The sequence below is a fragment of the Propionivibrio sp. genome (genome assembly GCF_017995515.1).
GTDB lineage: Bacteria > Pseudomonadota > Gammaproteobacteria > Burkholderiales > Rhodocyclaceae > Propionivibrio.
In genome coordinates this window covers 1-42,933 of record NZ_JAGOIT010000020.1, presented here as the reverse complement: position 1 = coordinate 42,933, position 42,933 = coordinate 1, and the positions used below count along the sequence as shown (strand labels likewise).

Here is a 42,933-nt window from a genome sequence, read left to right as displayed (position 1 = left end):
GAGGGTGGCTTCCACCTCGCCTTCGCCATCCCCGATCACCCGTGGGTCGACAGCGCCGACGGCGCCGCGGTGCGCATCGCCATGACCGTCGGCGCCGCCGGCGCGAGCGGAGAAGGCCGCCTGCTCAACGTCACCGACGAGCGCGAAGGCAAGGGCGAAGGGCTGCACGTGACGCTGCTGGAACAAAACGGCCTGCTGCACGCCGATTTGCGGATCGGGGCGAATGTGGCGGCGGCGATGGCGTTGAAGGCCAACGGCGATTTGAGCAATCGTGGTTTCTGTCTTTTCGGCGCGGGGTTCATCGTGCCGCCTGAAGAAGCATCGCGCTTTGAAATGGATGCGCCGATCAAGGCTTACCGAAACGGTCGCGACCTGACCGAGCGACCGCGTGGCGTGAAGGTCATCGATCCTTTCGGGCTGACTGCGGAGCAGGTACGCAGCCGCTACCCGGTGACTTACCAGTGGGTCTTGGAGCGGGTAAAGCCCGAGCGCGACAACAACAACCGCGAGAGCCGCCGCCTCAACTGGTGGTTGTTCGGCGAGCAAAACCCGAAACTGCGCGCCCAGTTGAAAGGTCTGCCGCGCTACATCGCGACCGTCGAAACCGCCAAACACCGCGCTTTCCAGTTTCTCGACGCCGAGATTGCGCCGGACAATATGCTGGTCTGCATTGCGAGCGCCGACGCTTTTCACCTCGGCGTGTTGTCGTCCTGTGTGCATGTAGTCTGGGCGCTGGCTGCTGGCGGTCGCCTTGGCATCGGGAACGATCCGCGCTACAACAAGTCGCGCTGCTTTGAGCCATTTCCGTTTCCCGCCGCCACCCCCGAACAAACCACCCGCATCCGCGACCTCGCCGAGCAGCTCGACGCGCACCGCAAGCGCCAGCAGGCCGCGCACGCGACGCTGACGCTGACCGGGATGTACAACGTGCTGGAAAAGCTGAAGACCGGCGAGGCGCTGAACGCCAAGGAAAAAGTCATCCACGAACACGGGCTGGTCAGCGTGCTCAAGACCCTGCACGACGAACTCGACGCCGCCGTGCTCGCCGCCTACGGCTGGGGCGATCTCGCGCCGCTGCTGGCGGACGCCGCGCAAAAGGAAGCCGCCAGCGAGACCCTGCTCGTCCGCCTCGTCGCGCTCAACGCCGAACGCGCGGCCGAAGAAGCCAAAGGCCAGATCCGCTGGCTGCGTCCCGAATACCAGCACCCGGCCGGCAAGCCCGCGAATGCGGGCGCCGCCAACGCGCTTGCCGAGGAAGCCGATCAGGACGCGGCGACCGGCGACGACACGACGAAGGTCGCGAGTACGGCGGCAACGCCGCGCGATCCCTGGCCGGCTTCGCTGCCCGAACAGGTCGCCGCCGTCGCCCGCGTGCTCGCCGCGTCGTCCGCGCCGCTCACCCTCGCCGACCTCGCCGCCCGCTTCACCGGCAAAGGCCCATGGAAAAAACGCCTGCCGCAGATCATCGACACCCTCGAAGCCCTCGGCCGCGCGCGGCGTGACGTGGAGGGACGGGTGGTCGGGTAGTCATTCGGCGCAGTGCGCTTCGGTTATTGCGCCCGTTTGGATGGGGGAGCGGGAATGTAGGGTGGGAATATCCGGAGAAGCGGAAACTACGGATACATAGCCACGTCCGACAGTGACAACATTGACTTGCCTTGTGTCATAACCGTAAGAATCCCGGAGGTTATATGGCTAGGAAAAGAATGAGTGACCGGCGTATCCAGGACTTCGGTCCGCCGTCCGGCTGTGCCGAGCGTCGTCGCATCGCCGATCGTCGGAAGACTGAAGTCTCTGAGGCCACCTACGAGGAATTCGAAATGCTGATGACTGCGCTCGGCTTCCGCCCCCGGGCAGCGAAGCACGAGAAAGTCTGAAAGCTCGGGTCCTTGCACAACGAGTGGGTTGTGCGGGAATCATTCGCGCCGGGACCGAGCCCGGCCCTTACGGGCCGAACCACGCCTCGATTCTTGCCGCGGCCTTGGCCTTGATTTCGTCGTTTACATAGACGGCGACTGTCGCCAGCGCGGCGACGAGGACGCCGAGATCGTCGGCGTAACCGGCAATCGGCGTCAGGTCGGGAATGGCATCGAGCGGGAAGATGAAGTAGCCCAGCGCCCCGTAGATGACCGACTTCGCCCACGCTGGCGTTCCGGGATGCTGCGCGGAGTAATAGAGCCACAGCGCCTTCTCGACCACTTCCTTGCCGGCGGTGCGCGCGTAGGCCGTGACCTTTTCCCAGAATCGATTCTCGGAATACTCATTCTCGAACCCGAGCCGTTCGTGCTTTTCCTTGCGCACGCTAAGCCTCCTGATGCAATCGGGAAGTCGCAGCGAGAAGCCGCTCGTAGAGCTGCAGATCGTGCGACGAGAAACAGCAGAACACGACCTCCTTCAACCCGCCGCCGCCCGTCGACAATGCCTGACGTACGGTGGTAACGGCGATTTCTGCGGCGCATTCGACCGGATAGCCATAGACCCCGGTGCTGATCGCCGGAAACGCCAGCGATTCGATCCCGTTCGCCGCGGCCAGTCTCAGCGACGCCCGGTAGCATGAGGCAAGCAGCGCCGGCTCGCCGTGACCGCCGCCGTGCCAGACGGGTCCGACGGTGTGGATGACGAAGCGCGCCGGCAGCCGGTAAGCGCGCGTCAGCCTGGCCTCGCCCGTGGGGCAGCCGCCCAGGGTGCGGCACTCGGCCAGCAGTTCCGGCCCGGCCGCGCGATGGATCGCACCATCGACGCCGCCACCGCCGAGCAGCGACGAATTCGCCGCATTGACGATTGCGTCGACCGGCAGACGGGTGATGTCGGCCAGGATCGCCGCCAGACGGACCGGCACGTCCGGCCCGCCGACACCGTCGACACCGCCGTCGGCGCTCATGGCATCGGGGCGCCGCGCGCGGCCTCGAACAGGCGATACCACTCGTCACGCGCCAGCTTAACCTGCACGCTCCCGGCACAGGCGTGCAGCCGGTCGCTGCGGCTCGTTCCGAGAACCGGCATGATCCCGGCCGGATGGCGCAGCAGCCAGGCGAGGACGATCGCTTCAGCGCTGACGCCGTAGGCACCCGCCAGTTCCCGGACCAGCGCGGCGGTCTTCACCACGGCCGGGCCAACGTCATCCAGATCGCCGCCGCTCAACAGGCCGCGCGCCAGCGGACTCCACGCCTGCAGCGTGACGCCGTTGAGCCGGCAATACTCGACGACGCCCTCCCAGCCGTCCGGGTAGGCGGGCGCAGCCTGGTTGAAGGAAATCGTCGCCTCGGCGAAGCCGCTGTGCAGCAGGTTCATCTCGAGTTGATTGGCAATCAGCGGATCGGGCAGGAAGTGCTGCAGGTACTCCATGGTCGAGCGGTTCTGGTTGGAGACACCGAAATAGCGCACCTTGCCCTCCTTTTTCAGGCGAGCAAAGGCGCGCGCCACCTCCTCGCCTTCCATCAGGGGATCGGGGCGGTGCAGGAGCAGGATGTCGAGGTGCGAGGTATTGAGGCGCCGCAGGATCGCATCGACCGCCTCGACGATGTGCTCGTAGCTGAAATCGAAGCGCTGCGGCGTGCCGGCCGGGTCGTCCGCCCAGCGTATGCCCACCTTCGATTGCAGAATCATGCGGTCGCGCAGTGACGGCTGCTGTTTGAAGAGGCGCCCGAAAACTTCTTCGGCCCGCCCGCGCGCGTAGATGTTGGCGTGGTCGAAAAAGTTGATTCCGAGTTCCAGCGCGGTATCGACGAAATCGCGCGCCTGCTTTTCGATCGGCGCGTTGATCACGGTACTGCGCCCCCATCCACCGCCCAGCCCCATGCAGCCGGCAATCAGGCGCGAAACTCGCAGATCGGTGTGGGGAAGATTCAGATATTCCATGATGGCGCTCCGCTGGATTGGTCGTGGCGGGCCGCGAACGGCCCGGGGGAAGTCCCTATGCTAAACCCGATCGCCGGCGGATGACAGGTGCGTGCGCAGGCATCCGGCGACGATGGATCTCACGGGCGCCGCTCACTCGACGACGACTTTCGCATTCGGCACTTCGCCGAACACCTCGGGCGCGTACATCGCCTCGACGCGCGTGGCAGGCAGCGCGAACTCGCCGGCGTTGTTGAGGCGCACCGTGTATTCGGTACTGAAGATGCCGCGCGGCACGTAGCCATAGTAGGCACGATACGCGCCGAAGGTACGTTCGACGTAGGCCGGCCAGGCGTTGCCGGTATCGCGCGCCTCCATGCCGGCGATGTGCGAATCGCGGCCGTCGCCTTCGCCGAGGATACGCGCGCCGGCCGGAATCGGGTCGTTGAGCACGACCCAGCTCATCTCCTGCCCGGACTCGACCGTCAGGCGCACGCGCCAGACGTCGCCGCGCGAAACCTTGCCCGTCAGCTTTTCCTGCATCGGCGTGACTTCGCGCGTCACGCGGAAGCCGTTGGCCACCGCCTCCTTCACCGGCACGGCGGCGAGCACCTGCATCGTCGCCCACGGCTTGCCGGAGCCTTCGTGCATGATGCGCAGCGTATCGTTGGTGGAGGGTTTCGCCGGCCACGGCATCAGCTGCCGGTTCGTTTCGTCGTTTTTACCGTGCCACGCGAAGTTCTGCGCTGGAACGGAGCCGAGCGTCATTTGCGTGCTGCCGGTCACCGCATCCTTCTCGAAGGCCTGTCCGAAGCGCTCAAGGACGAGACTCGCCCAGACGTTGGCGACCGTCGTCAGCCAGCGGCCGCGCTGCTGGCGCAGCATGGCCCCCTGCACCAGCGCTGGCAGATCCTCGGCCCACGCCGGGTCGTCGATCACCGCTTCGATCAGGCGGAAGGCGTTGGCGTCGCCGCTGACCATCAGCCACCACCAGTAATCGGAACGCTCGCTGGTGAAGACGAGCCGGCCACCAACGTAGGAGAGTCGATTGCGCAGTTCGCGCTCGGCCGCCGCCAGCTTTTCCGCACGCGCCGGCAAATCGCCCAGCCGCTTGACGATCAGATACCAGTCGATCAATGCCGAGGTCGGCAGGCGCAAAGGCTCGACTTCGAGGCTCGACAGCGCCGAGAGCGGTTTTTGGCCGCGCCGCGTCAACGCCTCGATCGCCGTGAGCTTGCGCACCACGAGGTCACTTTGTGGCGACCAGTGTTCGGGCTTGATGCGTCCTTCGGCAAACGCCGTCAGGCCGCGTCCCATGCGCTGCGCGAGTTCCGGCGGAATCTCGAAACCTGCGGCGAGGCTCGCGTCGAGAAGGTAGGCGGTGAGCGCCGGGCTGCCGGCATTGCCGCGTTCCTCTCCCGGAAAGTAGCGCGCCAGGCCGTTGGCGTCGAGGTAGGTCGGCAGCGCCTCGACGACCTGCTGCCAGCGCTCGGCGTCGCGCAGGCCGATGGCGACTGACGTTTTCTGTTCGAGGCAGACGAACGGGTACGTCTCGAAAAAGCGCTTGATGCCCGGCGGTGGCATGGAGAGGCGGGCCGCGAGCGCGACTTCGATGCCGCCGAGCGGTCCGTTCTTGCCGACAACCGCACCGGTCGGCACGGCAGCCGGTATCTCCAGCTCGCCTTCGACGCGTGCCAAGGTGGCCTGCTGAACGGTGATCGGCACGGCGGGCGCGACCTGCTGCGTGATGCGCAGGCGGTCGGTCGCCGCCCCGGATTTGTCCCTGGCTTCGAACTCCCAGGCCAGCGCCGTGTCGCCTTCCGGCGCCTCGTTCGTCCACGCGACCTCGGCGGCGCTCTCGGGATCGAGCTTCACCGTCTTCGTCTCGAGCGAGCGCTCGCCCGCTTTCGCGCTCAGCTCGACGTCCATCGCCTTCGCCGTGCCGTTGCGCACGGTCAGCAAGGCGCCGTAACGGTCGTTCTCGCGCACCAACGGCGGCAGACCGGAGATAAGGTGCAGATCCTGCCGTGTGCGCAGACTGCCGCTGCCGGTGCCGAAGAAACCGGGGCCGGCGTCAGCGACGGCGACAAGCTTGAACTCGGTCAGCGAGTCATTGAGCGGCACGTCGATGGTTGCGCTACCGTTGGCGTCGAGGACGACGCGCGGGTTCCACACGAGCAGCGTATCGAACAGCTCGCGTGCCGGCGCGCGTCCGCCGCCGCCACCGGGCGGCAGCGCTTTCTTGCCGAAATGGCGCTTGCCGATCACCTGCGATTGCGCAGTCGCCGTCTGCACTTGGTAGGCGCGCTTCGGCAACATGGCATCGAGCAGATTCCAGCTCTCGTTCGGACGCAGTTCGAGCAGCGCCTGGTCGACGGCGGCGAAGGCGACCTCGGTCCCTGCCGGGACCGGCTTGCCGTCGGCCTGCGTCACCTTGATCTTCACCTGCGCCTTGTCGCGCGGCTGGTAGTCATTCTTGTCGGGCGTCACCTCGACCTTGAGCTTGAACGCCTCGATGCCGACCTCGATGTTCGCCAGCCCGACCTTGTACACCGGCTTCGCCAGATCGACCATCGCCGTCGGCAGCGACGGATTCCACCACTCCTTGAACCACGCGGCCGGCTCACGCCAGCCCCAGGAGAAGAAGGAATACCACTTGAGCGGCTCGACGCGGCCGCGCACGGCGAGCACCGAGACGAACACATTCGGCCCCCACTCGCCCTTGACCGGCAATTCGATCACCGGTTTGAAGCGTGACAGTTCGACGACCTGCGTGTCGATGATGCCTGCGGCTTCGATCGAGACCAGCGCCGTCGCTTCGCGGAAGGGCGTGCGCACCTGGAGGCGTGCCGTTTCGCCGGGCGCGTAGCTGCGCTTCTCCGGGATCACGTCGATGCGATCCTGGTTGCCGGCGGTGAACCACAGATCGCCGTGCCCGCTGACCCAGTAGCTGGTGCCGGCGTAGAACACGTTGCCCGCCTTGTCGCTCGTTTCGGCGAGCAGATAGACATTGCCCGCTTCGCTCGACTCGATGGCGCACTGGAACTTGCCGCGCGAATCGCTCCGACCCTTGCAGATCTCGCCGAGATCGGCGAACTCGGTGTGGTGCTCGTAGGCGTAGAAGCCGCCGACGATGCGCTTGCGATGGCTGTAGTCGATGCGGCGCTTGGCCATCAGCTTGACCGGCACATCGGCGACCGGCTTGCCCTCCGTATCGAGCGTCACCACCTCGACCATGCCCTGCTCGCTGACCGACGCCCAATCCTTGACCTTGATCCCGGCCACGACGCCCGACGGCGCGAGTTCGACCGAACCGTGAATGGTCTGCATCTCGCCGTTCGGATCGGCGAAAGTCATCTCCGCATACAGTTCGCTCGGCCCCTTGATGCGCACCGGCAGTGCGACGTTGAGCTTGCCCGCGCCGGCCTGGTCGAGCGTCACCGCTTCCTTGTCGCTGATCAGACGTTCCTCTTCGCGATTGTCGTCGACGGCGAACGCCGAGCGCCCCTCCTCGTCGAAATCGACGATGAAGTGGAAACCTTCGTAGTTCTTGTACTCCGGCCAGCGCGGCCGCAGCGTCGTCGACACCTCGACCTGCGCCCCCTTGGCGGCGCCGCCGTTGAGGAAATTGAGGCCGAGCGCCAGCGGCACCTCGCGCGGCGCGACGAGTTGCGCCGACGTGCCTTGCACGCTGCCGGAGAAGACGGGCAGGCGGAAGTCCGAGACGCGGAATTCGCCGGTGTAGGCGCTGCCGCCCGAACCATCTTCGGCGCTGCGCAATTCGATCTGATAGGTGCCGCGCTTGGCCGAGTCGGGAATCTTCCACTGGTTGGTGGCGACGCCGCGCTTGTCCCAGCTGAGCGGCTGGCGGAATTCGTCGTTGCTGCCTTCGTGGCGGATCACCAGCTCGCTCGGCAAGGACTTGCTGTCGGGGTAGGCAAAAGCGCGGCTGTTCCGCTCGCGTGCGATGTGCTTCATCGACACCGTCTGGCCGGCGCGGAAAAGGCTGCGATCGAGGATCGTATGAATCTTGCGCGGCTCGTAGTCGCCCCAGGTCTCGACGCCGAAGCGCCACGGCTCGATGCCGTCGTTCCAGTCGGAGCGCACGAAGCTGTAGTCCTCGCCCAGGCGCGCGCTGGCGAAGATGAAGTTGTCGTCGTCGCAACTCGGCGCTGTCAGCTCGACGTCGATCAGCGCCCGCCCCTGCGCATCGCTGCGCCCCTGCCACAAGGACTTGCCGTCGCAGCCCGAGACGCGCACTTCGGCGCCGACCACCGGCTTGCCGCTATCGAGCGCCGTCACCCAGACCAGCCCATTGTCCCGGCCGCGTTTGAGATGCACGGCCATGTTGGTGACCAGCGCCGTAGTGCGCACGTACATCGGCTTCGGCGTCGCCAGCAGCGCCGCGCCGAGCAGGCGGCTCTCGATCTCGACGATGTGAAAGCCCGGCTTCTGCAGCGGAATGCCGACCACTTCGAACTCGGCGCTGCCGCCTGGCTTCGGCAACTCCTGGCTGGCGACGCCGGTCTTGCCCTTGAGGAACGAGAATTCCCGCGCGTAGTAGGGATCAACGTACTCGTAAGCCGAGTCGCCCTCGCCCAGCGTATGGCTCTGCGTCTGCTGCTCGAATTGCGCGATGGTCTTGATCGCGGCAATGACTTCGGCGTCGTCGGTCAGACGCTTCTCGCTGAAGCGGTGCGCGTTCGCGGACGGCATCGGCAGATCGGCGACCGGCAGTCTGGCTTCGACGTTGCGCAGCGTCACCGGCAAGACACCGCCTTCCTTGAGTTCCAGAATGCCGAATGCGCCAGGAAATTTCGCCAGCGGCGGCAGTGCCGCCGTGCGCACCTTTAGCGGAAAACTCGCGGCGTTCGACAACGCGCGCCCCGCCTCGTCCTTCAAATCAGACGGCAGTTCAATCTTGAGTTCCGCGTTCTGCGGGAATGGCCCCTTGAAGGTCAAGGTTGCCACCGTATTCTCGCGGGCGCTCTCCTGAATCGGCAGATAGGGCGAGCGCGTTCCGTCCGGCGAAATGAGGCGGGCGCGCTGCGCCAGCTTGAGGTCAAACGGGACGGAGAACTCGACCCGCATGTCGGCCAACGGCGAACAGGGCGCGTTGGCCTTCTCCCGCTCGCAGGTAAAACTCGCGCTGAACGGCTCGCGCACGACATAGGCGAACCCCTCGTCGCGGCTCGCGCGGGCGCCATTCTGCGCCTCCACGCCCTTGCCCCATACGAGGCGCATCTTCGCACCGGCGGGCAGGCGCTCCGCGCAGGCAATCGCCAGCAAGTCGGGCCGAACGTCGCGGCTCAGGGACGCCAGGATTTCGTTGCGCGTCACGTCCGGGAGTACGCGCACCGAAATGCGATTGCCGACGCCATCCGCCTCGCACCATACGTTGCGCTCGACCGAGTCATTCTTGAGCGCGGCGCTGGCGTCTATCAGGAAGGCCTGGTCCTCCTCGACAGGCCCGCCGGGGCGCGGTGTGATCGAACGCGGCCACGGCCCCGGTGCGAAGAAGGCGTAGCTGCTCTCGCCGGAAATAGCCTCGCCGTTGATTGCCGTCAAACCCGGCTTGAGCCGGAAATCGCAACGCTCACCGGCTTGCAGCGGACGTTCCAGCGTATACGACCAGTTGCGCGCATCGCCCCAGCGCGCCCGGCCCTTCACGTCACCGCAATCGACGACAAATGGCGACGGGCCATCGGGTCGGCCGAGCTGCGCCATGTTGGCGGAAAACACCGCCGTCGCGCGAATCGGCTGATCGACTTCGCCCTGCGGCGAAAACTGGCGCACGCCCGCGGCGTGCGCCGAGCTCAGGGCCAACATTGCTAGAAAGAATCCGCCAAGCAAGGCAGAACGAGGACGCGGTGACGACATGGCAGCTCCGGCATGACATTTGGCAGAGCGCCAGATTATAGTTGGTTGAAAAGCGCCCGCGACGCGCGTGGCGATTCACCAAACAAAAAAGGCACCGCCGCAGTTCTGACTCATCCGAACAAGAAGTGCTTTTACCTCTTTCATCCAACAAAACCCCTTCGGCACAACCCGCTCATCTCGCACCACGTGCATACCCCGTCAGCCCCGTGCGCCGGCAGCTGAGCCCCCGCACGAAGAGCGCCAAAAACGGTACTCAGGCGCAACCCTTGTCCTTCTGCCTCAACCATCAAAGGCTTATTTTCACTGCCTGATGTCACCGCGACAACCGATTCATCGTCAAGCGCCACATACGCCGCCTGCGCCGCGCGGCCGTGCATCAGCGCGTACGCCGGAAGCTGGACGTCGTCTTTCAGTCGATCACGAATAACCTTGGCCGACTGCGTCTTGTAGTCGAAAAGCGCGGCACCGACTTCGTCGTCGATATTGCGGTCGATGCGGTCGATGCGCCCGTAGAGTTCGATGCTGGCGCCATCCGGCAAAGGCACCGCCCGGCTCACGCGCTCCTCGGCCACGTCCCAGCGCCAACCTCCGGCTTCCTGCGCACGCTGCCAATCGAGATAGGCCTGCAGACGCTTCTCCCAGCGCAGACGCCAGCCAAGCGCCAGAAAATTCTCTTTGACCGCCGGCGCAAAAACTTCGGCAACACAGGATTGCAGCTCGATCAACGCCTCGTTTTCCGCCAACGCCGAAATCAGCGAATGACGTTTGTGGAAACTTTCAAGTACGCGATGCACCAGCGCGCCGTAATCGGCCTTGCCCATTTCCTCGCTTACTTCATCCATTTCGCCGAGGCCCAGCACATGCCGGGCAAAGAAACGGTATGGGCAGGCGACGAGGCTGGAGTAGCCGCTGACCGAGACGCGCTGCGGAATCAGTTCGAGCGGCGCGACCGGCGACGCCAACGTTGTCGGCTGCGGTGCGGTCACAGCATCCGCATCGGCCTCGGGACGCGCCGCGAGCGGCCGGCGATGCAGATCGTCGCCCCAGGCCAGTTGATGCAGCGTCGACAGCAGCGAGAGTTCCGGCGCGAGCAGATTGGCTTCGCCGTTCTGCGTTGATTGCCAGGTCACCGCGATGCGTGGAACGGTCGCCAGAAGAAGTTCGAGATCGCGGCGCAATTCGCGCTCACCGTCCTCGCGCGTGCGCAAGCCCAACTCGCGCCGTACCGACTGGTTGAAGAACTCGCCGTTGCCGGCCGGCGCGAGTTGCCGGACGTCGCCGCCAAGCAGCAAAGCGGCCTCAAAGTGGCGCAGGCACACCGCGTTGAGCGGCGTGATGACGATCGGGCTATTGATGCTGCCATCGCGGAAACTGGCCGCTTCGAACTCGCGGTTGAGCCAGTCGCGCCACGCGTTGAAGGCGAATACCGCCGTGTTGTTTTCCAGCTCGCCGCGACGTTTTTCGAGCAGATCGAGCAGCGACCGTCCGGCCACGTCGTCGGCGAGCGACGCGAGCGCACCGAGCACTTCGAGCGCCTTGTGCAGCCGGTTGATCCAGCGCACCAGCGGAGCCGGCCTGGCACGCAGCAAGGTCGTCGCTGCTTCGATGCGGTCGAGCAGAGCAAGGCCCAAGGTCTTCGCGTCGCCCGCCTCGGCGTCGAGCAGGCAGCGCCGGATGCGCGGCAGCTCGGTCTTGACCGATGCTGCGCGGATCGCTGATTCAATCGCGTAGACCGCCGCCTTGCGCTCGCTCTCATCGGTTTCTGCGAAGAAGAACGGCGATTTGCACAGATCGAGCAGGTCTTTGAAATACGCGTTGCTGGCTGCGGTTTCGATCAGCGCGTCGGCCGCCGCCGCCGCGCGCGAGGTGGACAGCAGCCACCCGGTTTCGTCGGAAACGAGCACGCCTTCGCGTTCAAGCAACGCGCGCACGCGCCGCGCTGTCAGGCGGTCCTGTGCGATCAGGGCGATGCGGCGCATGCCGGCGTTCAGCCATGCGCCAATCTGCGCGACGGCAGCCAGCGCCTCCGGCTCGCGCCCCGCGGTCGGCACCAGTTGCAGCCTTGGCGAAAGCTCGTCTGCCAACGGGCTGGACGGAAACCGCTGCGCCAGCGCCTGCGCGCGCTCGAACAGCGGAGTCTCCCGATCCTGCGGCCAGGCAGCATTGAGCGCTTGCATCAGAGGTGACGAAGCAGATTCGCGCGGCGCCGGATGAACGACACTCAGCGGCTGCACGCGTGCGTAGGACACCAGAAAATCCAGTTCGGCACGCTCCAGAGCTTCGGCCGCCGGCGCATCGAGCAGGACGAACAACGCTTGCGGCTGCCCGGCGGCCTCGGCTTGCCGCAACAACCCGGCGAGGCGCAAACGATAGACGGCCGCCTTGTCCGGCACACCCGATGCGCCCAGTGCGCGCCAGAGTTCATGTACAACGCGCGCCTCGAAGGCCAGTGGGACCGAGGCGCGCACCGCATACGCGTGCTGCAGTTGCTCGGCAAGCATCGCCTCGTCCTCGGCCAGCGACACCGCGGCGGCCGTCATCTCATCGAACAGCGCGGCCATTTCCGACGCGATGCCCCACAACGCGGCTTCGTCGAACCAGCCCTTTGCACGCAAGGCCTCGTGCAGAAGAACGAGCCGCTCGCATGCCGGCAAGGCCTCGGGGACGTCGGGCAACGGCGCGCCGAGCGCCCAGTTGCTCAACGTGTCGAAGCGCGGCATCAGCAACGGCCGCGACAAGCGCTGCGCGGCGCGCTGCAGGGCCGCCTTCAGTTCGACGGCCATCGGCAAGGCCGGGACGAGCACGTACAGCGACGACAAGTCACCTGTTTCGATCAGGTTCCGATGTCGTTGCAGCAACTCATCGGCAAGATCGTCGAAGAATGCTTTGCCGGGAGGCAAGACCGTACAGATGAGTTCGTCGTTGTTCGCCGGCATGCGCGCTCCGAACAACGGCTCAGCGTTCGAGCTTGCCAAGCTTGTCCGGCTTGCCGTTCCATTCGTCCGCGTCGGGCAGCGGCTCGCGACGCTCGGTAATCACCGGCCAAACCCTGGACATTTCGGCATTCAGGGCGATGAACCGTTGCTGCGCATCCGGCACATCGTCCTCGGCAAAGATCGCTTCGGCCGGACACTCGGCGACGCACAGCGTGCAGTCGATGCACTCTTCCGGATCGATCACCAGGAAATTCGCCCCCTCGTGAAAGCAGTCGACCGGGCAGACATCGACACAGTCCGTGTATTTGCACTTGATACAATTCTCGGTAACGACGTAGGCCATGAGTGTCTCGCTCGGGAAGTGGCGGGAAAAAACTATAGCGCATTTACCCGCCAAGATGCGCTTAAACCCCGGCCCCGTCAGGGATTTGACGTCCGTCGCCAAGAGTTTCTGCACCACGATTCATTCTTCCCACACAGGTTATTTTTCCGCTACGATTAGCCCGACGTGCCACCCAGAGATTCTCTCTGCGCAAAATCCCTCCGGCCCCCCCCATCCATTCCCAGTCACCCTTGAGGTATTCCCATGAGCGAACACATCCATTACGTTACCGACGACTCTTTTGCCGCCGATGTCCTGCAATCGCAACAACCCGTCCTCGTCGATTACTGGGCCGAGTGGTGCGGCCCGTGCAAGATGATCGCGCCGATTCTCGACGAAATTGCCAAGGAGTATGCCGGCCGTCTGAAAGTGGCCAAGCTCAACATCGACGACAATCAGGAAACCCCGGCCAGCTACGGTGTGCGTGGCATCCCGACGCTGATGCTGTTCAAAAACGGCAGCATCGAAGCAACAAAGGTCGGCGCATTGTCGAAATCGCAACTCGCCGCGTTCATTGACAGTCACCTGTAAAGCCATTAACCTCCGCCTGAAAGTTCAGGCAGCCGACACCTGATAACAGGAAAAACAAAGTCGACAGCGAACTTTCAGGCGTCACTCCCAGTCAGAAAATCCCGGCAGTACCCCCCTCTCCACATGCGCCCCATTCGCGTCAGCGCTCAGCGCGTCAAATCTCCAATTCATTATTTCCGCTCCTCATGCACCTCTCCGAACTCAAAGCCCTACATGTAAGTCAGCTACTCGACATGGCCGTCGAAAACGGCATCGAGGGAGCCAACCGGCTACGCAAGCATGAACTGATTTTCGCGTTGCTCAAGAATCAAGCCAAAAAGGGAGAAACCATTTTTGGTGACGGTACGCTGGAAACGCTGCCAGACGGTTTCGGCTTTCTGCGCTCGCCCGACACTTCATACCTCGCCAGCACCGACGACATCTACGTCAGCCCGAGCCAGATCAGGCGATTCAACCTGCACACGGGCGACACGATCGAGGGCGAAATCCGCACGCCGAAGGACGGCGAACGCTACTTCGCGCTGGTCAAGGTCGATCGGATCAACGGCGAACCGCCGGAAGCGTCGAAGAACAAGATCCTGTTCGAGAACCTGACGCCGCTGCACCCGGAAAAACACCTCAAGCTCGAACGCGACATTCGCGGCGAGGAAAACATCACCAGCCGCATCGTCGACATCATCGCGCCGATCGGCAAAGGCCAGCGCGGCCTGCTCGTCTCCAGTCCGAAGAGCGGCAAGACGGTAATGATGCAGCACATCGCGCACGCCATCACGGCCAACCACCCGGACGTCAACCTGATCGTCCTGCTGATCGACGAACGTCCGGAAGAAGTCACCGAAATGACCCGATCGGTGCGCGGCGAAGTCGTCGCGTCGACCTTCGACGAACCGGCCACCCGCCACGTGCAGGTCGCCGAAATGGTCATCGAGAAGGCCAAGCGCCTCGTCGAGCACAAGAAGGACGTCGTCATCCTGCTCGACTCGATCACCCGCCTCGCGCGTGCCTACAACACCGTGCAACCGGCCTCCGGCAAGGTATTGACCGGCGGCGTCGACGCCAATGCGCTGCAAAAGCCGAAACGCTTCTTCGGCGCGGCGCGCAACATCGAGGAAGGCGGCTCGCTGACGATCATCGCCACCGCGCTGATCGACACCGGCAGCCGCATGGACGACGTGATCTACGAGGAATTCAAGGGTACCGGCAATCTGGAAATCCACCTCGACCGCCGCATGGCCGAAAAGCGCGTCTATCCGGCGATCAACGTCAATCGCTCCGGCACGCGCCGCGAAGAACTGCTGCTCATGCCCGACGTCCTGCAAAAGATGTGGGTCCTGCGCAAGCTCCTCTACAACATGGACGACCTCGAAGCGATGGAATTCCTGCTCGACAAGATCAAGGCGACCAAGAACAACGGCGAGTTTTTCGACTCGATGCGGCGCTGATCGCAAAGGCATCGTTGTTTTGCATTGTTGTTGATTGCAACTTGAAGAAAAAACAAGGATAATCGCCCGTTCTCCGGAGCCGGTCACCGAAGTAGCGGATGTTTACATCGAACCGGCTAGATTTGACTTACAGGAATTTCTCAAGATGAAATCCGATATCCACCCCGATTACAACGAAATCGAAGTCACGTGCTCCTGCGGCAACGTGTTCAAGACCAAATCAACGATGAAGAAAGCACTTCACGTCGAAGTATGCTCTGCCTGCCATCCGTTCTACACCGGCAAGCAGAAGATCATCGACACCGCTGGTCGCGTCGAGAAGTTCAACAAGAAATACGGTTCGATGCACAAAGCATCCTGAGCCAGCTGACGCAGGCAGCCAGTTCCTGCGGACTCAGCGAAAAAGCAGCCGCATGGCTGCTTTTTTTTCGCCCGACAAACTTCCCGGACCCTCTCGTAGACCATGCCCTTCCTCCAGGACCATCCCCGCTTCAAGGGGATTACCCTACCGCCCACCGGCTGGGTTCTGGCGGCACTGCTCGCCATCTACATTTTCACCGGACTGGTCGGCCATGATCCGTGGAAGCACGACGACGCGATCTCGATCGGCGTCGCCTTCGATATCTTTGCCCACGGCAACTGGCTGACGCCGCAACTCGCCGGACAAGCCTACCCCGACGCACCGTTCTACTACTGGGTCGCGTCGACCACCGCGCATCTATTCTCCTGGCTGCTGCCGACACACGATGCCGCGCGCCTCGCCAGCGGCTTGTTCACCTTGCTGTCGCTGCAGTTCATTCTTCTCGCCGCGCGCGAACTGCACCGACGCGATTACGCCGCAGCTGCGCCGCTCTTGCTGGCGGGCAGCATCGGATTCCTCTTTCACGCGCACGAAGCGCAGCCGATGCTCGCCGCACTGGCGGCACACACCGCTGCCTATTGGGGCCTGACGCTGCTGGGGCGCCGACCACGCCAAGCCGTTGTCGTAACAGGAACGTCCGTCGCCCTGGGCCTGCTCGCCAACGGATTGTTGCCGGCATTGACACTGTTTCCGGCAATCCTGCTGACGATCTGGCAAGCCGACAACCGGAAGCGCTGTGCCGCGCAGATCGCCGCCGCGATCGCCCTCGCCGCCGCCATCGTCGCCCTCTGGATCGTTCCCTTGCAATACCGGGCACCCGGCTACCTGAGTGCCCTGCTGCACAATGAGTTCGCCCCACTGCGAAACCCCGCCAATCCACTGATCGGCATTCCGCGCTACCTGAATCTGCTGCTGTGGTACGCGTGGCCTGCCCTGCCCATGGCCGCCTGGGCGTTGTGGTCAAAGCGCCGGGCAGTGCGCACACCGCAAATCGCCCTCCCGGGGCTTTCCTTCGTTGCCGTCCTCCTTATTCTCGGCCTGCTCATTGAGCTACGCAGTTCGGCCGCACTCTTGCTGTTGCCGCCGCTGGTTCTGCTCGCCGTACCCGGCGTCGGCACGCTGCGTCGAGGCGCCGCCAATGCGTTCGACTGGTTCGGCATGATGACCTTCACCTTCTTCCTGTCGGTCTGCTGGATCGTCTGGGGAGCGCTGGTCTTTGGCTGGCCGGCTCGCCTGGCGCGGCAGGCGGTCAGGCTCCATCCGGGCTTCGTAGGGCAGATTGATCTGCTCGCCGCCGGCTTTGCCTTGGCGCTTTCGCTGATCTGGTTCTGGATGATTGCCACCAGCCCGCGTTCGCCCATGCGCGGCACCATGCACTGGATGGCCGGACTGACCCTCTTCTGGGTTCTGGTCGCCACGCTCTTGATGCCTTGGATCGACTACGGAAAGACCTACCGATCCATTGCGACCGGTATGGCCAAGGCGCTGCCGCCCAAGATCGATTGCATCGTCAACGCCAACCTGCCCAATGCCGTTCTCGGCACGCTCGACTACTTCAGCGGAATCCGCACCGTCCCGCTCACCAGCACTTCAGCCGGGAAATGCCACTGGCTCGTCATGTACGGCGAGCCTCGCGATGCGAAGAAGATGGCCGACGCCGGCTGGCGCAAGGTGTGGGAAGGCAACCGTCCGAGCGACCGGCGTTCGAACGAGAAAACCCGCCTTTACCGACGTGACGCGGGCGAGCTCAAGTCATCCGGACTTGGCGATATTCGCGATTTTCAGTTCTCGCCCGACGAAACTCCGCTGCGGAATTCCTGAACCGGAACACCCGATCACAACTTGATGAAGTGCTCGCGGTAGTACTTCAGTTCGTTGATTGATTCGCGGATATCGGTCAGCGCCGTGTGGTCGGACTTCTTCACGAAGCCCTTGGCGAGATCGGGTCTCCAGCGCCGACACAGCTCCTTGAGCGTACTCACGTCGATGCTGCGGTAATGAAACCAGGCTTCCAGCAGGGGCATGTAGCGCACCATGAAACGCCGGTCCTGGCCGATCGAATTGCCACACATGGGGCTTGTGCGCTCCGGGACGTACTCGCGGACGAAAGCCAGCGCAGCCGCCTCGACCGCAGCCTCGTCAAGCGTCGACGCACGGACTCGTTCGATCAAGCCCGTTCCGCCGTGCGTCTTCTTGTTCCAGTCATCCATCGCATCAAGCTGCGCGTCCGACTGATGCGCCACCCAGACCGGCGACTCGGCCACGGTCTCCAGATTGCTGTCGGTGACGATCATCGCCAACTCGATGATGCGCTCGCGCTCCGGTTCGAGACCGGTCATTTCCATGTCCAGCCAAACAAGGTTATTCGCATCCTGTGCCATATAATCTGTCCGATTTTTACCAAACCTGAATTTTCGCACAGCTGAATGGCCAATTCCTTTTCGCTCGCTTTTCTCCTCGCCCTGGCACTGATGGTCGGCATTCGTCTCTGGTTGTCGCAACGACAGATCGCGCACGTGCTGGCGCATCGAACAACCGTGCCAGCGCAATTTGCCGGACGCCTGGAGCTGGCCGCGCACCAGAAGGCGGCCGACTATACCGTCGCTCAGACACGATTCGGTCGCCTGGCACTCGTTTGCGAGATCGCCGTGCTGCTCGCCTTCACCTTTGGCGGTGGACTGCAAGCGCTGCACGCTTTCTGGAGCAGCCATATCGACGGCCTGCCCTACGGTGTCGCCTTGATCTTCAGCGTCATGGCCATTTCAAGCCTTGTCGACCTGCCGTTCGCGCTGTATCGGCAGTTCGTCATCGAGCAGAGGTTCGGCTTCAACCGGATGACGCTCAAGCTGTTCATCGCAGACCATCTCAAGCAGATGGCGCTCGGTCTTGCGATCGGCACGCCGGTGCTGCTCGCCGTGCTCTGGCTGATGGAACAGATGGGGGCGCTCTGGTGGCTCTACGTCTGGCTGTTCTGGTGCGGCTTCAACCTGCTCGTTCTCTTCCTCTACCCGACCTGGATCGCGCCGCTGTTCAACAAGTTCACGCCGCTCGAAGACGCACCGCTCAAGGCGCGCATCGAAGCGCTGCTCGACCGCTGCGGCTTCGCCAGTTCCGGCCTCTTCGTCATGGACGGCTCGAAGCGCTCGAACCATGGCAACGCTTACTTCACCGGCTTCGGCAAGAGCAAGCGCATCGTCTTCTTCGATACCCTGCTCAGCCGCCTGCAGCCCGGCGAGGTCGAGGCCGTGCTCGCGCATGAACTCGGGCACTTCACGCATCGCCACGTGATCAAGCGCATCGCCCTCCTCTTCTCCATGTCGCTTGCCTTTCTCGCCTGCCTCGGCCAGCTGATCGACGCCGAGTGGTTCTATCGCGGCCTCGGCGTAGAGGCGCAGAACACGGCGATGGCGCTCATCCTGTTCTTCTTCGTCGTTCCGGTCTTTACTTTCCTGCTCACTCCGCTGATGAGCCTGCTTTCGCGGCGACACGAGTTCGAGGCTGACCGCTACGCCGGCGAGCACGCGTCTGCCGACGCGCTGACCAAGGCGCTCGTCAAGCTTTACGAGGAGAATGCGGCGACGCTGACGCCCGACCCGCTGCACTCGCTCTTCTACGACTCGCATCCGCCGGCGGCGTTGCGCATCGCCCGCCTGGCGCAGCCGGGGCCGTCGACTTGAAGATCGGGGGCACCATCATCGCCGCGCACGGCCGGCAATACCGCGTCGAACTGCCGGACGGAGAAACGCTGCTCTGCTTCACGCGTGGAAAGAAAAGCGAGGTCGCGTGCGGTGATCACGTCACGTTGCAGCGGACCGGCGACCAGGGCGTCATCGATGCGATCGAACCTCGTCACTCCTTGCTTTATCGCTCGAACGCGTTCAAGGAAAAACTGATCGCCGCCAACGTGACGCAGATCGTCGTCGTCGTGGCCACCGAGCCTTCGTATTCCGACGAGTTGGTCACACGCTGCATCGCTGCGGCGGAGAGCCAGGGCCTGCAATTATTGATCGTACTCAACAAGATCGACCTGGCTGATCGTGTGGCTGCGGCGAGAGAAGCGCTTGCCCCGTTTGCGCAGCTCGGCTACCGCATCGTCGAGCTTTCAGCCCGCGCCGGCGCCGAATCACTGCGCCCTTTCCTGATTAGTCAAACAAGCGTATTCGTCGGCCAATCGGGAATGGGCAAATCGACGCTGACGAACGCGCTGATTCCGGAAGCCAATGCACCGACGCGCGAAATATCGGAATGGCTCGATTCGGGCAAGCACACGACGACGCACGCTACGCTCTACCACCTCGACGCCGATTCCGCCCTGATCGACTCGCCCGGCTTGCAGGAATTCGGTCTCGGCCACCTTTCGGCAGGCGAGATCGAACATGCCTTTCTCGAACTGCGGCCGCTGCTCGGGAAGTGCCGCTTTCGCAATTGCCGCCACGACCGGGAACCCGATTGCGCCGTGCGCGCAGCGGTCGAAGCCGGCCAGATCGATCCGCGCCGCTACGCAGCCTTCCGCGCGCTTTGTGCCGAAATCGGCTGACCCCAGGAGAAGTGCACATGGACGACATCGTCATCAACCGCAAGCACGGAAAAACGCTCGCCAAGGCACGCAAATCTGCCGAACACATGGCTGCCGAGTTAAGCGAGGAGTTCGACCTCACCTGCGCCTGGCACGGCAACACCCTGACCTTTGAACGCTTCGGCGTATCCGGGAAGCTCGAGATCGACGAAGACCAGGTCGGCCTGATCGTCAATCTCGGCTTCTTGCTCTCGGCGCTCAAGCCGAGCATCGAACGCGAGGTACACAAGTTTTTCGACGAGAACTTTCCCACCTGAGCACGCCACAGGAGTCCGGCGGCATTTCCAGCACCGGCCTGCGGTGCTATCCTCGCCAATCGATACGAACCAACGTCGATCGGCAGGTTCATGGATATCAAACCAAAGCGCAGAACGCCGGAGCGGATCCTTGAGGCCAGCCTGCGCCTGTTCAACGATTTCGGCGAGCCCAATGTCTCGACGACGGTCATCGCCGACGACCTGAACATCAGCCCGGGCAATCTCTACTACCACTTCCACAACAAGGACGAGATCGTCGAGGCCATCTTCACCGCGTTCGAGCGGGAGATCGAAGGCATCCTCGCCGTCCCGTCGAATCGGCAAGCCGACGTCGAGGACATCTGGTTGTTCCTGCACCTGCTGTTCGAGCAGATCTGGAAATACCGCTTCTTCTACCGCGACCTCAACGACCTGCTGACGCGCAATCGCACGCTCGAGATTCACTTCAAGAAGATCCTGGCGCACAAGATCAGCACCGCAACCCTGCTCTGCGAAAGCCTGGTCGCCGCCGGCTCGATGCGCGCATCGGCAACCGAATTGCGCGCGGTCAGTACCAACATGGCGGTCATCGCGACTTACTGGCTGTCGTTCGAATATGCCCGCGACCCACGCGGAACGACCGAGAACGAGCGGATCGGACGCGGCGTCTATCAGGTGATGGCGATGATTTCGCCGTTCCTGATCAACGAGGCCCGTGCATTGTTGGAGCGACTATCGGTCGCCTACCTGAAGCCCTAGTCGAAGTTAGCGACAACTCACCCACCGGGAGAATGCGCATGAAATGGACGAGGTTTCCCCACCCCGACAAGTCGTTTGCCTACGCCGGCGCCGCGCTCAAGAAGAACTGGGCGCGCCTCCATGCCGGCGATTGCGAACCGTTTCCGGACGACGGCAAGGTGCAGGATGCGTGGCGTAGCTACCACAGCGGTGACTTCGGCAGCGCGGTCGAACTCGGCCTGGCCCGCGGCATGGCGGGCTACGCCGTCGCCAACAAGGCGGCGACGGTCTACGCGGGTTATCTCGAGCAGGATCACGAACGCAAACTCGCCCTGCTGCTCGAAGCGGCGCAGCGTTGCGAGGAACAGCAAAAAGCCATGCCGACGTACGCCAATGCCTGGTATCTGCACGCCTTCGCGCTCGGGCGCTACAGCCAGGGCATTTCCGTGGTCAAGGCGCTCGCCGAGGGACTCGGCGGCAAGATCAAGCACAGCCTGACCCAAGCCATCGCGCTCGAACCCAGGCACGCCGACGCACATATCGCGCTCGGCGCCTACCACGCCGAAGTCATCGACAAGGTCGGCTCGCTGGTCGGCGGCTTGACCTACGGCGCGAAGAAGAACCTTGGCGTGGAGCATTTCGAAACCGCGCTGAAACTCAATCCGGATTCGGCCATCGCGCGCATCGAATACGCCAACGGACTGATGATGATGTTCGGCAACAGCCGCCTCAAGGACGCCGAACGCTACTACCGTGAAGCGGCCAGCAGCCAGCCCGCGGACGCGATGGAATGGCTGGACGTGGAGAGCGCCAAAGCCGAACTCGAAGACTGAGAAACGAGGCGGAGGCCAGAGTAGAGACTATTGTTTCTCGTCACGCGGGTCGATCAGGCTGACGCAGTGCTTCAGGATGGCCGCCTGCTCCTCCGGCGACTTCCCGATCAGATTGCAGTTCTTCACTTCGATCTTCTTGGACGAGGTTTCCGCTTTGCGAACCTCCGGATTGGCCGACGCCGCTTTCTGCTGTACGGGCTGTTCGGCCGCCGCGCCGTCCAACGCCGCGCGCTCGGCGACCGAAGTCATCAGCATACCGATCTGCGCGGAAAGCGACTCAATCTGTTTTTTCATGTCATTGAGTGCCGCATCCAGCGCCGGATCGACCTTTTCGGGCTTCGGTTGCAGAACCAATGCCCTGAGTGCGGCCACTTCCTTTTTCATGGCGGCCATCTCGGCTGTCACTGATTTGGCGCTACGCGAATAGAAGACGCTACTTCCGATGCCAGCGATCACCGCGATACCGAGCAGCACCGACAAGACGATTACCGACAACGCCCCCGACTTCCCTTTTGGCGCCGCCTCGACGATTTCGCTTGTTTCCCCCTCATCTGACATGGCATCTCCTCATTGAAACGGGCAGTCCAGGCTCACTCTGCCACCGCATTCTCAACCGCGCCCGGATCGCTCAAACGGGACCACGGCTCCATCAGTACGAGCAGCAGCAGTTTTTCGAACTCGACTGAGAAACGCTCGACGATCAGCTCAGGATCATCGACCAGTCCCTTGTCGGTGATCAGACCAAACAGGACCTTGCCGTCGTAGGAAAGGATGCTGACCCCGATACCGATGTTGCTTGTCTGCGGCACCCAGAACATCTGCTGCTTGAGCTTGACGCCGGCGAGGTAGCGCGGTGCCTGCGGCCCCGGCACGTTGGTCATCACCGCAGTCGCCTTGCTTGCGACCAGGTCGAGCACCTGCTGTTGGAGAAACTTCGGCGCCATGCCGACCAGCCCGAGCAGGCCGTAAGTCACCTGCGCCTGATAGCCGCACTTCAAAGCCTCCATCCGCGCCTTCGTTGCATAGAGCCGCGCCAGAGGATTCTCGATGCCGACGGGCAATTCGAGCGCAACCAGGCCAAAGTGATTTCCGAGTTCGACCTTGCTCTCGGTCGAACGCAGGTTCACCGGCACCATGGCGCGGATGTCGACACCGGCTGTCGCGTCACCCTTGTCCTGCAAGTAACCGCCCAGTGCGCCGGCGACCGACGACAGCAGAAGGTCGTTGATCGAACAGCCCAGCACTTTGCCGACGGCTTTCACCTCTGGCAACGAAATCGGATCGGACCACGCCACGCGCTTGACCGTCCCCGGCCGCCCCTTGAGACGCGTCTGGCTATCGCTCGGCATCAGCGCCAGCTTGCCGACCTCGTTGGCAATCGCCCGAGCGACACTCGCGTAGTCGAGCAGCGTCCCGGGATCATTGCGCAGACCTTGGTAATGTCCCCAAAGCGTGCCGCCGAGCCGGATCGATGCGAGTGCGAGATCGGTAATCGGCTCGGCGATGACGGACCAGAAAAGGTCGCCATCGTCGTCCTTCTCCCCACTTTCGACTTTCTTCGCGCTGCGTTTCGTGCCATCGGCTGCCCGGGTTCCGGCAGCCGGCGCATCAGGCGCCTCATCGGTCAGCGAATGCAGCACCCGAATCAGGGCAATACCGTCCGCAATCGCGTGATGGACCCGCATGACCACCGCCGAATCGCCCCCCGCCGTTTCGACCAGCTGATATTCCCAACGCGGTCGTGACGGATTCAACGGCTCGCTGGCCATTTCGGCGACGAACTTCTGCAACTCGCGCTTGCCGCCGGGCGCCGGCAGCACGGTACGACGAATATGCGAATCGAGATCGAAGTCATCGTCATCGATCCACCATGCACCGTCAGAATCGAGTTCCGCAATCTGGCGGAAGCGGTTGTAGCGCAGGAGGCGCTTGGCGATCGTGCGCTTGAAACGCTCCGGGTCGACTCGTCCGTCAAAAACCATCACGCCGATGATCTGCATCAGGTTGGCCGGACGGTCCATCCGGAGCCATGCCGTGTCAATACTGGCCATACGCTCGCGCACGCGTTCGCGGGAAGACATCGCCTGTTCTCCGGAGACCAAGACAGGATCGCATCATAGCAACCTCCATCACCGGACAGCTATGGCGATTTCCCTTGCCGGACGATTAAAAATCAGGAAGCGTGCGTTTCAAGCCAGCCCGAAAGATGATTCAAGGAGCTATCCAGCGATGCGATCGTCGATGCCAGCTGACGACGACGCTTTTCCGGCAACAGCGAGCGGCTTTTGTCGCAGAGTATCGGGACGTTCAGGTGGATACCGTGGCGCGCGAAGATCGGGCCAAGAATGTGGCGCCTGCGGTAGAGGTCGCTGCGCGTGTTCTGATAGGCGTGCTCGCACAAACGGCTACGGCTGCTGTAGCTGAAGACGTTGGTGAAGAACATCTCCTCGTCGTCGGGTTTCGGCTCGAACAGGACGACGTCGGCGTTCTTGTATTCAAGGTCGTAGCGCGCCATGCCGGTGCGCATGCGCGAATGGATGATGGCGCGGAAGGTTTGCGACAGCACGACGGGAAGCCCCCCGTCCACCAGATGTTCCGGCGCCAGCGAGCGGGCATCCGGATGCGCATGCCGGGCCGCCATTGCAGAATCGAAGGGAACGAGCGGATTGATGCAGATGACCAGATCGGCCCCCTCGCGCAAAGCGACCGAGGCATGCAGCGTCTTGATCAGGGCACCATCGACAAAATATCGCCCACCGATATTGACCGGCGGGAACAAACCCGGCAGCGCGGCGCTGGCCTGCACGGCGAGGGAAATCGGAACGTCATCGTAGCCCTTGCTCCCGAAGGCGACCGAAGCCCCCGAATCCAGGTCGGTCGCAACAAGAAACAGCTTGTGCTTCAGTTCGCGAAAATCGTTGCTGCGCCCGTAAGCCGAGAACATTCGCCTCAGCAGTTCATCCACGCCGGCGTTGTCGAAGATGCCGGACGGGAGCGCATAACTCAAGCGCTGCAGGGACTCGAACAGCCCCGTGTGCAGAGGGTCTGAAAAGTAGTTCCTGAAAGACGAGAACAGCAGAAGCGGCACCGACAGGGCGCGCTTCATGTACTCGCCCAAGGCCGGACGCAGCAGCAGTTCGGGGTCGAACATCTCGTCGGTGTCATTCTCGACAAGCATGCGCGCCAGAGACCCGGGATGCATCCCATTGGCAACGGCCGCGGCGACAAAGCCACCGGAACTCACCCCGACGAAATAATCAAAACCGTTGAAGTCCAACCCTTCCAGCGCCTCGGAGAGCGCCGCCATCGCGCCGACTTCGTAGATACCACCCACCGGCCCGCCACCTGCAAGCGCCAATCCGATTTTTGAACGCACAGCAGAAGCGGCCATCATTCATCTCCAATAAACGTAGAGGGGAACAGGCACAACAGCGCGAACACCGACATAAACGCCACTTGCACCGCCTGTTTCTCGCTTCGACAAGAAACAGGCGGTGCGGTTGCGGGAAAACAACAAATCAACAAATCGCCGTGACGAAACTACGGATTCGTACCCGCAATATTCTTCAGCACATCGGCAGGCGTCACTGCGGGAACGACCTTCGGCGCAACGGCCGCCGGTTTGACCGCCGGTTTCGCCGCAGCCTTCTTGACTGCCGGATTCCTGGCTGGTGCCGGCTTGGCGACCGCCTTTTCAGCAGGTTTTGCCGCAGGTTTTGCGGCGGGTTTCGTCGTCGCTTTCGGCGCTGCCTTCGCTTCGGTCAGGCCCTGCACAACGGCCGTCAACTCAACCACGCGCTTGGAGAGCTTGTCGATATCCTTCTTGCTCGGCACGCCAAGGCTACCCAGCGCGCGCGCAACGCGATCCTCGAAGACCTGTTCAAGCCGATCCCACGTCCCCGCAGCCTTGCCGGCAACGACGGCGATCTTCTCGTCCGTCAACTTGCGCGTTCTGGCCTGAATGGTTTCACCCTCTTTGACAAGCGCCTCGAAGACTTTGCCGCCCTCTTCCTGCGCCTTGGCGAACGCGCCCAGCCCGGCCAGCCAGATCTGCTGCGCAGAATCCTTGACGGTCATAGCAAGCTGATTTTCCGTCAGACCCCCTGCCAAAGCCTTCAATTTCTTGCCCATGTCACTCTCCTTGATAGTTGTCTCACACGATAATGGACCAACGCTGTTTCCCTTGCTCCATGACGGCATTGTAGGGAGAATAACTAGAGGGCACACACTAAACATATAGGTATCGCCCTCTAAATCGGTCGTCGAAAAAGAACTTTTTCGGAGAGGCGTGAATGAACTATTTCGTCACTGGCGCCACTGGTTTTATCGGCAAACGTCTCGTCGCCAAACTGCTTTTGCGCCCCGAGAGCACCGTCCATATCCTCGTGCGCACGGTCGAAATCCCGCTCATGGAAGGGTTCCGAGAATACTGGGGCGTTGATGAACAGCGCATCGTACCGATCGTCGGTGACCTGTCCGAAACGAACCTCGGCGTCGCGAAAACCGACATCCGGAAGCTCAAGGGGAAGATCACCCACTTCTTCCATCTCGCCGCGATCTACGATCTGAATGCCAGCGCCGAAGCGCAGCAACACGCCAACGTCGACGGCACGCGCAACACGGTCGGCCTCGCCGAAGCGCTCGCGGTCAAGCATTTTCACCTGGTCAGCTCGATAGCCTCGGCCGGACTGTTCGAGGGGCTCTTCCGCGAAGACATGTTCGAGGAAGCCGAGAACCTGGACAACCCGTACTTCCGTACGAAGCACGATTCGGAGGGCATCGTGCGCAAGGAATGCAAGGTTCCCTGGCGAATCTTCCGGCCCGGCATCGTCGTCGGCGACTCGCGCACCGGCGAGGCGGAAAAGATCGACGGTCCCTACTATTTCTTCAAGCTCATCCAGAAGATGCGCAAGGCACTGCCGAGCTGGATGCCGACCATCGGCATCGAAGGCGGGCGCATCAATGTCGTCCCGGTGGACTTTGTCGTCTCGGCGATGGACTACATCGCACACCTGAAAGGCGAAGACGGCAAGTGCTTCCACCTGACCGACCCGCATCCGATGCGCGTTGGCGACCTGCTCAACAGCTTCGCCCGGGCCGCGCATGCGCCGCAGATGACGATGCGCATCAACGCCGCGCTGTTCGGCTTCATCCCCAGACACATTCGCAAGGCACTGTTTTCCCTGACGCCGATTCGCCGCATCAAGAACGCGATCATGAAGGATCTGGGGCTGCCGGACAGCATCTTCGACTTCATCAACTACCCGACGCGCTTCGATTGCCGCGAAACCTTGCGCGTCCTCAAAGGGACGGACATCGCGGTTCCGCCACTCGACACCTACGCGTGGAAACTTTGGGATTACTGGGAACGCCACCTTGACCCTGATCTTTTCATCGACCGTACACTGCACGGTCAGGTGGCCGGAAAGGTCGTCCTGATTACCGGCGGCTCGTCGGGGATCGGCAAGGCGACCTTGCGCAGGGTCGCCGAGGCCGGCGCCATCGCCGTCACCGTTGCGCGCGATGCGGAGAAGCTGGAAGAAACCCGGCGCGAATTCGAGGCGGCCGGTCTCACCATACATACGCACACCGCCGATATCGCATCCCGGGAGGACTGTGACGCGCTCGTTCAGACGCTGAACGAAACCTACGACGGCGTGGACGTCCTGATCAACAACGCCGGCCGCTCGATCCGGCGCGGCATCGAGAACTCGTTCGATCGCTTCCACGACTTCGAGCGGACGATGGAGCTGAACTACTTCGGCGCCCTGCGCCTGACGATGGGCCTGCTGCCCGGCATGATCAGCAAGCAGCGGGGGCACGTGATCAACATTTCGTCGATCGGCGTGCTGACCAACGCACCGCGCTTCTCCGCCTACGTCGCCTCCAAGGCGGCGATGGAAGCGTGGACGCGCTGCGCCGCATCGGAATTCGCCGACCGCCGCATCGACTTCACGACGATCAACATGCCGCTCGTCAAGACGCCGATGATCTCACCGACCAAGCTCTACGAACAGGTACCGACGCTTACGCCGGAGGAAGCAGCCAATCTGGTCGTCGACGCGATCATTCACAAGCAGGTGCGCATCGCCACGCGCCTGGGCATTTTCGGTGCATTGATTCACTCACTGATGCCCAAGGTCGCCCAGATCATCATGAACACGAGTTTCCGCATGTTCCCGGACTCCGCCGCCGCAAAGAAAGAAGGAGACGCCCTCCAGCCACCATCGGCAGACCAGATTGCCTTTACGCAGATCATGCGCGGGATGTACTTCTAGGCTCCAGCAACGTCGAGACAGCTCTCCGTTTGCGCGGCACAAGCGCAAACGGAGTCCCCATGGTAAGCTGGCCGCTCTAATAAAAACCACGCCTGACCGGATCGTAGCGATCTCGTCCATTTCCGCCCATGAACACCGAAAACACGACTGAAAACCCGGTTCAAAAAGCCCGCACGCTGATCAAGACGCTTCAGGAACAATACGCAGTCTTTCGTGACTACCTGCCGCTGGCGATCGGCATCGACAAGCAGCTACAGGCCCGCCAGTCCGAACTGAACCGAAAAACGATGCGCATCGCGCTCGGCTTGCACACCAATTCGCTGCGCTACCTCAAGAGCATGGAAAAAGCGACGCGCCGCTTCGATCTCGACGGGAATCCGGGCGAAGAAGTCAGCGAAACGCATCGCGCACATGCGGCCGAGGTACTCAAGGAACGCTTCCGCAAGGACGCTGAACGTCGCCGTGCACAAAAACAGGCCGAGCAGCAGGAAAAGGAACGCAACCAGAAATTGAGCCAGCTTGTCGAGAAGTTCGGCAAGCAGCGGTAGAGACAGGAGGCGGTGCGCGCCAGGCCCGCCTTGGCAACGACAGCCTTATCCGCCCGCTTTTACCGGCTCGGCTACCAGTTTGAGCGCGGGGTTGTCGCCGATCACCCAGTCGCCGGTCAAGCGCCATTCCTTCGCTGCATCCTCCAGAACGACGTGCCAGCGCCCTCTTGCAATGCCGGCGATCGCGCCGGAGTACATGCCGCCAGCGCCCGGTTCGACACTGAGCGCAATGATCTGATCGACACCCGCACGGGTCGGGTGGGTCAGGTGCAGAACGAGCTCTTTCGGCAAGACGGCATCACGCGCCGACAACAGCACGCGTACGCGATCAGCCCCGAGCATCAGTTCCGCCTGCAAGCCGCGCCGCGCCGCGACCTGGTCGCGCGCGGTGATCTGGTTGATGGCCAGACCCTGCTTGTAGTAATCGTCGTCGACCAGCCCGTCGTTGCTGATCACCGCCAGATAAACCGTAATCGCAGCGGCGACAATGACAACGAACGGCCCAAGCATGAGCAGCCATGGCGAGCGGTGGCGATACCAGGGTTCGATGGTCGAAGTCAATCTGTCGTTCATCCTGAAAACCTCACCGCAAAGGCGCGAAGGCGCAAAGATCGCAAAGGAAACAACAGGTGGGTCGTACTTGACCATTCACCCTGCGGGTCAAGATGAAAGACAGCTGCTGTTCGCGTAGCGCTTTGATTTTCTTTGCGATCTTTGCGGTGAAGAATTGAGTTTTTCAGGTTCATGGCATGTAGAAGGTTGATTTTTCCTTGACGGCCACGGCGTCGTTACCCAGCGCCCGGATATCGAAGAGGATCTTGCTCGACCCCTTGGGGACAATGCCGTCTTCGACCGACGCGACGACGAGGAAGTTCTTGTTCGACATCGCAGGCACCTCGACCACCCGGTCACTGGCGATCTCGATGCCGTCGACACCGCTGACGCCGACCGAATAGCGATGCGCCACCTCGTCGGTATTCATCACGTGCATCATGAAGACGTTTTCGATGCGCCCATCGTCGGCCTCGCGATACAGCGTGGACCGGTCGCGCAGCAGATCGACACGCAACGGCACGCGGGTGCTCAGGCTCCAGGCGGTGGCCGCGATGATCGCGACGAGGACCGAACCGTAGAGCAGCGTACGCGGACGCATCAGATGCCCGAGAATGTCACGCGACGTGTAGTGCTTGGCCAGCGCGTTCTCGGTCGAGTAGCGCACCAATCCCCGCGGACTGCCGACCTTGTCCATCACGGCATCACACGCATCGATACAGGCAGCGCAGGCAATGCACTCGTACTGCAAGCCGTTGCGGATGTCGATGCCGGTCGGACAGACCTGCACGCAGATCCCGCAATCCACGCAGTCACCGAGCGCGGTGGCTTTCGGATCGCTCTTCTTGCGCGCGCCGCGCGGTTCGCCGCGCTCGGCGTCGTAGGTGATGATCAGCGTATCCGGATCGAACATTACGCCCTGGAAGCGTGCGTAAGGGCACATGTACTTGCACACCTGCTCACGCATGAAACCGGCCATCAGGTAGAGAAAGCCGGCGTAGAACAGCATCCAGAACGTCTCCCAAGGCCCGAGCTTCAGGTTCATCAGCGAGGCGCCCAGTTCCCGGATCGGAGAAAAGTAGCCGACGAAGGTGAAGCCCGTCCACAGTGCGACCGCGATCCAGAGGAAATGCTTGATGAACTTGAGGCGGAACTTGCGCGCGCTCATCGGTTGGGCGTCGAGTTTCATGCGTGCGGGTCGGTCACCTTCGACCTTGCGCTCGATCCACATCAGGATCTCGGTATAAACCGTCTGCGGACAGGCATAGCCGCAGAAAAGGCGCCCGCCGATGGCTGTCGCAAGAAACAAGGCGTAGGCGGAAATGACCAGCAGAACGGCGAGATAGATCGCATCCTGCGGCCAGAAGACCATGCCGAGGACGTAGAACTTGCGTTCGACCAGGTGAAACAGCACGGCCTGCCGCCCGCCCCAGTCGATCCAGCACAGGCCGTAGAAAAGCGCCTGCGTGACGAACACCATGATCCAGCGCCAGTTGTCGAACACACCGCGGACGCTCTTTGCGTAGATTGTCCTGTGTTTCTCGTACAAACCGCTCGTATCGACGACGATCGGCTTCACCGCATTCTTGTCAGCCATACATGCCACCACGCCAAGTCATTTCAGAATTACACGTTACTCTAATATTCCAATGAGAAGCCGCCCCGGGGGAAAGCGCAGAAATATGATTCTTAAATTTCGGGATGAACCGGACTCGTCCGCCCATCCGCAAAAAAATCGGGGACAACCTTGATTGTCCCCGACTGACCAGCCGCACTCAACTACTTTGCACCACCTGAACTCAGGTTCAGCACATAAGCCGACAACAGGTGAATCTTTGCATCGCCGAGGAACTCTTTCCAGGCCGGCATCTGGTTTTGACGTCCGCCAACGACCGTTTCGGCGATCCTGGCTTCCGAACTGCCATAGAGCCAGGTCTTGTCCGTCAGGTTCGGCGCTCCCAAAGCCTGCATGCCCTTGCCGTCCTGGCCGTGGCAGGCAAAACAGACCGTCTCGAACTTTGCTTTGCCCTTCGCCGCGAGATCGCCGTTATGCGACAGGCCCGACAATGAACGCACGTAGTTGGCCACTTCCTTCGCGCCGGCCTCGCCGCCGATCGCCTCGGGATTGCCGCCATAAGGCGGCATCACGCCCATGCGGCCATTGCTGACCGTCTCGACGATCTGCTCGGGCTCACCGCCCCACTGCCAATCCTTGTCCGTCAGGTTGGGGAAGCCCTTGTCGCGCGAGCCTTGACCCGTCACGCCGTGGCACTGGATGCAGTAGGTCTGGAACAGACGACCGGCCATCTCCATGGCCTCCTTGTCCGCCGCCACCGCCTTCAGATCCATCTTCTGGAACTTCTCGAACAGCGGCTTGACCTGCGCATCCACCGCCGCGACTTCCTTCGTATGTTCGCCGACCGACGTCCAGCCAAAGATACCCGGGATGCGTCCGAGGGCGGGGTAGAGGGCGACATAGATCAGCGCGAAGATGACCGTGCCGTAGAACAGCCACATCCACCAGCGCGGCAGCGGGTTGTTGTATTCCTCAAGTGTTTCGTCCCAGCGATGCCCGGTGGTGTCGGTCGTCTGCTTGCTGCCGGGATGGTGGATGCTCTGCGACCAGAGGAACACGCCGCAGGCAATGACGCTGATCAGGACGATCAGGATGACGTACCAGTTCCAGAACTCATTAACAAAATCGCTCATGATTTTTTCCTTTGTTCATCGCGGGAAGAAAGGCCGAGTTCGAACCGGTCGGCTTCCGCATCCGCGAACGGCAAATTGGCGGCTTGCTCAAAGCGTTGCTTGTTGCTTTTCACGCCGTACGCCCACCAGACGACACCCAAGAAGGTCAGCAGCGAGACGACTGTCACGATGGATCGCAGATCGTTGATGTCCATGGCTTACCTGGCGCCTTTCATCTCGACGCCCATACCCTGGAGGTAGGCAATCAGCACGTCGAGCTCGGTCTTGCCTTCAAGCTCCTTGCCGGCGCCGGCGATTTCTTCATCGGTATAGGGCACGCCGACCTTGCGCAGAGCGCTCATCCTGGCACCGATGCTTGCTGCGTCCGCCGGATTGCTGGCGAGCCAGCCGAAGGCCGGCATGTTGGACTCGGGCACGACGTCGCGCGGATTGATCAGGTGCGCGCGATGCCACTCGTCCGAATAACGGCCGCCAACGCGCGCCAGATCCGGCCCCGTGCGCTTCGAACCCCACTGGAAAGGATGGTCGTAGACGAATTCGCCGGCCACCGAGTAGTGACCGTAGCGCTCGGTCTCGGCGCGGAACGGGCGAATCATCTGCGAGTGACAGAGGAAGCAGCCCTCGCGGATGTAGATGTCGCGTCCGGCGAGCCGCGTCGCACTGTAGGGCTTCAGGCCATCCACGGGCGTTGTCGTCGATTTCTGGAAGAACAGCGGAACGATTTCCAGCAGACCGCCGACACTGACCACCAGAATGGTCAGAATGATCAGCAGGCCGACATTGCGCTCAATCGAGTCGTGCGTCAGTTTCATCTTGATATCTCCCTTAGGCGTGCTGACCGGAGACGGACAGCACCGGCGCGTCTTCGGTCGTACCGCCGGCCATTGTCTTGAACATGTTGTAGGCCATGATCAGCATCCCCGAGAGGAAGAGCAAGCCACCCATCAATCGGATACCCCAGAACGGATACGAGACCTTGACCGACTCGACGAAGCTGTAAGCCAGCGTGCCATCGACGTTCACCTGCCGCCACATCAGTCCCTGCATGACGCCGGCGATCCACATCGAGGCGATGTAGAGCACGATGCCGACGGTCGACACCCAGAAGTGAACGGTGATCAGCTTGACGCTGTGCATCTCCGCCTTGCCGAACAGGCGCGGCAGCAGGTAGTAGATCGAGCCGATAGAGACCATGGCGACCCAGCCCAGCGCTCCCGAATGCACGTGTCCGATCGTCCAGTCGGTGTAGTGCGACAAGGCGTTGACCGTCTTGATCGACATCATCGGACCTTCGAAGGTTGACATGCCGTAGAACGACAGCGAGGTGATCAGGAACTTGAGGATCGGATCGTCGCGCAGCTTATGCCAGGCACCGGAGAGCGTCATGATGCCGTTGATCATGCCGCCCCACGATGGCGCCAGCAGGATCAGCGAAAAGATCATGCCGACCGACTGCGTCCAGTCCGGCAGCGCCGTGTAGTGCAAATGGTGCGGGCCCGCCCACATGTAGGTGAAGATCAGCGCCCAGAAGTGCACCACCGAGAGACGGTAGGAATACACCGGACGATCGGCCTGCTTCGGCACGAAGTAGTACATCATCCCGAGGAAGCCGGCGGTCAGGAAAAAACCCACGGCGTTGTGACCGTACCACCACTGGACCATCGCGTCCTGTACACCGGCGTAGGCCGAGTATGACTTGAGCAAGGACACCGGAATCGCCGCGCTATTGACGATATGCAGCAGCGCCACCGCCAGGATGAAGCCGCCGTAGAACCAGTTGGCGACGTAGATGTGCGTCACCTTGCGCTTCCAGATGGTGCCGAAGAAGACGACGGCGTAGGCCACCCAGACGAGCGCGATCAGGATGTCGATCGGCCATTCGAGTTCGGCGTATTCCTTGCCTTGCGTAAAACCGAGCGGCAGGGTGATCGCCGCCAGGACGATGACCAGTTGCCAGCCCCAGAAAACGAAAGCGGCGAGCGCGTCGGAAAACAGTCGGGTATGGCAGGTTCGCTGGACGACGTAGAACGACGTTCCCATCAACGCGCAGCCGCCGAAGGCGAAGATCACCGCGTTGGTGTGCAACGGGCGCAGGCGACCGAAGTGCAGGAAGCCGAGATTCAATTCCGGCCAGACCAGTTGCGCGGCGATGATCACACCGACCAGCATGCCGACGATGCCCCATATGACGGACATCACGGTGAACTGTCGCACCACCCTGTAGTTATATTTCGACTGAGTTTCCGACATGGACCCACCTCATGGTTAGAAGAATAAAACGCTATTTTGCCGCCCCAAATACCCACACCAACAGGATAGGCATTATCAGATAGTATTCAAAGAGCAAGCAAGCAAATTTGATCTACATCAAATCAACGGCGCACAATATCAAAAATCAATCGCCGGCGGAAGCGAGCGCCGGCCCCAACAAGCCCTCAAACACTTCCGTCGCCAGCCTTTGGCCCCGGTGGCTTCGTCGCCTCGCCGTCATCCTCCGGCGCCTTGTCGTTGTCCATCAACACCCGGTAGGCCGGACCTTCCAGATCGTCGAACTGCCCGTTGCGCAGCGACCACCAGAAGACGAGCCCGATCAGGAAGACCAGCACGACGGAAACCGGAATCAACAGGTAAAGACTTTCCATACGCAATCAGCGCTCCGAAGACGCCTGCAACCGCAGCGAGTTGAGCACGACCAGCAGCGAACTGCCGGACATGCCGATCCCGGCCATCCACGGGGTAACCAGGCCGATCATCGCCAGCGGCAAGGCAACAAAGTTATAGTTGAAGGACCAGACGAGGTTCTGGCGAATGACGCGCAGCGATCGGCGTGCCACGAAGTAGCCACGCCGCAGATGATCGAGATTCTCCGAAAGGAGGATCAGATCGGCCTGTGTGCGCGCCAGCTGCGAACCGCCGCCCATGGCGACCGACACCTGCGCCTGCGCCAGCACCGGCGCATCATTGACGCCGTCACCGACCATGGCAACGACGCCGCCCGCGGCCTGAATCCGCCGCACGAAGTCGTGCTTGCCTTGCGGCGACATGCCGGCCTCGACCGTTTCGATCGCCAGCGCCTGCGCCACCCGTCGCGCCGCCGGCAGCGCATCGCCGGTGAGCAGCACCACATGGCGCCCAGCCTTGTGCAGCGCAGCCACCAAACTAGCTGCCTCATCGCGAATCTGGTCGGCAAGGCTGAAAAACGCCAGCCAGCCGCTCTCGTCGCCGAGCGCGATCACCGTGTCACCGCCCTCGGCAAAGGACCTTGCGGCAATCGGCAGCGGCACACCGTGCAGCGCCGCGACGTACTCCGGGCGCCCGACGCGATAGCGGCGCGCATTGTATACAGCACTCATCCCGCTCCCCGGTTCGTTCTCGACCGCGCCAAGGTCAAATCGACCGCTACGCTCGCAGGCTCCGCGCAGCGCAGCGGCAATGGGATGCTCCGAGGTTTGCTCAATGGCCGCAGCCAGCGCCAGACACTGATCGCGGTCAATCTCGCCGAGCGGCAACACGTCGAGCAGCCGCATCCGGCCGGTCGTCAGCGTTCCGGTCTTATCGAAGACAAAATGCGTCGCGCGCGAAAGCGTTTCGATGGCGTGACTGCGTGTAACCAGTAGCCCGGCGCGCGCCATTGCGCCACTGGCGACGGTAAGCGCCACCGGCGTCGCCAGCGAAAGAGCGCACGGGCAGGTGACAACGAGCACCGACACCGTGATCCAGAGGGCTTTGGCCGGATCGACGAAGTACCAGATGACGGCGACGACGGCAGCGATGAAGAGCAAGGCCATAAGGAAGCGGCTGGCGATGCGATCCGCCGTCTCGACGATCCGGGGTTTCTCCATGGCGGCGCGCTCCATCAGGCGGACGATTGCGGACAGCCGTGTCGCCTCGCCGACCTGTTCGACCTGGACGAAGATCGGGCTTTCAATATTGACCGCACCGCCGATCACCGGCGCGCCAGGCGACTTGGGCACGGGCAAGCTCTCGCCGGTGAGCAGGGACTCGTTCGCCGAACTGGCACCTTCGACGACACACCCATCGGCGGGGATGGTTTCGCCCGGTTTGACGAGCACGACGTCGCCCGGCTGTAGTTCGGCTGCAATCACCTGCTCTCCGGCGAGATCACCAGGAAAGCCGCCGATGCGTGTGGCGAACGCCGGCATCAGTTTCGCCAGCGCCTCGGTCACACTGACTGCCCGCTGGCGGGCGGTCATTTCCACAAAACGCCCGCCGAGCAGGAAGAAGACGAACATCGTGACCGAATCGAAGTAGACCTCACCCGACGCCGTCAGCGTCGCCCACACGCTCGCCGTGAAAGCGGCGCCGACGCCGATGGCGACCGGCACGTCCATCCCCACCCGGTGCAGGCGGAAGTCACGCAACGCCCCGCGAAAGAACGGCAGCGCCGAGTAGAAGACGACCGGCAGGGTGAGCACCAGACTCGCCCAGCGCAACAGCAACGCAACATCCGGCGTCATGTCGCCGTCGCCGGCCACGTAGGCGGGAATGGCGTACATCATCACCTGCATCATGCCGAAGCCGGCGACGAAGACCCGCCAGAGTGCCCCGCTGCGCTCCTTCCTGGCCACCTCCTCGTTCTTCGCCGCATCGTAGGGGTGCGCGTTGTAGCCGATGGCGACGATCGCCGCGAGGATGTCGGATAACTGGATACGCCGCCCGTCCCAGCGCACGCGCGCGCGCCGCGTGGCGAAATTGATCTCGACGCCGGTCACGCCGGGCAGCTGCGCGACGTGACGCTCGTTCAGCCAGATGCACGCCGCGCAGGTGATGCCTTCGATGATCAAGGACGCTTCACGCTCGTGCTCGCCCAGCGTGCGCACGAAACTCTTCTGGAAATCCGCGTGATCGTAGAGTTTCAACCCGTCGAGGATCGCCGGCACCGCCTCGCGCGCCGTCTCGGGCAAGGCATCGCGGTTACGGTAGTAGTCGGCCAGACCGTTGTCGACGATCGCCTTCGCAACGGCGTGGCAGCCGATGCAACACATGGCGCGGGACTGCGCATCGATGACCACCGGGAAGTCGACGCCGGGCGGGATGATCTGCCCGCAGTGATAACAACGCTCGTGAGTCATCCCCTCAGTCTCATTCTTCTGTAGTTATTGGCATTCGTCTGGCCGGCGCAGCTCAGACGCGGAAAAGTATATGCCAGTTCCCTGAATGCCGGATTCTGCCCGCGGCACGGCGGTCGGGCGATCACGGAACAGTCCATCCGCCGCGCATTGGGCAAGGGTAAGCCGTTATAATTCAGGCTTTTCGCCCTCGCTTCGCACCTTTCTCCTGATGCTTGTCTATCGCGGCTTTTCCCACGTTTCGCCCGGCGCTACCGTGCTGACCATCGGCAATTTCGATGGTATCCACCTGGGCCACCGTGCGCTGCTCAAGCGATTGACCGACGCCGCCAAGGCCGAGAATCTGCTGCCGACCGCCATCACTTTCGAGCCGCACCCGCGCGAATACTTCGCCCCCGACTCGGCGCCGGCGCGCCTGTCCACCCTGCGCGAAAAGCTCGAGATGATCGCCGACGAAGGCGTCGAGGCGGCCTACGTCGGGCACTTCAACGCCCGCTTCGCCGCGCTTTCGGCCGAGGACTTCATCGAACGGATACTGGTCGGCTGCCTGCGCGTCAAGCACCTGATCATCGGCGACGACTTCCGCTTCGGTGCCGGCCGCCGCGGCGACTTCGCGATGCTCCGGCAAGGCGGCGAGCACTTCGGTTTCCGTGTCGATGCGATGGGCAGTGTCATGCTCAACGGCGAACGCGCCTCAAGTTCCGCCGTACGCAATGCGCTTGCCGCCGGACGCATGGAGCACGCCGCGCGCCTGCTCGGACGTTCGTACTCGATCGACGGCCGTGTCGTCCACGGCGAGAAAATGGGCCGACAGCTCGGCTTCGCCACCGCCAACATCCGCATCAAGCACGACAGACCGCCGCTCACCGGCGTCTTTGCCGTCGAAGTTCACGGCCTGCCCGACGGCCCGCATCGCGGCGTCGCCAACCTCGGCATCCGGCCGAGCGCCAACCAGGTGGCACGCCCGCTCCTTGAAGTCCACCTGTTCGACTTCGCGCGCGACATCTACGGCGCCCACCTCAACGTACGTTTCGTCCACAAGATCCGCGACGAAGCGCGTTTTCCGAACCTTGAGGCGTTGAAAGCGCAGATCATGCGGGATGCGGACGAGGCCGGACAATTCTTCACCGCAAAGGCGCAAAGGCGCAAAGGGCGCGAAGAACGTGGCGACTAGAGAGCTCCTGAACGACATCAGCCATCGGATTGTCGGTGCTGGCATCGAAGTACATCGACAGATCGGCCCCGGCTTGCTTGAAGGGATCTATGTCGAATGCCTGGCCGCCGAATTGGCCCAGAGCGGATTGGCGATCGAACGTGAAGTCGCCGTCCCGATTCGTTACAAGGGCAAAGAGCTCGCAAAACCTTTGCGCCTTGATTTGCTTGTAGAAAACTGCCTGATCGTTGAGGCAAAATCGGTCGATACGCTTTTGCCGGTGCATGCGGCGCAAGTTCTGACCTACCTGAGACTGACCGGGCTCAAGCTCGGCCTGCTACTGAATTTCAATGTTGATGTTATGCGTCAAGGAGTCAAACGGATCGTCAATGGTCTATGACCTTCGCGACCTTTGCGCCTTTGCGCCTTTGCGGTGAAAGAAAATGGCTGACTACAAAAGCACGCTGAACCTGACCGATACGCCGTTCCCGATGCGCGGCGACCTTGCCAAGCGCGAACCGAAATGGGTCGCCGACTGGCAGGAGAAGAAGCTCTACCAACAGATCCGCGAAGCCTGCAAGGGCCGCCCGCGCTTCGTCCTGCATGACGGCCCGCCCTACGCCAACGGCGACATCCACATCGGCCACGCGGTGAACAAGATCCTCAAGGACATCATCGTCCGCTCGAAGACGCTCGCCGGTTTCGATGCGCCCTACGTACCCGGCTGGGACTGCCACGGCCTGCCGATCGAGCACCAGATCGAAAAACTGCACGGCAAGCACATCCCCGGCGACAAGGTGCGCGAGCTCTGCCGCGCCTTCGCCAACGAACAGGTCGAACGGCAGAAGAAGGACTTCATCCGCCTCGGCGTCCTTGGCGAGTGGGACAACCCCTACCTGACGCTGGCTTTCAAGACCGAGGCCGACGAGATCCGTGCGTTGAGCCGCATTCTGGACAAGGGTTACCTCTACCAGGGACTGAAGCCCGTCAACTGGTGCATGGACTGCGGTTCCGCGCTGGCCGAAGCCGAAGTCGAGTACGAGGACAAGACGTCGCTGGCTATCGACGTTGCCTTCGAAGTTCATCCGAATCACGCGGAGAAGGTCGCCAAGGCCTTCGGCCTGACGCATCTTCGCGCGCCTGCATTTGCCGTCATCTGGACGACCACCCCGTGGACGCTCCCGGCCAACGAGGCTGTCAGCGCGCATCCTGAGTTCAGCTACGATCTGATCAAGACGCCGAAGGGTTCCCTGATCCTCGTCCACGAACTGGCCGACGCCTGTCTCAAACGCTATGGCTTTGCCGACGGGGAGACGGCCGTAATCGGCTCCGCCAAGGGCTGCGATCTGGAACACGTGCTGCTCAAACATCCGTTCCAGGATCGCGACGTCACCATCATCTGTGGCACGCATGTCACGCTTGAGGCCGGTACCGGACTTGTACACACCGCGCCGGCACATGGCGCGGACGACTATATGATCGGCAAGGTCTATGGCCTGCCGGTCAACAATCCGGTCGGTGACGACGGCAAGTTCCTAGCCAACACCCCTGCCATGTCGGTCTCTCCGCTCGCAGGAAAAAGCGTCTGGGAAGCCAATCCGCTCGTACTGCAGGAACTCGAAGCCAAGAGCCGCCTGCTGAAAGCCGAGAAGATCACGCACAGCTACCCGCATTGCTGGCGGCACAAGACCCCGATCATCTTCCGCGCGACGACGCAGTGGTTCATCGGCATGGACCACAAGGACAAGGAAGACGCCGCGACGCTGCGCCGCATTGCCGAACTCGCCGTCGACGAGACGCAGTTCTTCCCAGCCTGGGGCCGCGCCCGCCTGGAAGCGATGATGAAGACGCGCCCCGACTGGTGCGTTTCGCGCCAGCGCAACTGGGGCGTACCGATCCCGTTCTTCCTGCACAAGGAAACCGGCGCATTGCATCCGCGCACTGCGGAACTCATCGAGCAGGTCGCCCTGCGCGTCGAGAAGGCCGGCATTGATGCTTGGTTCTCGCTCGACCCGAAGGAACTGCTCGGTGATGAAGCCGACCAGTACCGCAAGATGAAGGACACGCTCGACGTCTGGTTCGACTCCGGCGTCACCCACCTCTCGGTGATGCGCGGTTCACACAAGGAACAATGCACCTTCCCGGCCGACCTCTACCTCGAAGGCTCCGACCAGCATCGCGGCTGGTTCCAGTCGTCGCTGCTGACCGGCTGTGCCATAGACGGCCGCGCCCCGTACAAGGCGCTGCTGACGCACGGCTTCGTCGTCGACGGCAAGGGCCGCAAGATGTCCAAGTCGATGGGCAACGTCATCGCCCCGCAGAAGGTCTCCGACACGCTCGGCGCCGACATCCTGCGCCTGTGGGCTGCCGCTACCGACTACTCCGGCGAACTGTCGATCTCCGACGAAATCCTCAAGCGCGTCGTCGAAGCCTACCGCCGCATCCGTAACACGCTGCGCTTCCTGCTCGCCAACACGTCCGACTTCGACGCGACGAAGGACATGCTGCCGTTCGACCAGTGGCTGGAAATCGACCGCTACGCGCTGGCCATGACGCGCCAGTTGCAAGGCCAATGCGAAGAGGACTACGGCAAGTACGAGTTCCACCGCGTCGTTCAATCGCTGCAGACCTTCTGTTCGGAAGACCTCGGCGGCTTCTACCTCGACATCCTCAAGGATCGCCTGTACACCACGGCGGCCACGTCGAATGCCCGCCGCTCGGCGCAAAGCGCGCTGTGGCACATCACGCAGACGCTCGTCAAACTGATGGCGCCGATCCTTTCGTTTACAGCGGAAGAAGTCTGGCAAGTGTTTGGCAGCACTGGCACGTCGATCATGCTGGAAACCTGGCAGGCGCTGCCGACAGCCGCGGACGAAGCGCCGCTGCTCGACAAGTGGAACAAGATTCGCGGCTACCGCGCCGACGTCATGCGCGCGCTCGAAGAAGTGCGCTCTGCCGGACAGATCGGCTCCTCGCTGCAAGCCGAAGTGCGCATCCACACCGACGGCGAAAAGTACGAGATCCTGTCCTCGCTCGGCGACGACCTGCGCTTCGTCTTCATCTGCTCAAAGACCACGCTGACCCGCGCCGCAGAGGAAAAGCTCGAATGCGCCGCGCTGGAACACGCCAAGTGCGAACGCTGCTGGCATGTTCGCGAAGACGTCGGCGCGAACGCCGAGCATCCGGAAATCTGCGGCCGCTGCGTCAGCAATCTGCACGGCGAGGGCGAGCCACGTGCCTGCGCGTAACATCAAGCCCTGGTTGATGCTGGCCGGGCTGATCACCCTCTTCGACCAGATCAGCAAGTGGATCGTGCTCGGGACGATGCAGCCGGGCGAGTCGCGTTACGTCGCGCCGTTCTGGAACTGGGTGCTCACCTTCAACCCCGGCGCGGCGTTCAGCTTCCTCTCCGACGCCGGCGGCTGGCAGCGCTGGTTCTTCACCGCGCTGGCGCTCGGCGTCTCCGGCTGGATCGTCACCCTGCTGCGCAAGCACAGCAGCGAGTTCCGCCTCTCGCTCGCGCTCACCCTGGTGCTCGGCGGCGCGCTCGGCAACGTCGTCGACCGCATCCGCTTCGGCGCCGTCGTCGACTTCGTCCAGTGGCACGTCGCCGGCTTCTACTGGCCGGCGTTCAACCTCGCCGATTCGGCGATCACCCTCGGCGCCATCCTGCTGGTGTGGGATCAACTGGTCACGAAACCTTCGCATCGCTAAGCGGTCGATTCCCACTCTCGCGCCTCGCGGCGCCCCTATCGACACATCGACCGACCTGCACGGAACCTCAATGCAAATCATCCTGGCCAACCCGCGCGGCTTCTGCGCCGGCGTCGAACGCGCCATCGCCATCGTCGAACGCGCCATCGAGATATTCGGCGCGCCGATCTACGTTCGTCATGAGGTGGTGCATAACAAATTCGTCTGCGACGACCTGCGCGCCAAGGGCGCCGTGTTTGTCGACGACCTCGTTGACGTCCCGACCGGCGGAACGGTCATCTTCAGCGCCCACGGCGTCTCGAAAGCCGTCCGCGAAGAGGCCGAGTCGCGCGGCCTCAAAGTTTTCGACGCCACCTGCCCGCTGGTCACCAAAGTTCATCTCCAGGTCGCCCGCATGCGCAAGGAAGGCCGCGAAGTGATCATGATCGGCCACAAGGGGCACCCGGAGGTTGAGGGGACGATGGGGCAGAGTCCGGACGGGATGTATCTCGTTGAAACGCTAACCGATGTTGCGCACCTCAGCGTAACCAACCCGTCCAGGCTTTCCTACGTCACACAGACAACCTTATCCGTTGATGACGCAGACCGGATCGTCTCAGCCCTGAAGGATCGATATCCGGAGATTACGGGGCCAAAGCGTGACGACATTTGTTACGCAACGCAAAACCGGCAGGATGCAGCGAAAGAACTCGCCACTGAAGCCGACGTCGTACTTGTGGTCGGAAGTCAATCAAGCTCGAACTCCAGGCGGCTACGCGAAGTCGCCGCAAACAGCGGGGCAAAAGCGTACTTGATCGACAACGCAGAGCAGATCGATCATTCCTGGCTGAAAGACGCTAAGCGTGTTGGACTAACGGCCGGCGCCTCTGCGCCGGAGATCCTCGTTACGAGTGCAGTGAGCCGCTTGCGCGAAGAGTACGCCGGAGCAGTTATCAACCAGCCAGGTATCGAAGAAAACGTCACCTTCGCACTACCGAAGGAATTGCAGAACGAGCTCTGAGGCATGGGACGGCGGCCGCATCCGACATCCCGTTCAGATCGGCCGACAAGACAACAAACGCCCCACCCAACGAATCGAACGATTCATGGACCAGCCATAAGTCGCCCATCGGCGATGGGCACGAAGAGCGCCGCAAC

Annotated in this window: 37 protein-coding genes; 18 read left to right on the top strand and 19 right to left on the bottom strand. The window is 62.5% G+C overall.

Going from position 1 to position 42,933, the window contains the following annotated elements:
• Together KBA32_RS05265 and KBA32_RS05260 are read left to right on the top strand one after the other, a co-directional pair.
• Positions 1-1,527, top strand: a 1,527-nt coding sequence (locus KBA32_RS05265; protein WP_367113746.1) for a type IIL restriction-modification enzyme MmeI, incomplete at its 5' end; no start/stop codon positions are given.
• Between the two features lie 164 nt (positions 1,528-1,691).
• Positions 1,692-1,877, top strand: a complete 186-nt coding sequence (locus KBA32_RS05260) for a hypothetical protein (protein ID WP_294356210.1) — start codon at positions 1,692-1,694, stop codon at positions 1,875-1,877.
• Positions 1,878-1,944: 67 nt separating this feature from the next.
• On the opposite strand, the gene KBA32_RS05255 is transcribed toward KBA32_RS05260, so the two are convergent.
• The 6 genes from KBA32_RS05255 to fdxA all read right to left on the bottom strand — a co-directional run bounded on the left by KBA32_RS05255 (position 1,945) and on the right by fdxA (position 12,996).
• The gene (locus KBA32_RS05255) at positions 1,945-2,301 is read right to left on the bottom strand and encodes a DUF1232 domain-containing protein (protein WP_294356207.1); all 357 of its coding nucleotides are present in this window, start codon (positions 2,299-2,301) and stop codon (positions 1,945-1,947) included.
• A 1-nt stretch (position 2,302) separates the two neighbouring features.
• Positions 2,303-2,881: an O-acetyl-ADP-ribose deacetylase gene (locus KBA32_RS05250; RefSeq protein WP_294356205.1), complete on the bottom strand. Its 579-nt coding sequence runs from the start codon at positions 2,879-2,881 to the stop codon at positions 2,303-2,305.
• Positions 2,878-3,858 (bottom strand): aldo/keto reductase family oxidoreductase, encoded by a 981-nt coding sequence (locus tag KBA32_RS05245; protein ID WP_294356203.1) that lies wholly within the window; start codon positions 3,856-3,858, stop codon positions 2,878-2,880. Before KBA32_RS05245 ends, KBA32_RS05250 begins: the two co-directional genes overlap by 4 nt.
• A gap of 132 nt (positions 3,859-3,990) precedes the next feature.
• Entirely contained in the window at positions 3,991-9,666 is a 5,676-nt protein-coding gene (locus KBA32_RS05240; protein WP_294356201.1) for an MG2 domain-containing protein, read from the bottom strand.
• 191 nt (positions 9,667-9,857) lie between these two features.
• Positions 9,858-12,653 carry a PD-(D/E)XK nuclease family protein gene (locus tag KBA32_RS05235; protein ID WP_294356199.1) on the bottom strand — a complete coding sequence of 932 codons (2,796 nt, stop codon included), beginning with the start codon at positions 12,651-12,653 and terminating at the stop codon, positions 9,858-9,860.
• Positions 12,654-12,672: 19 nt separating this feature from the next.
• Entirely contained in the window at positions 12,673-12,996 is a 324-nt protein-coding gene (fdxA, locus tag KBA32_RS05230) for a ferredoxin FdxA (protein WP_294356197.1), read from the bottom strand.
• Between the two features lie 243 nt (positions 12,997-13,239).
• Here fdxA and trxA point away from each other — a divergent pair, with 243 nt between their 5' ends.
• From trxA to KBA32_RS05210, 4 genes are all read left to right on the top strand, one after another.
• The gene (trxA, locus tag KBA32_RS05225) at positions 13,240-13,566 is read left to right on the top strand and encodes a thioredoxin TrxA (RefSeq protein ID WP_294356194.1); all 327 of its coding nucleotides are present in this window, start codon (positions 13,240-13,242) and stop codon (positions 13,564-13,566) included.
• Between the two features lie 185 nt (positions 13,567-13,751).
• Positions 13,752-15,008, top strand: a complete 1,257-nt coding sequence (rho, locus tag KBA32_RS05220) for a transcription termination factor Rho (RefSeq protein WP_294356192.1) — start codon at positions 13,752-13,754, stop codon at positions 15,006-15,008.
• Positions 15,009-15,153: 145 nt separating this feature from the next.
• Positions 15,154-15,369: a 50S ribosomal protein L31 gene (gene rpmE, locus KBA32_RS05215; protein WP_294356191.1), complete on the top strand. Its 216-nt coding sequence runs from the start codon at positions 15,154-15,156 to the stop codon at positions 15,367-15,369.
• Between the two features lie 102 nt (positions 15,370-15,471).
• Positions 15,472-17,190, top strand: coding sequence for a glycosyltransferase family 39 protein (locus KBA32_RS05210; protein WP_294356189.1), 1,719 nt, complete (start codon positions 15,472-15,474; stop codon positions 17,188-17,190).
• Positions 17,191-17,204: 14 nt separating this feature from the next.
• Here the strand turns inward: KBA32_RS05210 and orn are convergent, their stop codons facing one another.
• Positions 17,205-17,750 (bottom strand): oligoribonuclease, encoded by a 546-nt coding sequence (gene orn, locus KBA32_RS05205; protein WP_294356187.1) that lies wholly within the window; start codon positions 17,748-17,750, stop codon positions 17,205-17,207.
• Between the two features lie 45 nt (positions 17,751-17,795).
• Between orn and KBA32_RS05200 the strand changes: the two genes are divergently transcribed.
• The 5 genes from KBA32_RS05200 (at position 17,796) to KBA32_RS05180 (ending at position 21,752) form a co-directional block, all read left to right on the top strand.
• Positions 17,796-19,046, top strand: a complete 1,251-nt coding sequence (locus KBA32_RS05200; RefSeq protein WP_294356185.1) for a M48 family metallopeptidase — start codon at positions 17,796-17,798, stop codon at positions 19,044-19,046.
• On the top strand, positions 19,043-19,906 hold the full coding sequence (gene rsgA / locus KBA32_RS05195; protein ID WP_294356183.1) for a ribosome small subunit-dependent GTPase A: 864 nt from the start codon (positions 19,043-19,045) through the stop codon (positions 19,904-19,906). The genes KBA32_RS05200 and rsgA overlap by 4 nt, the downstream gene beginning before the upstream one ends.
• 17 nt (positions 19,907-19,923) lie before the next feature.
• Entirely contained in the window at positions 19,924-20,202 is a 279-nt protein-coding gene (locus KBA32_RS05190) for a polyhydroxyalkanoic acid system family protein (protein ID WP_294356181.1), read from the top strand.
• Positions 20,203-20,292: 90 nt separating this feature from the next.
• Positions 20,293-20,940 carry a TetR/AcrR family transcriptional regulator gene (locus KBA32_RS05185; RefSeq protein ID WP_294356179.1) on the top strand — a complete coding sequence of 216 codons (648 nt, stop codon included), beginning with the start codon at positions 20,293-20,295 and terminating at the stop codon, positions 20,938-20,940.
• A gap of 38 nt (positions 20,941-20,978) precedes the next feature.
• Positions 20,979-21,752: a hypothetical protein gene (locus KBA32_RS05180; RefSeq protein ID WP_294356177.1), complete on the top strand. Its 774-nt coding sequence runs from the start codon at positions 20,979-20,981 to the stop codon at positions 21,750-21,752.
• 27 nt (positions 21,753-21,779) lie between these two features.
• Here the strand turns inward: KBA32_RS05180 and KBA32_RS05175 are convergent, their stop codons facing one another.
• The 4 genes from KBA32_RS05175 to KBA32_RS05160 all read right to left on the bottom strand — a co-directional run bounded on the left by KBA32_RS05175 (position 21,780) and on the right by KBA32_RS05160 (position 25,883).
• Positions 21,780-22,310 carry a hypothetical protein gene (locus tag KBA32_RS05175; protein ID WP_294356175.1) on the bottom strand — a complete coding sequence of 177 codons (531 nt, stop codon included), beginning with the start codon at positions 22,308-22,310 and terminating at the stop codon, positions 21,780-21,782.
• 32 nt (positions 22,311-22,342) lie between these two features.
• Positions 22,343-23,833, bottom strand: coding sequence for a wax ester/triacylglycerol synthase family O-acyltransferase (locus tag KBA32_RS05170; RefSeq protein ID WP_294356173.1), 1,491 nt, complete (start codon positions 23,831-23,833; stop codon positions 22,343-22,345).
• A 92-nt stretch (positions 23,834-23,925) separates the two neighbouring features.
• On the bottom strand, positions 23,926-25,143 hold the full coding sequence (locus tag KBA32_RS05165; RefSeq protein ID WP_294356171.1) for a patatin-like phospholipase family protein: 1,218 nt from the start codon (positions 25,141-25,143) through the stop codon (positions 23,926-23,928).
• A gap of 149 nt (positions 25,144-25,292) precedes the next feature.
• Positions 25,293-25,883 (bottom strand): phasin family protein, encoded by a 591-nt coding sequence (locus KBA32_RS05160; RefSeq protein WP_294356169.1) that lies wholly within the window; start codon positions 25,881-25,883, stop codon positions 25,293-25,295.
• Positions 25,884-26,044: 161 nt separating this feature from the next.
• Here KBA32_RS05160 and KBA32_RS05155 point away from each other — a divergent pair, with 161 nt between their 5' ends.
• Both KBA32_RS05155 and KBA32_RS05150 read left to right on the top strand, forming a co-directional pair.
• Positions 26,045-28,030: an SDR family oxidoreductase gene (locus KBA32_RS05155; protein ID WP_294356167.1), complete on the top strand. Its 1,986-nt coding sequence runs from the start codon at positions 26,045-26,047 to the stop codon at positions 28,028-28,030.
• Between the two features lie 128 nt (positions 28,031-28,158).
• On the top strand, positions 28,159-28,578 hold the full coding sequence (locus KBA32_RS05150) for a ProQ/FinO family protein (RefSeq protein ID WP_294356165.1): 420 nt from the start codon (positions 28,159-28,161) through the stop codon (positions 28,576-28,578).
• Positions 28,579-28,623: 45 nt separating this feature from the next.
• On the opposite strand, the gene KBA32_RS05145 is transcribed toward KBA32_RS05150, so the two are convergent.
• The 8 genes from KBA32_RS05145 to KBA32_RS05110 all read right to left on the bottom strand — a co-directional run bounded on the left by KBA32_RS05145 (position 28,624) and on the right by KBA32_RS05110 (position 36,932).
• The gene (locus tag KBA32_RS05145; RefSeq protein WP_294356164.1) at positions 28,624-29,226 is read right to left on the bottom strand and encodes a FixH family protein; all 603 of its coding nucleotides are present in this window, start codon (positions 29,224-29,226) and stop codon (positions 28,624-28,626) included.
• Positions 29,227-29,320: 94 nt separating this feature from the next.
• On the bottom strand, positions 29,321-30,727 hold the full coding sequence (gene ccoG, locus KBA32_RS05140; RefSeq protein ID WP_294356162.1) for a cytochrome c oxidase accessory protein CcoG: 1,407 nt from the start codon (positions 30,725-30,727) through the stop codon (positions 29,321-29,323).
• Between the two features lie 182 nt (positions 30,728-30,909).
• Positions 30,910-31,839 carry a cytochrome-c oxidase, cbb3-type subunit III gene (ccoP, locus tag KBA32_RS05135; protein WP_294356160.1) on the bottom strand — a complete coding sequence of 310 codons (930 nt, stop codon included), beginning with the start codon at positions 31,837-31,839 and terminating at the stop codon, positions 30,910-30,912.
• Positions 31,836-32,033, bottom strand: a complete 198-nt coding sequence (locus tag KBA32_RS05130) for a cbb3-type cytochrome c oxidase subunit 3 (RefSeq protein WP_294356158.1) — start codon at positions 32,031-32,033, stop codon at positions 31,836-31,838. The genes ccoP and KBA32_RS05130 overlap by 4 nt, the downstream gene beginning before the upstream one ends.
• Positions 32,034-32,036: 3 nt before the next feature.
• Positions 32,037-32,645 carry a cytochrome-c oxidase, cbb3-type subunit II gene (gene ccoO / locus KBA32_RS05125; protein WP_367113747.1) on the bottom strand — a complete coding sequence of 203 codons (609 nt, stop codon included), beginning with the start codon at positions 32,643-32,645 and terminating at the stop codon, positions 32,037-32,039.
• Between the two features lie 19 nt (positions 32,646-32,664).
• A complete protein-coding gene (gene ccoN / locus KBA32_RS05120; RefSeq protein ID WP_294356156.1) occupies positions 32,665-34,089 on the bottom strand; it encodes a cytochrome-c oxidase, cbb3-type subunit I in 1,425 nt (474 codons plus the stop codon).
• A gap of 185 nt (positions 34,090-34,274) precedes the next feature.
• Positions 34,275-34,481 carry a cbb3-type cytochrome oxidase assembly protein CcoS gene (gene ccoS / locus KBA32_RS05115; protein WP_294356154.1) on the bottom strand — a complete coding sequence of 69 codons (207 nt, stop codon included), beginning with the start codon at positions 34,479-34,481 and terminating at the stop codon, positions 34,275-34,277.
• A 6-nt stretch (positions 34,482-34,487) separates the two neighbouring features.
• Positions 34,488-36,932, bottom strand: a complete 2,445-nt coding sequence (locus KBA32_RS05110; protein ID WP_294356151.1) for a heavy metal translocating P-type ATPase — start codon at positions 36,930-36,932, stop codon at positions 34,488-34,490.
• 208 nt (positions 36,933-37,140) lie between these two features.
• Between KBA32_RS05110 and KBA32_RS05105 the strand changes: the two genes are divergently transcribed.
• From KBA32_RS05105 to ispH, 5 genes are all read left to right on the top strand, one after another.
• Complete coding sequence (locus KBA32_RS05105) at positions 37,141-38,103, top strand: bifunctional riboflavin kinase/FAD synthetase (RefSeq protein ID WP_294356149.1); 963 nt, start codon at positions 37,141-37,143, stop codon at positions 38,101-38,103.
• A complete protein-coding gene (locus KBA32_RS05100) occupies positions 38,093-38,482 on the top strand; it encodes a GxxExxY protein (RefSeq protein ID WP_294356147.1) in 390 nt (129 codons plus the stop codon). The genes KBA32_RS05105 and KBA32_RS05100 overlap by 11 nt, the downstream gene beginning before the upstream one ends.
• Positions 38,483-38,525: 43 nt before the next feature.
• Positions 38,526-41,330, top strand: coding sequence for an isoleucine--tRNA ligase (gene ileS, locus KBA32_RS05095; protein WP_294356145.1), 2,805 nt, complete (start codon positions 38,526-38,528; stop codon positions 41,328-41,330).
• Positions 41,317-41,796 carry a signal peptidase II gene (gene lspA / locus KBA32_RS05090; RefSeq protein WP_367113745.1) on the top strand — a complete coding sequence of 160 codons (480 nt, stop codon included), beginning with the start codon at positions 41,317-41,319 and terminating at the stop codon, positions 41,794-41,796. The genes ileS and lspA overlap by 14 nt, the downstream gene beginning before the upstream one ends.
• A 70-nt stretch (positions 41,797-41,866) precedes the next feature.
• The gene (ispH, locus tag KBA32_RS05085; RefSeq protein ID WP_294356143.1) at positions 41,867-42,796 is read left to right on the top strand and encodes a 4-hydroxy-3-methylbut-2-enyl diphosphate reductase; all 930 of its coding nucleotides are present in this window, start codon (positions 41,867-41,869) and stop codon (positions 42,794-42,796) included.
• Positions 42,797-42,933: the final 137 nt, after the last annotated feature.

Excerpts from the sequence above, each read along its gene's own strand:
- KBA32_RS05260 (WP_294356210.1), top strand. The coding sequence starts at position 1,692 with ATGGCTAGGAAAAGAATGAGTGACCGGCGTATCCAGGACTTCGGTCCG.
- KBA32_RS05250 (WP_294356205.1), bottom strand. The coding sequence starts at position 2,881 with ATGAGCGCCGACGGCGGTGTCGACGGTGTCGGCGGGCCGGACGTGCCG.
- KBA32_RS05245 (WP_294356203.1), bottom strand. The coding sequence starts at position 3,858 with ATGGAATATCTGAATCTTCCCCACACCGATCTGCGAGTTTCGCGCCTG.
- KBA32_RS05240 (WP_294356201.1), bottom strand. The coding sequence starts at position 9,666 with ATGTTGGCCCTGAGCTCGGCGCACGCCGCGGGCGTGCGCCAGTTTTCG.
- KBA32_RS05235 (WP_294356199.1), bottom strand. The coding sequence starts at position 12,653 with ATGCCGGCGAACAACGACGAACTCATCTGTACGGTCTTGCCTCCCGGC.
- fdxA (WP_294356197.1), bottom strand. The coding sequence starts at position 12,996 with ATGGCCTACGTCGTTACCGAGAATTGTATCAAGTGCAAATACACGGAC.
- trxA (WP_294356194.1), top strand. The coding sequence starts at position 13,240 with ATGAGCGAACACATCCATTACGTTACCGACGACTCTTTTGCCGCCGAT.
- rho (WP_294356192.1), top strand. The coding sequence starts at position 13,752 with ATGCACCTCTCCGAACTCAAAGCCCTACATGTAAGTCAGCTACTCGAC.
- rpmE (WP_294356191.1), top strand. The coding sequence starts at position 15,154 with ATGAAATCCGATATCCACCCCGATTACAACGAAATCGAAGTCACGTGC.
- KBA32_RS05210 (WP_294356189.1), top strand. The coding sequence starts at position 15,472 with ATGCCCTTCCTCCAGGACCATCCCCGCTTCAAGGGGATTACCCTACCG.
- orn (WP_294356187.1), bottom strand. The coding sequence starts at position 17,750 with ATGGCACAGGATGCGAATAACCTTGTTTGGCTGGACATGGAAATGACC.
- KBA32_RS05200 (WP_294356185.1), top strand. The coding sequence starts at position 17,796 with ATGGCCAATTCCTTTTCGCTCGCTTTTCTCCTCGCCCTGGCACTGATG.
- KBA32_RS05190 (WP_294356181.1), top strand. The coding sequence starts at position 19,924 with ATGGACGACATCGTCATCAACCGCAAGCACGGAAAAACGCTCGCCAAG.
- KBA32_RS05185 (WP_294356179.1), top strand. The coding sequence starts at position 20,293 with ATGGATATCAAACCAAAGCGCAGAACGCCGGAGCGGATCCTTGAGGCC.
- KBA32_RS05180 (WP_294356177.1), top strand. The coding sequence starts at position 20,979 with ATGAAATGGACGAGGTTTCCCCACCCCGACAAGTCGTTTGCCTACGCC.
- KBA32_RS05175 (WP_294356175.1), bottom strand. The coding sequence starts at position 22,310 with ATGTCAGATGAGGGGGAAACAAGCGAAATCGTCGAGGCGGCGCCAAAA.
- KBA32_RS05170 (WP_294356173.1), bottom strand. The coding sequence starts at position 23,833 with ATGTCTTCCCGCGAACGCGTGCGCGAGCGTATGGCCAGTATTGACACG.
- KBA32_RS05165 (WP_294356171.1), bottom strand. The coding sequence starts at position 25,143 with ATGGCCGCTTCTGCTGTGCGTTCAAAAATCGGATTGGCGCTTGCAGGT.
- KBA32_RS05160 (WP_294356169.1), bottom strand. The coding sequence starts at position 25,883 with ATGGGCAAGAAATTGAAGGCTTTGGCAGGGGGTCTGACGGAAAATCAG.
- KBA32_RS05155 (WP_294356167.1), top strand. The coding sequence starts at position 26,045 with ATGAACTATTTCGTCACTGGCGCCACTGGTTTTATCGGCAAACGTCTC.
- KBA32_RS05150 (WP_294356165.1), top strand. The coding sequence starts at position 28,159 with ATGAACACCGAAAACACGACTGAAAACCCGGTTCAAAAAGCCCGCACG.
- KBA32_RS05145 (WP_294356164.1), bottom strand. The coding sequence starts at position 29,226 with ATGGTCAAGTACGACCCACCTGTTGTTTCCTTTGCGATCTTTGCGCCT.
- ccoG (WP_294356162.1), bottom strand. The coding sequence starts at position 30,727 with ATGGCTGACAAGAATGCGGTGAAGCCGATCGTCGTCGATACGAGCGGT.
- ccoP (WP_294356160.1), bottom strand. The coding sequence starts at position 31,839 with ATGAGCGATTTTGTTAATGAGTTCTGGAACTGGTACGTCATCCTGATC.
- KBA32_RS05130 (WP_294356158.1), bottom strand. The coding sequence starts at position 32,033 with ATGGACATCAACGATCTGCGATCCATCGTGACAGTCGTCTCGCTGCTG.
- ccoN (WP_294356156.1), bottom strand. The coding sequence starts at position 34,089 with ATGTCGGAAACTCAGTCGAAATATAACTACAGGGTGGTGCGACAGTTC.
- ccoS (WP_294356154.1), bottom strand. The coding sequence starts at position 34,481 with ATGGAAAGTCTTTACCTGTTGATTCCGGTTTCCGTCGTGCTGGTCTTC.
- KBA32_RS05110 (WP_294356151.1), bottom strand. The coding sequence starts at position 36,932 with ATGACTCACGAGCGTTGTTATCACTGCGGGCAGATCATCCCGCCCGGC.
- KBA32_RS05105 (WP_294356149.1), top strand. The coding sequence starts at position 37,141 with ATGCTTGTCTATCGCGGCTTTTCCCACGTTTCGCCCGGCGCTACCGTG.
- ileS (WP_294356145.1), top strand. The coding sequence starts at position 38,526 with ATGGCTGACTACAAAAGCACGCTGAACCTGACCGATACGCCGTTCCCG.
- ispH (WP_294356143.1), top strand. The coding sequence starts at position 41,867 with ATGCAAATCATCCTGGCCAACCCGCGCGGCTTCTGCGCCGGCGTCGAA.